The sequence below is a fragment of the Pantoea sp. X-Soil-ISGK-259 genome (genome assembly GCF_059730705.1).
The window spans coordinates 3,386,158-3,443,677 of sequence record NZ_AP035986.1; the positions used below are offsets into that span (position 1 = coordinate 3,386,158).

At 56.1% G+C, this 57,520-nt stretch carries 51 protein-coding genes (2 of these 51 running past the window's edge); 26 read left to right on the forward strand and 25 right to left on the reverse strand.

Annotated features, from left to right (window positions below):
• A protein-coding gene (gene prfC, locus AC6I77_RS16085; RefSeq protein ID WP_105099925.1) for a peptide chain release factor 3 crosses the window boundary here: on the reverse strand, window positions 1-1,573 show its 5' portion. It extends 14 nt beyond the left edge of the window; only the first 1,573 of its 1,587 coding nucleotides appear in the window; its start codon is at window positions 1,571-1,573; the stop codon falls past the left edge of the window.
• Between the two features lie 308 nt (window positions 1,574-1,881).
• On the opposite strand from prfC, the gene AC6I77_RS16090 reads away from it, so the two are divergent.
• From AC6I77_RS16090 to AC6I77_RS16120, 7 genes are all read left to right on the forward strand, one after another.
• Entirely contained in the window at window positions 1,882-2,733 is an 852-nt protein-coding gene (locus AC6I77_RS16090) for a MurR/RpiR family transcriptional regulator (RefSeq protein WP_039659345.1), read from the forward strand.
• A gap of 250 nt (window positions 2,734-2,983) precedes the next feature.
• Window positions 2,984-3,811: a transporter substrate-binding domain-containing protein gene (locus AC6I77_RS16095; RefSeq protein ID WP_008925710.1), complete on the forward strand. Its 828-nt coding sequence runs from the start codon at window positions 2,984-2,986 to the stop codon at window positions 3,809-3,811.
• A gap of 3 nt (window positions 3,812-3,814) precedes the next feature.
• Window positions 3,815-4,444 carry a DUF1989 domain-containing protein gene (locus AC6I77_RS16100; protein ID WP_033761428.1) on the forward strand — a complete coding sequence of 210 codons (630 nt, stop codon included), beginning with the start codon at window positions 3,815-3,817 and terminating at the stop codon, window positions 4,442-4,444.
• Window positions 4,428-5,075, forward strand: a complete 648-nt coding sequence (locus AC6I77_RS16105; RefSeq protein ID WP_033761425.1) for an urea carboxylase-associated family protein — start codon at window positions 4,428-4,430, stop codon at window positions 5,073-5,075. The genes AC6I77_RS16100 and AC6I77_RS16105 overlap by 17 nt, the downstream gene beginning before the upstream one ends.
• 6 nt (window positions 5,076-5,081) lie before the next feature.
• Complete coding sequence (locus AC6I77_RS16110; RefSeq protein WP_497817142.1) at window positions 5,082-5,732, forward strand: amino acid ABC transporter permease; 651 nt, start codon at window positions 5,082-5,084, stop codon at window positions 5,730-5,732.
• The gene (locus AC6I77_RS16115; protein ID WP_033743155.1) at window positions 5,732-6,397 is read left to right on the forward strand and encodes an amino acid ABC transporter permease; all 666 of its coding nucleotides are present in this window, start codon (window positions 5,732-5,734) and stop codon (window positions 6,395-6,397) included. Before AC6I77_RS16110 ends, AC6I77_RS16115 begins: the two co-directional genes overlap by 1 nt.
• Before the next feature lie 13 nt (window positions 6,398-6,410).
• Entirely contained in the window at window positions 6,411-7,082 is a 672-nt protein-coding gene (locus AC6I77_RS16120; protein ID WP_039659350.1) for a DUF1989 domain-containing protein, read from the forward strand.
• A gap of 44 nt (window positions 7,083-7,126) precedes the next feature.
• Here the strand turns inward: AC6I77_RS16120 and AC6I77_RS16125 are convergent, their stop codons facing one another.
• From AC6I77_RS16125 to AC6I77_RS16135, 3 genes are read right to left on the reverse strand one after another with little or no spacing between them, the layout of a single operon-like run.
• Window positions 7,127-8,230: a M20 peptidase aminoacylase family protein gene (locus AC6I77_RS16125; protein ID WP_008925715.1), complete on the reverse strand. Its 1,104-nt coding sequence runs from the start codon at window positions 8,228-8,230 to the stop codon at window positions 7,127-7,129.
• 4 nt (window positions 8,231-8,234) lie between these two features.
• Window positions 8,235-8,708 carry a YjiG family protein gene (locus tag AC6I77_RS16130; RefSeq protein ID WP_003848518.1) on the reverse strand — a complete coding sequence of 158 codons (474 nt, stop codon included), beginning with the start codon at window positions 8,706-8,708 and terminating at the stop codon, window positions 8,235-8,237.
• Window positions 8,698-9,366 carry a nucleoside recognition domain-containing protein gene (locus tag AC6I77_RS16135; RefSeq protein WP_078804972.1) on the reverse strand — a complete coding sequence of 223 codons (669 nt, stop codon included), beginning with the start codon at window positions 9,364-9,366 and terminating at the stop codon, window positions 8,698-8,700. Before AC6I77_RS16135 ends, AC6I77_RS16130 begins: the two co-directional genes overlap by 11 nt.
• Window positions 9,367-9,854: 488 nt before the next feature.
• Here AC6I77_RS16135 and ftnA point away from each other — a divergent pair, with 488 nt between their 5' ends.
• Window positions 9,855-10,361 (forward strand): non-heme ferritin, encoded by a 507-nt coding sequence (gene ftnA / locus AC6I77_RS16140; protein ID WP_003848509.1) that lies wholly within the window; start codon window positions 9,855-9,857, stop codon window positions 10,359-10,361.
• Window positions 10,362-10,421: 60 nt separating this feature from the next.
• Here the strand turns inward: ftnA and AC6I77_RS16145 are convergent, their stop codons facing one another.
• The gene (locus AC6I77_RS16145) at window positions 10,422-12,785 is read right to left on the reverse strand and encodes a glycoside hydrolase family 31 protein (protein ID WP_312041413.1); all 2,364 of its coding nucleotides are present in this window, start codon (window positions 12,783-12,785) and stop codon (window positions 10,422-10,424) included.
• 10 nt (window positions 12,786-12,795) lie between these two features.
• Complete coding sequence (locus AC6I77_RS16150; RefSeq protein ID WP_003848505.1) at window positions 12,796-14,106, reverse strand: MFS transporter; 1,311 nt, start codon at window positions 14,104-14,106, stop codon at window positions 12,796-12,798.
• Window positions 14,107-14,329: 223 nt separating this feature from the next.
• Between AC6I77_RS16150 and AC6I77_RS16155 the strand changes: the two genes are divergently transcribed.
• On the forward strand, window positions 14,330-15,394 hold the full coding sequence (locus tag AC6I77_RS16155) for a LacI family DNA-binding transcriptional regulator (RefSeq protein ID WP_003848500.1): 1,065 nt from the start codon (window positions 14,330-14,332) through the stop codon (window positions 15,392-15,394).
• A 41-nt stretch (window positions 15,395-15,435) separates the two neighbouring features.
• Here the strand turns inward: AC6I77_RS16155 and AC6I77_RS16160 are convergent, their stop codons facing one another.
• Window positions 15,436-18,285, reverse strand: a complete 2,850-nt coding sequence (locus AC6I77_RS16160) for a bifunctional diguanylate cyclase/phosphodiesterase (RefSeq protein WP_008925718.1) — start codon at window positions 18,283-18,285, stop codon at window positions 15,436-15,438.
• Window positions 18,286-18,557: 272 nt separating this feature from the next.
• The gene (locus AC6I77_RS16165; protein ID WP_003848496.1) at window positions 18,558-19,169 is read right to left on the reverse strand and encodes a cupin domain-containing protein; all 612 of its coding nucleotides are present in this window, start codon (window positions 19,167-19,169) and stop codon (window positions 18,558-18,560) included.
• 309 nt (window positions 19,170-19,478) lie between these two features.
• On the opposite strand from AC6I77_RS16165, the gene AC6I77_RS16170 reads away from it, so the two are divergent.
• A complete protein-coding gene (locus tag AC6I77_RS16170) occupies window positions 19,479-19,961 on the forward strand; it encodes a YlaC family protein (protein ID WP_003848494.1) in 483 nt (160 codons plus the stop codon).
• Here the strand turns inward: AC6I77_RS16170 and AC6I77_RS16175 are convergent.
• The 3 genes from AC6I77_RS16175 to AC6I77_RS16185 form a co-directional block, all read right to left on the reverse strand.
• Window positions 19,958-21,361, reverse strand: a complete 1,404-nt coding sequence (locus AC6I77_RS16175; protein ID WP_105099908.1) for an aminotransferase-like domain-containing protein — start codon at window positions 21,359-21,361, stop codon at window positions 19,958-19,960. The genes AC6I77_RS16170 and AC6I77_RS16175 overlap by 4 nt on opposite strands.
• 129 nt (window positions 21,362-21,490) lie before the next feature.
• Window positions 21,491-23,635, reverse strand: a complete 2,145-nt coding sequence (locus AC6I77_RS16180; RefSeq protein WP_182630111.1) for a putative bifunctional diguanylate cyclase/phosphodiesterase — start codon at window positions 23,633-23,635, stop codon at window positions 21,491-21,493.
• A gap of 147 nt (window positions 23,636-23,782) precedes the next feature.
• Window positions 23,783-25,867 (reverse strand): putative bifunctional diguanylate cyclase/phosphodiesterase, encoded by a 2,085-nt coding sequence (locus AC6I77_RS16185; protein ID WP_497817143.1) that lies wholly within the window; start codon window positions 25,865-25,867, stop codon window positions 23,783-23,785.
• 543 nt (window positions 25,868-26,410) lie between these two features.
• Here AC6I77_RS16185 and AC6I77_RS16190 point away from each other — a divergent pair.
• From AC6I77_RS16190 to AC6I77_RS16210, 5 genes are read left to right on the forward strand one after another with little or no spacing between them, the layout of a single operon-like run.
• Window positions 26,411-26,980: a spore coat protein U domain-containing protein gene (locus tag AC6I77_RS16190; RefSeq protein ID WP_008925722.1), complete on the forward strand. Its 570-nt coding sequence runs from the start codon at window positions 26,411-26,413 to the stop codon at window positions 26,978-26,980.
• Between the two features lie 46 nt (window positions 26,981-27,026).
• Window positions 27,027-27,518: a Csu type fimbrial protein gene (locus AC6I77_RS16195; RefSeq protein WP_008925723.1), complete on the forward strand. Its 492-nt coding sequence runs from the start codon at window positions 27,027-27,029 to the stop codon at window positions 27,516-27,518.
• Between the two features lie 25 nt (window positions 27,519-27,543).
• The gene (locus AC6I77_RS16200; RefSeq protein ID WP_003848490.1) at window positions 27,544-28,242 is read left to right on the forward strand and encodes a fimbrial biogenesis chaperone; all 699 of its coding nucleotides are present in this window, start codon (window positions 27,544-27,546) and stop codon (window positions 28,240-28,242) included.
• Window positions 28,243-28,249: 7 nt separating this feature from the next.
• Complete coding sequence (locus tag AC6I77_RS16205) at window positions 28,250-30,697, forward strand: fimbria/pilus outer membrane usher protein (protein ID WP_497817144.1); 2,448 nt, start codon at window positions 28,250-28,252, stop codon at window positions 30,695-30,697.
• Window positions 30,694-31,671, forward strand: coding sequence for a Csu type fimbrial protein (locus AC6I77_RS16210; protein ID WP_497817145.1), 978 nt, complete (start codon window positions 30,694-30,696; stop codon window positions 31,669-31,671). Before AC6I77_RS16205 ends, AC6I77_RS16210 begins: the two co-directional genes overlap by 4 nt.
• Here AC6I77_RS16210 and AC6I77_RS16215 read toward each other — a convergent pair.
• From AC6I77_RS16215 to exbB, 3 genes are all read right to left on the reverse strand, one after another.
• A complete protein-coding gene (locus AC6I77_RS16215; protein WP_003848486.1) occupies window positions 31,668-32,993 on the reverse strand; it encodes an MFS transporter in 1,326 nt (441 codons plus the stop codon). The two genes, AC6I77_RS16210 and AC6I77_RS16215, sit on opposite strands and share 4 nt — an antisense overlap.
• 236 nt (window positions 32,994-33,229) lie before the next feature.
• Complete coding sequence (gene exbD / locus AC6I77_RS16220) at window positions 33,230-33,652, reverse strand: TonB system transport protein ExbD (protein WP_008925727.1); 423 nt, start codon at window positions 33,650-33,652, stop codon at window positions 33,230-33,232.
• Window positions 33,653-33,658: 6 nt separating this feature from the next.
• Window positions 33,659-34,381 carry a tol-pal system-associated acyl-CoA thioesterase gene (gene exbB, locus AC6I77_RS16225; protein WP_181162245.1) on the reverse strand — a complete coding sequence of 241 codons (723 nt, stop codon included), beginning with the start codon at window positions 34,379-34,381 and terminating at the stop codon, window positions 33,659-33,661.
• A gap of 350 nt (window positions 34,382-34,731) precedes the next feature.
• On the opposite strand from exbB, the gene AC6I77_RS16230 reads away from it, so the two are divergent.
• The 5 genes from AC6I77_RS16230 (at window position 34,732) to AC6I77_RS16250 (ending at window position 39,720) form a co-directional block, all read left to right on the forward strand.
• Entirely contained in the window at window positions 34,732-35,703 is a 972-nt protein-coding gene (locus AC6I77_RS16230; RefSeq protein ID WP_497817146.1) for a TRAP transporter substrate-binding protein, read from the forward strand.
• A gap of 49 nt (window positions 35,704-35,752) precedes the next feature.
• The gene (locus AC6I77_RS16235; protein ID WP_497817147.1) at window positions 35,753-36,259 is read left to right on the forward strand and encodes a TRAP transporter small permease; all 507 of its coding nucleotides are present in this window, start codon (window positions 35,753-35,755) and stop codon (window positions 36,257-36,259) included.
• A gap of 13 nt (window positions 36,260-36,272) precedes the next feature.
• Window positions 36,273-37,559 carry a TRAP transporter large permease gene (locus tag AC6I77_RS16240; RefSeq protein WP_003848476.1) on the forward strand — a complete coding sequence of 429 codons (1,287 nt, stop codon included), beginning with the start codon at window positions 36,273-36,275 and terminating at the stop codon, window positions 37,557-37,559.
• Window positions 37,560-37,692: 133 nt separating this feature from the next.
• On the forward strand, window positions 37,693-38,883 hold the full coding sequence (gene metC / locus AC6I77_RS16245; RefSeq protein ID WP_078804979.1) for a cystathionine beta-lyase: 1,191 nt from the start codon (window positions 37,693-37,695) through the stop codon (window positions 38,881-38,883).
• Window positions 38,884-39,057: 174 nt separating this feature from the next.
• A complete protein-coding gene (locus AC6I77_RS16250; protein WP_003848472.1) occupies window positions 39,058-39,720 on the forward strand; it encodes a DedA family protein in 663 nt (220 codons plus the stop codon).
• A 50-nt stretch (window positions 39,721-39,770) separates the two neighbouring features.
• Here AC6I77_RS16250 and AC6I77_RS16255 read toward each other — a convergent pair whose 3' ends face one another.
• Complete coding sequence (locus tag AC6I77_RS16255; protein ID WP_008925731.1) at window positions 39,771-40,679, reverse strand: AraC family transcriptional regulator; 909 nt, start codon at window positions 40,677-40,679, stop codon at window positions 39,771-39,773.
• Window positions 40,680-40,883: 204 nt separating this feature from the next.
• Here AC6I77_RS16255 and dkgA point away from each other — a divergent pair, with 204 nt between their 5' ends.
• A complete protein-coding gene (gene dkgA / locus AC6I77_RS16260; protein ID WP_485526124.1) occupies window positions 40,884-41,708 on the forward strand; it encodes a 2,5-didehydrogluconate reductase DkgA in 825 nt (274 codons plus the stop codon).
• 99 nt (window positions 41,709-41,807) lie between these two features.
• Here dkgA and ftsP read toward each other — a convergent pair whose 3' ends face one another.
• From ftsP to AC6I77_RS16280, 4 genes are all read right to left on the reverse strand, one after another.
• The gene (gene ftsP / locus AC6I77_RS16265; RefSeq protein WP_003848467.1) at window positions 41,808-43,238 is read right to left on the reverse strand and encodes a cell division protein FtsP; all 1,431 of its coding nucleotides are present in this window, start codon (window positions 43,236-43,238) and stop codon (window positions 41,808-41,810) included.
• 141 nt (window positions 43,239-43,379) lie between these two features.
• On the reverse strand, window positions 43,380-44,117 hold the full coding sequence (locus tag AC6I77_RS16270; RefSeq protein WP_003848465.1) for a 1-acylglycerol-3-phosphate O-acyltransferase: 738 nt from the start codon (window positions 44,115-44,117) through the stop codon (window positions 43,380-43,382).
• A gap of 45 nt (window positions 44,118-44,162) precedes the next feature.
• Window positions 44,163-46,436 (reverse strand): DNA topoisomerase IV subunit A, encoded by a 2,274-nt coding sequence (gene parC, locus AC6I77_RS16275; protein WP_140916616.1) that lies wholly within the window; start codon window positions 46,434-46,436, stop codon window positions 44,163-44,165.
• 189 nt (window positions 46,437-46,625) lie between these two features.
• Window positions 46,626-47,390, reverse strand: a complete 765-nt coding sequence (locus AC6I77_RS16280; RefSeq protein ID WP_497817148.1) for a transporter substrate-binding domain-containing protein — start codon at window positions 47,388-47,390, stop codon at window positions 46,626-46,628.
• A 167-nt stretch (window positions 47,391-47,557) separates the two neighbouring features.
• Between AC6I77_RS16280 and AC6I77_RS16285 the strand changes: the two genes are divergently transcribed.
• Window positions 47,558-48,139 carry an NAD(P)H-dependent oxidoreductase gene (locus AC6I77_RS16285; protein ID WP_003848461.1) on the forward strand — a complete coding sequence of 194 codons (582 nt, stop codon included), beginning with the start codon at window positions 47,558-47,560 and terminating at the stop codon, window positions 48,137-48,139.
• Window positions 48,140-48,186: 47 nt separating this feature from the next.
• Window positions 48,187-48,495, forward strand: a complete 309-nt coding sequence (locus tag AC6I77_RS16290) for a putative quinol monooxygenase (protein WP_003848459.1) — start codon at window positions 48,187-48,189, stop codon at window positions 48,493-48,495.
• Between the two features lie 380 nt (window positions 48,496-48,875).
• Here the strand turns inward: AC6I77_RS16290 and AC6I77_RS16295 are convergent, their stop codons facing one another.
• The 6 genes from AC6I77_RS16295 to nudF all read right to left on the reverse strand — a co-directional run bounded on the left by AC6I77_RS16295 (window position 48,876) and on the right by nudF (window position 54,326).
• Window positions 48,876-49,775, reverse strand: coding sequence for a LysR substrate-binding domain-containing protein (locus AC6I77_RS16295; protein WP_003848458.1), 900 nt, complete (start codon window positions 49,773-49,775; stop codon window positions 48,876-48,878).
• Between the two features lie 94 nt (window positions 49,776-49,869).
• Window positions 49,870-51,765: a DNA topoisomerase IV subunit B gene (parE, locus tag AC6I77_RS16300; protein ID WP_003848457.1), complete on the reverse strand. Its 1,896-nt coding sequence runs from the start codon at window positions 51,763-51,765 to the stop codon at window positions 49,870-49,872.
• 48 nt (window positions 51,766-51,813) lie between these two features.
• Window positions 51,814-52,395 (reverse strand): esterase YqiA, encoded by a 582-nt coding sequence (gene yqiA, locus AC6I77_RS16305; RefSeq protein ID WP_003848456.1) that lies wholly within the window; start codon window positions 52,393-52,395, stop codon window positions 51,814-51,816.
• A 3-nt stretch (window positions 52,396-52,398) separates the two neighbouring features.
• Window positions 52,399-53,226, reverse strand: coding sequence for a 3',5'-cyclic-AMP phosphodiesterase (cpdA, locus tag AC6I77_RS16310; RefSeq protein ID WP_003848455.1), 828 nt, complete (start codon window positions 53,224-53,226; stop codon window positions 52,399-52,401).
• Window positions 53,227-53,268: 42 nt separating this feature from the next.
• Window positions 53,269-53,694, reverse strand: coding sequence for a DUF1249 family protein (locus AC6I77_RS16315; RefSeq protein ID WP_008925735.1), 426 nt, complete (start codon window positions 53,692-53,694; stop codon window positions 53,269-53,271).
• On the reverse strand, window positions 53,691-54,326 hold the full coding sequence (gene nudF / locus AC6I77_RS16320; RefSeq protein WP_033743135.1) for an ADP-ribose diphosphatase: 636 nt from the start codon (window positions 54,324-54,326) through the stop codon (window positions 53,691-53,693). The genes AC6I77_RS16315 and nudF overlap by 4 nt, the downstream gene beginning before the upstream one ends.
• A 213-nt stretch (window positions 54,327-54,539) precedes the next feature.
• Here nudF and tolC point away from each other — a divergent pair, with 213 nt between their 5' ends.
• The 3 genes from tolC to AC6I77_RS16335 form a co-directional block, all read left to right on the forward strand.
• Window positions 54,540-56,006: an outer membrane channel protein TolC gene (gene tolC / locus AC6I77_RS16325; protein WP_003848452.1), complete on the forward strand. Its 1,467-nt coding sequence runs from the start codon at window positions 54,540-54,542 to the stop codon at window positions 56,004-56,006.
• 142 nt (window positions 56,007-56,148) lie between these two features.
• Window positions 56,149-56,820: a DUF1190 family protein gene (locus AC6I77_RS16330; protein ID WP_003848451.1), complete on the forward strand. Its 672-nt coding sequence runs from the start codon at window positions 56,149-56,151 to the stop codon at window positions 56,818-56,820.
• A 7-nt stretch (window positions 56,821-56,827) separates the two neighbouring features.
• On the forward strand, window positions 56,828-57,520 hold the 5' portion of the coding sequence (locus AC6I77_RS16335) for a glutathionylspermidine synthase family protein (RefSeq protein ID WP_003848450.1). It continues 468 nt past the right edge of the window; only the first 693 of its 1,161 coding nucleotides appear in the window; the start codon lies at window positions 56,828-56,830; its stop codon lies off the right edge, out of view.

Consider the following 57,520-nt stretch of genomic DNA (forward strand, 5'->3'; position numbering starts at 1 on the left):
TTTTGCGGAAACGGACGTCAGGATAACGTTCCTGAGTAATATTAAGATTAACCATGGTTGGTGCGATATAAGTCAAATTATCACCGCCATCAAGCGCCAGGTTAACTTCATTCTTACGCTGGAAGTCATCAAACTTTTTAGCATCGTCGCATTCAACCCAGCGCGCCGTTGAGACGTTAATCGCTTCGTAAATGGCTTCAACGTTATATTCGCTTTTCAGACGTGCCACTACCACATCGAACTGCAGTACCCCGACCGCGCCAACAATCAGATCGTTGTTATGCACCGGACGGAACACCTGCACGGCACCCTCTTCCGACAGCTGAACCAGCCCTTTCAGCAGCTGTTTCTGCTTCAGTGGATCGCGCAGACGAATACGACGGAACAGTTCTGGCGCGAAGTTCGGAATACCGGTGAACTTCATGTTCTCACCCTGCGTGAAGGTGTCGCCAATCTGAATCGTGCCGTGGTTGTGCAGACCAATGATATCGCCGGGATAGGCTTCCTCAACGTGTGAACGGTCGCCCGCCATAAAGGTCAGGGCGTCTGAGATCACCACATCTTTGCCGGTACGCACCTGACGCAGCTTCATCCCTTTTTCATATTTACCGGAAACCACGCGCATAAAGGCCACACGGTCGCGGTGTTTCGGGTCCATATTGGCCTGGATCTTAAACACGAAACCGCTGAACTTCTCTTCTTTCGCTTCTACCCTGCGGGTGTCGGTGTCACGCGGCATCGGACGTGGCGCCCACTCAACCAGTCCGTCCAGCATATGGTCAACGCCAAAGTTACCCAGCGCGGTGCCGAAGAAGACAGGTGAGAGTTTGCCGCTCAGGAAAGCTTCCTGCTCAAATTCGTGCGAGGCGCCCTGCACCAGCTCCAGCTCTTCACGCAGCTGTGCGGCCAGCTCTTCACCGACGGCAGTGTCGAGATCCGGATTATCCAGCCCCTTCACGATGCGGACATCCTGAATGGTGTGGCCTTTACCGGTCTGGTAGAGATAGGTCTCATCTTTGTAGAGGTGATAAACCCCTTTGAACAGCTTGCCGCAGCCGATAGGCCAGGTGATCGGTGCGCAGGCAATTTTCAGCTCGCTTTCCACCTCATCCAGCACTTCCATTGGATCGCGGATATCACGGTCAAGTTTGTTCATAAAGGTCAGGATCGGCGTATCGCGCAGACGGGTGACTTCCATCAGCTTACGGGTACGATCCTCGACGCCTTTCGCGGCATCAATCACCATCAGACAGCAGTCAACGGCGGTCAGCGTACGATAGGTATCTTCCGAGAAGTCTTCGTGACCTGGGGTATCCAGCAGGTTTACCAGGCTATCACGGTAAGGGAACTGCATCACCGAGGTGGTAATGGAGATACCACGCTGTTTCTCCATCTCCATCCAGTCCGACTTGGCGTGCTGGTTAGAGCCACGGCCTTTTACGGTACCGGCGGTCTGGATAGCCTGTCCGAACAGCAACACTTTTTCGGTAATGGTGGTTTTACCGGCATCCGGGTGCGAAATGATCGCGAAGGTGCGGCGGCGTGCCACCTCTTCTAAAAAGGGATTAGACATGGAATTCTTCTCAATAGGCAGCGCAACGTACTGGCGCTGCTGATAAATCACGGTGGCCGGCAGAACCTTACCGGCGGGTAAACGGTGCCAAAAACGATCTTTTATCGTTGGCGGGTCAGCGCGACGTTACATTGGCGTGAAGTCCGGTTACCTGGTCAGCTTTAAGGCGGCATAGCATACAATATTTTGCGCGCGGCGGCGAACAGCGGCGGAGGAAATTGTTGCCTGCCTGTGTGCAAAGGTCAAAACAGATGACAACCCGGCACACACTGTGCAGGATAAGGTTTTTCATTTTCAGGGAATCCCCCATGAGCGCCAAACCGGTCCCCCTCGAGGGCCGTATTCGACAATACTGGGATGAGCTTTCCCTTCACGAACAACGGCTGGCGGAGGTGCTGCTCGCGGCTCCCGGCCAGCTGGCGATGAATACTGCCACAGAACTGGCGCAGAGCGCAGGCGTCTCCAAAGCCACCGCTACCCGTTTTTTTCGTCATCTCGGCTATGAAAGCTACGAGGCGGCGCGTCGTCAGGCGCGCGAGATGCAGAACAGCGGATCGCCACTTTATCTGCACTCCGGCGTCAGCGCTTCCCCACTCGACAGCCTGATGCAGCAGCATCTTGAAAAAGAGATTGCCAATCTGGTCAATACCTTCCGCTCGCTGGATGGGGAAACACTACAGGCGTGCGTTGAGGCGATAGCCCAGGCGCGCCGCGTCGTGGTGCTGGGCTGGCGTCACAGTCAGACTATTGCTGCCCTGATTTATCGCAATCTGCTGCACGTTCATCCCGGCGTTACGCTACTACCACGCGCGGGCGATTCTCTGGCCGAACAGCTTGCGACGCTCGGCCCGCAGGATATGGCAATCTGCGTCGGTCTCCGCCGCCGTATGCCCGCGCTGGATACGGCAATGGCAGCACTCAGCGTGCAGCAGGTTCCCATGCTCTATCTCTCCGATGCGCTGGCGGGAAAACCTGCACGCCACGCGCGCTGGACACTGCGCTGCCATACCGATAGCACTCTGATTTTCGACAGCACGGTGGCGCTCTCCGGCGTCTGTAATCTGCTTTGCTCGCTGGTAGCACGCCATTCAGGTAAGGCCGGTAGCGAACGCCTTGCCGCAATTGAGGTGCTGCACCAGCAACTCGACGAGCTGGAATAGTGCGCTACGCTGACGCATTTTTGTTCATCTGACGCCCTGTAAAGGTGCGCCGCTGTCCGGCGTGCCAGCCCTCTTAACCTCCTCACAGAAACAAAAGAAAAATAAATATCATTATATGAAACGCACGTTTCTCACTGATTCTGTTTACAAAAGCAGGTAGCGCATCAGCCTTCTGCTTCATCACTGTTACAACGTGGCACAAAAACTGCTCAGGTACAGGTGACCTTCACCCATACCAGGGACCACCATAATGAAAAAAATCGCACTGCTTATCGCCGCACTGCTTGCCGTCAGTGCGGCGCAGGCTGATACGCTAACGGACATTAAAAGTGCCGGCAAAATCACGGTCGGCATCGACCCGACCTTCCCGCCCTATGAATACACCAGTGATAATGGCGAGGTCACCGGTTACAGCGTGGCCATCATGCGATCGTTTGCCGACGATCTCGGCGTGAAACTGGTGTTTCAGAAAACCGCCTTCAGCGGCATTCTTCCCGGTCTGATCTCAGGATCTTTTAACGCGGAAGGATCATCACTCAACGTCACCGCAGAGCGCGCGAAGAAAGTGCTGTTTACCGTGCCCTACAGCAAAACCGTTAACGGTGTCCTGATGCGTAAAAGCGACGCCGAAAAGATCAGCAAATCCGGACTCTCTCCTGAGCGCCTGTCAGGACTGCGTGGCGCAGTGAAGAGCGCCAGCGTGCCGGAGCAGTTGCTGAAAAGCTTCAATGAGGCGCTGAAGAAAGCGGGTAAACCGCCCATTACCATCATCAGTGTCGATACCCTGGATCAAACCGTCAGTACGCTGATGACAAAACGCGCTGACTTTGTGCTGGATGATATTGCGGTGCTGGCACCGATCGTGAAGAAGTATCCCGACAAATTAGTACAGGCCGGAGAAGTAGGCCCTTCGCAGTGGATGGCCTGGGCCACGCGTAAAGAGGATCTCAGCCTGAACAAGGCAATCAGTGATCATATTCTGGCCATGCAGCAGAGCGGTAAACTTGCTGCACTGCAGAAGCACTATCTCGGCACCACTTTTACCGTGCCCGCCACCAACTTCATTCCCGCGGAGTAAGCGATGAGCCCTCTCTCTTTCACCATACCCGCCGGGCACGGCCGCACTTTTCTGGTTCGTAAAGGCCAGCTGATTACCATCATCGACAGCGAGGGCCAGCAGGCTGCCGATTTCGTTGCGGTGAATGCAGCGAATCATGATGAGAAACTCTCGCCGGTGCATACCCGCCAGCATCTTCGCTCGCTTTTCTTCAGACCGGGGGATTCACTCTGGTCCAGCGAAAATCGGCCGCTGCTGCGCATCGTCTCCGACACCATTGGTATTCACGATGCCAACGTCCCGGCCTGCGATCGCACCCGTTTTAGTGTCGATTTCGGTGTGGAAGGCCATCGCAACTGCGTCGATAACCTGCTGGAAGGGATGAAGGCGCACGGCATCACCTATTACGCATTGCCGGAACCCTTCAACCTGTTTCAGAACGGCCCGGTGACGGCCGATGGCCGCATGGAAGTTACCGATCCCCACAGTCAGGCCGGTGACAGGATCGTCTTCGAGGCGCTGTGCGATCTCATCTGCGCCGTCTCATCCTGTCCTCAGGACATCATTCCCGGTAATGGCCTGCAGGTCACGCCGATCGCCATTGAGATCCATGACAGCGAACCTGCGGAGGTCACCCATGCTGCTTATGCGTGAAGGTTTTACAGAAGATGCACCGCGTTCGGTTGCCGCCCCGCTCACCGTCGCGGCGGGCAGTGTGGGTTCGATTCAGGTTCTGCGGGGCCAGCTGCTGCGCATCAGCGCGCTGGCACCGGGTGCTGTGGCATCGCTGTTCGGGTTCAGCCTTGTGGATCCGACGGTATGGCTCTCTGTTCATCACACCCGCGTATTCAGCAACAGTTATCTGCTCGGCTCCGGCATGCGCCTGGTAAACAATCGCCGCCGCCCGATGATGGTGCTGGGCAAAGATAGCGTAAAGCGCCATGACCTGCTGCTGCCCGCCTCAACGCGCGACTTCCTGGCCTCGCGGGGGTATCAGGATGAGGGGTGTGTGGAGGCAGTCAGTCGCGAGCTGTCGCGTCTCGGCATCCGGGCACCGAAGCTGCCAGACCCCATCAATCTCTTCATGCACGTCAGACTAACGCAGGCGGGAGAGATACTGCCCGAACCCAACCTGACCCGGGCTGGCGACGCGATTACCTGCCGCGTCACCATGGATATGCAGTTTGTCGTTTCTGCCTGCAATACCGGTATTGAGGGTAATGACCAGCCTGCGCCGCTTCGCCTTGCCGTTGCGGAAAATCTTTTCGATTTTAACGAGGATTAGTGGGTGATGGGGCTGAATGAACAGGTGGTCAGCGCTCTGCCCGAACTGGGACATGGTCTGCTGATGACGCTCTCACTCACGCTGCTGGCGGCGCTGCTTAGCCTTGTGATGGGCCAGCTTGGCTGTTTTCTTCAGCTGCGCCGCTTCTGGTTGTGGCGCTGCGCAGGCCGCCTCTATATCAGCCTGATGCGCGGCACTCCCGCCATCGTGCAGCTGTTTGTGGTCTTTTTCACCCTGCCACGTCTTGGTCTTGGTGGACATCCCATGCTGGCGGCGGTGATCGCCATTGGATTCAATAGTGGCGCTTACGTGGCAGAGATTCTGCGCGTGAATCAGAGCCTGATGACGCGCGGTCAGCGCGAAGCGGCACGCACACTGGGACTGAGCCGGTGGCTAACCTGGTGGTATGTAATCAACCCGCAGGTCGTGCGATCGAGCCTGCCGATGCTGGTGAGCGAATTTACTATTCTGCTCAAGACCACGCCACTGGCGTCGGTGGTGGCGCTTACCGAACTGACCTACGCCGGACAGATTGTGATCGCACGTACCTATGAGGCAACCCAGGTATTACTGCTGGTCGCGGCGGGCTATCTGTTAATCGCGCTGCCGCTGATGCGCATTGCCCGCCGGCTGGAACTCAGAGGGAAACGCCTATGATGGACTGGCAGGCGATTCTTACAGCACTGCCCTCACTGGGCGAGGGGATGGCGGTGACGCTGCAACTCTGCGCCGTCGCTGCATTATGCTCGTTATTGTGGGGCATCATTATGGCGATCGGTATGCTGCGCGCTCCCCATTTCTGGCGAAAGCTGTTGCGTTTATACAGTGCGCTAACCCAGGCGCTGCCGTTGCTGGTGGTGATCTATCTGCTCTATTTCGTGTTGCCAGACTATAACATCACCCTCAGCTCGCCGCAGGCAGGCGTGCTGGCGCTGACGCTCTACTACGCCCCTTACGTTGCCCAGGTTATACGCAGTGCGATTGAGACGCTGCCGCGCGGTCAGTGGGAGGCGTGTCGCGTGCTCGGGCTGAGCCGGATGGAGCAACTGCGTGATGTGGCACTTCCGCAGACGCTGCCACAGATGCTCTCCCCGCTGGTCGGGTTGCTCATCGGTCTGATCAAGGATTCCGCGCTGCTCTCCATCGTCTCAGTACAGGAGTTTATGTACGCAGCTAAGGAAGCGATCTCCGAGACCTATGCTCCGCTGGAGATCTACCTCACCGTAGCGCTCAGCTACTGGGCACTCAACAGCCTGCTCGACGGGCTGACCCGCCGCATTGAATTTCGCATGACGCGCTACCGGCGCACCTTGCCACATTAGTCAGGAGAATCTTATGTCAGCTGAATATCCGCAGCGCGATACGCTGCTTATCCCCGCGCGTCACGGTAAAGCCGTTTTACTGCGCAAAGGCGAAGCGGTGCAGGTCATTAATCTGCACGGCACACAGGTCGTGGATTGCTGGGCGTATAACGCAAACGACCTGACTGAATATATGTCGATGGAGGCGACACGCGTCTGGAACCAACGCCTCAATCCTCACGTTGGTGACAGTTTTATCACCAGCCAGCGCCATCCTATCCTGACGCTGGTTGCGGATACCTCGCCGGGCGTACACGACACCTTTATGGCAGCATGCGATGCACGCCGTTATGAGCTTCTGGGGTGTACCGAACCGCACCGAAACTGCCATGACAATCTGTTTGAGAGTATGGCGGCGCTGGGCGTAAAGCTGCCGCACGGCAATCTGGCGTCGTTTAATATCTTCATGAATATTCAGGTGCAGCCAGACGGCATGACGCTAAAAACGCTGCCGGTTGTGACGCGTCCGGGAGACTACATCATCCTTCGCGCCGAGATGGATTGCTATGTCGCCTTTTCCGCCTGCCCGCAGGATATCGTCAGCATTCAGGGGGCGGGCGACAATACCCCACGTGATGCGGAACTGCGTATTCTCACAGGAGGATTTCCGCAACCCCAACTGGCCGGACCGTGGGTGCCAGCCTGACAGAATGATGTTGCCCGCCGCAAGGAGACGGGCAACGTTAATCTCTATCCCAGCACCTTTCTGACACAGGCTTTAAAGATCTGCACGCCAATTTCCAGTGAGCTGAGATCAAAACGCATATCAGGATGATGCAGTCCTGGCGTCAGGTTGGTACCCAGCCCCCAGAAGCCCGCTTTCACACCCGGACGCTTCACCGGATAGTAGAAAAAGTCCTCGCTGCCCGGCGTGGTGCGGGTCGACAATGCGCCCTCTTCGCCCAGCACCTCGACGATGGCGGCGCGGATCACCGCCGTCGCCTCATCATCAATTTCGGCAGCGGGCATCTCTTTCAGCACGCGGACCTCAGCAGTGGCACCCAGTGCCGCCACGCTGTGAGTGATGGCACGCGTAACCTGCTCTTTCAGCAGCGTCATCGGCCCGTTCTCCTGCGAACGCAGATCCCAGACTACGCGCGCTTCATCCGGCACCGAGTTGGTGACACCCGCATCGCACAGGAAGCGAGTCGCTTTGACGCTCCAGGTCAGGCCGGGCGAAAGATGGATAGCGTTAACCGCCTGCACTGCCTGTACGGCCGCATCCAGCGCATTCACACCCAGATGCGGACGCGCCGCATGGGCGGGCTGGCCTTTGATGGTGGCTTCGAGCGTGCTGCAGGCGGAGTACAGTACCGCAGGCACCGCCTGGCCGACGACACACTCCTCCAGCGGACGCAGGTGGAAGCCAAGAATCATCTCCACATCATCCAGAGCGCCACCTTCGATCATTGCCAGCGCCCCGGCACCCAGCTCCTCGGCGGGCTGGAACAGGATCTTCAGCCGGCCACGTTTCACCGTGCCCTCCTGCAGCAGCGCCGTCGCCGCCGTCAGCACGACCGATGAGTGACCGTCGTGACCGCAGGTGTGACGCGCGCACGGCACGCCATCAATGATGTGACCCAGTGCATCCATATCCGCGCGCAGTGCCAGCACCGGACCCGGAACACCGCTGTCGATCTCCGCCACAATACCGGTGGTGTTATTGATGTTACGCGTTACCTTCAGGCCCGCTTTCTCCAGCTGGTCCGCGATATAAGCCGAGGTTTTCACCTCCTGAAAACCCAGCTCCGGAATTTCATGCAAATAGTGGTAATGCTCTAAAACCTCAGACACAGCGTTACTCCTGAATAAACAGACGCATAACAGACATTGCGATCAGCGCGTTAATGATGCTCACCAGCATCAGCAGCGGCCAGTATTTTTTGGGCACATCAGCCACGCCCAGCAGCCGCCCCATATATTGCAGCTGCGATCCCATCAGGAAAATTGCCGGGGCCAGAATCGTAATATCCGCACCGGTCAGCAGCCCTTTGGTCAGCAGGCTGACCGCGACACCCGTGCCTGCCGACGATGAGAGCCACGCGGTGAGCAGCACAGTAATCGCCTCACCCGGCAGACCAAACAGCCCCATCACCGGCGCAAAAACATGCCCGAGAAACTGCATGATGCCGAGCAGATTCAGCACCTCAGCCAGCACATACGCCATCACCACATTCGGCATGAGATTATGAATGGCGATGTGAAAGCCTTTACGCGCGCCGGTTACAAACACATCAAAGGGATTACTGCTGGTTGCGATTTTATTTTCCATCAGCGAAATCCTTTTTATAAACACTGTTTAACACAGCGCGCGTTATCGCCGCACCGACAAATTTAAGAACAAACATTAATAACAGCGGAATAATAATCGGCAGTGTCATGGAGGCGAACAGCGCTGAACCGATGGCGAAGTAATTATTGATTAACCCGGCACCGGAATATTGCCAGGCACTCATGACGACCACCTCTTTTTTGCTGATCTGCTTTTGATCAGCCATCTCTTTGGTTAATGCCGCGCCCGCATCAGTGCTTTGCAGGTCGGTGATTAACGCCAGACCGCAATGGCCAGGTAATCCCATCAGCGGTTTAAGCAAAGGTGTCAGCAACCGGTGCGCTGCGCGAATCGCGCCATAGTGGGTGAAGATTTCCAGCACGCCCAGCGCCAGCATCACCGTGGGCGTCAGCGACAGCGCAAACAGGAAACCCGCTTTGGCGCTGAGTCCGCCTGCGCCCAGAAAGGTGTTACTGGCGGGATCTTTCATGGTACCAAAGCTGCCGCCCAGAGTGGTGAAGTCGAACGCACCTAACCATGAAAGGCCCTCGACGTGATAAAACAGCCCTGAAAAAAACAGAATGGCAAAAATTAACGACACATAACTGCCTTTGGTCGCCGTCAGTTTCACCGGATTAACCACACTCTCGTCTGACATTTCTTTCTCCTGATAACTGCCTTGCCGCAAATTCCCTGGCATTGCAAATTTCAACGTTGGGAAGTGAGTTTCAAGCAGGATTTATGCCAGAGCAGTTGTAAACATGATTATTACTGTCTCGTCTGTCGCGATGGGACGTTTTATTCATGCCGGCTATATACTTTTCTCCGGAATAACGTTGCCATACCGCAACGTTATATTTTCGGGTCGTCATCAGAATGCGGTTATTTGACCTGTCGCTGCAGCGCCTGCACCAGCATGAACACCCCCGGTCGCACTATCATGGTGCTGATTACCCTGAATTAATTGGCCGGCAAAGTATGATGCAGGATGAGAATTGGTCGCATTCAATTTCCGAAATAATTCTATTTAAATCAATCAGATAAAATAGCTTATTTTGCCGAAAAGGCTTCACATTACGCACATGTTTGATGCATAATTCACCGACTTTACATCTGTATTTAACATCTTCTTAAAAGGACTCGGCCATGCTGACTGCTGAAATGACTGGGCGTTTAAACGACCAGCTGAACCTGGAATTTTTCTCTGCCAATCTTTATCTGCAAATGAGCGCCTGGTGCAGCGACAAAGGCTTTGAGGGTGCCGCTTCCTTCCTGAAGATGCATTCACGCGAAGAGATGCAGCACATGCAGCGTCTGTTTGACTACCTGAGCGATACTGGCGGCATGCCGGTGCTGGGCACCATTGCCGCACCACCCGTCGCCTTTACCTCGCTGAATGAAATTCTGCAGCAGGCGCTGGAGCATGAGCAGCTGATCACCAGCAAAATCAATGAGCTGGCCCACGCTGCTATGACTTCACAGGACTACTCTACTTTCAATTTCCTGCAGTGGTATGTGGCTGAGCAGCACGAAGAAGAGAAGCTGTTCAAAACTGTGCTGGATAAACTGGCGCTGGTCAGCAACAGCGGCAACGGTCTGTTCCTGGTCGATAAAGATCTGGGCCGCATGAGCACCGAGAATCACGCAGAATAATATTTATCGGCCCCTTTTCGGGGCCGATCTTATTTCCGTCTTGCTGACACTACTGCACCGCTATTCCAGCCGGTAACTTGCCGCTTTATCGCCATTCACCCACAGCTCACGATGTTCGCCTTCAGGCAATAACAGCGCGATCTCGCGCCAGGCGGGCTGGTAATCGCCACGTTTTTCCACCGTCAGGTCGATTCGGCTAGCGCTGCTGCACAATGTCCAGCTCAGCCACAGTGCATTGCCCTGCTGCCAGCCATGGCTCTCGCCATCATCATCAAACATTTCGCCCTGAGTCGTTATGCCTTCTGGTGCTGGCCACAGTTGCCACTGCCGTACCGTGTCGCGGCGGGCATCCGTCGTGGTTTCACATTCGCCCAGTGGGATGATCGCACCAGCCCGCACCAGCAATGGCAGCCGATCCAGCGGTGCATCCAGCGTGATGGTTTCGCCGCCCGCAAACGCTTTACCGCTGTGCCAGTCATACCAGCCCCCACGGTTACGCGGCAAATAGACATCGCGGCTGCGCGCGCCCTGCTCTACGACGCTGGCAACCAGCAGATCGCGACCCAGCATAAAGTCATCACACTCCTGATAAGTCTGCGGGTCCTGTTCATGATCGAGGAAGGTCGGACGCAGCATTGGCTCATCTTCTTCGCTCGCCTGCCACGCCAGGTTGTAAAGGTAAGGCATCAGGCGATAACGCAGGCGGATCGCCTCGCGGATCATCGGTGTCACTTCCGGATACATCCACGGCTCGTTCACCGTGTGATCGTCATTCCATGAATGGATGGTAAAACGCGGATGCATCACGCCATTCTGAACCCAGCGCACAAACAGCTCGGCATCAGGCTTATCGCCAGAGAAGCCGCCGACATCGTGTCCGACGTTAAACAGCCCGGACAGGCTCATGCCCAGCCCCATGCGGATGTTGTAGCGCAAAGTCTGCCAGCTGGTGCGATTATCGCCGCTCCAGGTCTGCACATAGCGTTGCATTCCGGCACAGCCGGAACGGGAGATCAGATAAGGGCGTTTGTCTGGCGCAAACTGCTGCTGGGCTTCCATCGAGGCGCGCATCATCAGCAGCGGCATTACCGGACGGATATGCTTGATAGCAATCGGCTGACCGAAACCGTGACAACGCGCTTCGCCATCCCACACCTCATATTCGTTGTTGTCGTTCCAGGTGGAATCGATGCCCTTTTCCAGCAGCTGTTGAGTCACATTCTCCTGCCACCAGCGCACCGCCTGCGGATGGGTGAAATCAAGGTGCGATCCCTCGTCATCCCAGAACACCGATCGCTCCGGGCGATCCTGCTCAGAGTCACGAATAAACAGCCCCTGTGATGCGACTTCCTGATAGCGAGGATGATCCTGCAGCAGACAGGGCTTGATGTTGGCCGCCAGCTTCATGCCGGCACGATGAAACGCGTCGCTCAGCGCATTGGGATTCGGGACTTTGTCGTAGTTCCAGTTGAAGACGTAGCGCTTGTTATTAATCGAGGTATAACCGGATGAGAGCTGGAACGAGTCGCAGGGAATCTCATGCTCGCGACACAGACGGATAAAGGATTGCAGCTGCTGCTGTGCGTCCGGCGCGTCGGTGTAATGCATGGTAGAACCGCTGTAACCCAGGCTCCACTTCGGCTGAAACAGCGTGCGTCCGGTGAGACGCACAAAAGCTTTGGTCACGTCGAGCAGCGTCGGGCCGAGCATCATGTAGTAATCGAGATCACCTGCCTCGGCGCGGTAACGGCGATAAGGCAGATGGTAGTTATCCAGCTCATTCCCCAGATCGAGCCAGCTGCTGCTGAGGTTGTCATAGAACAGGCCGAAGCTGACGCCATCGCGCTGCGTCAGGGTAAACGGAATATGTTTGTAGAGCGGGTCGGTGCTGGCGGCGTTGTAGCCCATGGCGTCGAGATTACGCATCTCAAAACGACGGTTAACGCGGTTCAGGTCGCCACTCTTCTCACCCAGACCATACACCCGATCCTGCGGCTGACGACGCTGATAGTGCTCGACCCCGTCACCGTGTGCATTCAGCAGATAAGCGCCGGTGTGCCGATCGGCTGTCAGGGGCTGCCAGCTCGCGCCGTCAAACTGCTCCCAGCTCAGGCAGAGCGGCTGATGCACGGTGACGCGCAACTGTTGCGTGCTGAGACGCAGTTGCTGCGCATCGTGCTCCACCTGAAACGTCGGTAATGTAAAACCATCCAGCGCCTCGCGGTCACGTCCCTCCCAGGGCACATCCTGACCGGGCGCAATACTCCAGGTGCGGTTCAGCGCCAGCTCACCGTCGCGTTTCAGCAGCACGCGCATCAGCTTTTCTTCCAGCACATAAAGCCGCAGGAAATGACGTTGTTCGACCTTGAGCTCAACAAAGTGATCGGCCTGCTGATGCAGCGTCCAGTTCTTCAGGGTTTTCATCGCGATATCCTTATGGGTTAGCAGGGCGCTGGCGGCGTTCGGCGATCAGCATCACCAGGAAAACGGCACCGATCAGGTCAAAAAAGCCCATCGCCACAAACAGCGGATTGAAGCCGATGGTATCGGCGGTGACACCGATAATCAGCGAGAAGATAAAACTGGCGATCCAGGCGCAGGAGCCGCGCATGCCGTTGACAGTGGCCATCTGGCGGCGATCAAAACGCTCGACCACCAGCGCACTCAGCATGCAGGAGATCACCTGATGACCAAAGCCACCAACGGAAATCAGGGCAATCGCCAGCCAGGGATCTTTCACCAGCGTCATCAGCGCCAGCGAAACCATCAGCAGGGCGCCGGTCACCGAACTGGCGACAATCGAGTTGACGCGGGTCATGCCAAACCAGCGCACATAGATTTTGGTCAGATAACCGCTGGCGACGCTGCCGAGGTCGGCAGCCAGGAATGGCAGCCAGGCGAACATCACGATCTGCTTGAGATCCATGCCGCGCTCATTGGCCAGATAGAGTGGCACCCAGAAGCTCAGCACCGCCCAGGCCGGTTCGGCCAGAAACGCAGGAATCGCAATGCCGTAGAATTTCTTCTCTTTACCAATCACTTTCAGCGCGGTGAAGAACGGCAGTTTTTCACCGATGGCTTCATTATCCTGATTAATAAAGGCACGCTCTTCATCAGAGAGACGAGGATGGCTCTCCGGCGAGTGATAGCCCCACCACCAGAGTCCCACCCACAGCAGGCCCAGGCCGCCGGTCAGCAGAAATGCGCCCTGCCAGCCAAAAGTAATATGCGCGACATAGATAATTGGGGGAGCCAGCATGGCACCAATCGAAAAGCCGACGCCCGCCCAGCCCGCCGCAACCGGACGCTCCTTTTTGGGAAACCAGTCACCAATCGCTTTGGCGTTAGCCGGTGTGGCCGCCGCTTCCGACGCACCCATGACGAAACGCAGCAGCGCCAGATGCAGCCAGCTTCCCGCACCGGCGTGCAGCAGACAGGTCACCGACCAGATAAGCGCGCAAATCAGGAACCCCATCTTCAGTCCGATCACATCGATCAGCCAGCCGCAAACAGGCTGAAACAGGGTGTAAGCCAGCTGAAACGCGGCGACCACCCAGGAGTACTGCTCGGTACTCATATGCAGACTGTTTTTCAGTTCCGGTGCCAGAATGCCGAGCGAGTTGCGGGTGATGTAGTTGACGGTCACACCCAGCAGGAACATTCCCAGCATCCACCAGCGTAAATTTTTAATCACGCGCACCGTGCGTGACGCACTGATGGGTTTCGTTGTTGATTCGAGGCTCATTGTGCCACTCCTGATTACCATTGATGACGCACACCGCCAGCTGGCGTACCGCGTGTCCTTTTCACGAACTTAGAAAAGTGCGAAACGTGGGTACAGCCACTTTTTTGCAACGATTTTCATGGCAGGCTTTAACCCGACAGAAATGGGCACTGAAACGCTTATCTGACGCGATTCAGCAGACTATGAAAAATTTTTCATTAGCAGATTTGAAGGCGATCACAGAATGAAACAAAGGCTGAAAGTGGGTGAAATTGCGGCACTGAGCGGCGTCTCGATCAGCACGGTGTCGCGCGTACTGGCGGGTAAAGCCAATACCCGACCCGCCACCCGCGATAAAGTGCTGGCCGTGGCACAGCAGCAGGGCGTGCTGACCAACCTGCATAGCGGTCGCCTGCTGCTGAATAACCTGATGGTCTTTGCCCCGCCCCGCGCCTTCGATGTACGCAGTGATATTTTTTATTACAAGGTCATTCAGGGGATCAGTCAGGCGGTGGAGCCGCATGAAGTGCGGCTGCGCTACTGCCCCCTGGAAGAGGTGGAAAGTGATGCGGCATTGTTTATCGATAAGATGCAGCAGACCGAAGCGGCGCTGCTGATTGGCATAGATGATGAGCATATTCATCAGCTGGCGGCAGAGATGAACAAACCCTGCGTGCTGATTAACGCCCGCGATCGTCGTATGCGCCTGCCCTCGGTCTCGCCGCATCATCAGCTGATCGGAGAGTTTTCAGCGCGTTATCTGTTTGAGCAGGGACACCGGCAAATTCTCTCGCTGCACTGCCTGCGCCGCTACACCATGGAGCAGCGACTTCAGGGCGTCCGGGACGCCTGGCACGCCATGAACCTGCGCTTTGACAGTCGTCAGCATCTGCTGACCCTCAACAGTTTCAGCAGCAATGAGGCAGCGGAACGGCTGGGTGAATATCTGCGCCATTGTCCTGATGCGCTCCGCCCTACGGCGATTCTCGCCAGCGGCGATTACATTGCAGCAGGTGCCGTCACGGCCCTGGAGCAGGCTGGTTTACGGGTACCGCAGGATATTTCGGTGATGAGCATGGATGGGTTTAACCTGGCCGCTATCCACGATATTCCGCTGACCTCCGTGCAGGTGCCGCGTGATGAGCTGGGTGCGGCGGCAGTGAGAATGCTGCAGGAGATGCGGCTGAATCCCGGTACGCCGACCGGCAGTCTGCTACTGAATGGCAGGCTGGTGGTGCGTGAGTCGGTGCGGCGCATCCGCGATAATCTCAGCCATGCGCCGGTCCAGCAGCATGGCCTTTATGATTGATCCAGCATTGATTATCCCAGCGTCGACTCATTCCGCGCGGGTTAACCCAGCGTTTTCAGCCGCAGTTCCGATGGCTGAGGCCGTCCAAACAGGAAGCCCTGGAACAGCGTACAGCCTTCGTCGCGCAGCTTAGCAAACTGCTCATCGCTCTCTACCCCTTCAGCGGTGATCTGGATATCCAGACTGCGGCTCATGCCGGTGATGGCGCGGATAATCGCCAGCGCCTCGCGACTGTCGCCCATATCGTTGATAAACGATTTGTCGATTTTAATTTTGTCGAACGGGAAAGAGCGCAGATAGCTCAGCGACGAATAGCCGGTGCCGAAATCATCCAGCGCAATCTGTACGCCCAGCGCCTTGAGATTTTGCAACGTCCGGATGTTTCCCAGTGAGTCATCCAGCAGCACCGATTCGGTAATCTCGACTTCCAGCCGCGCCGGATCGAGACCCGACTCCTTCAGCGCGCCTTCCACCACCGGCACCAGCGAGCTGTTTTTAAACTGCAGCGGAGAGAGGTTGACCGAAACCGACTGCTCCCCTTCCCAGCTCGCCGCTTCACGACAGGCTTCATAGAGTGCAAACGCCCCCAGCATATGAATCAGGCCGGTCTCTTCTGCAATCGGGATGAAGTCATTAGGCATGATCAAGCCACGAATCGGATGATGCCAGCGCATCAGCGCCTCGTAGCCAATAATGGTGTGATGATCGCCGTTGGTGATGGGCTGATAGTAGAGTCGAAGGTGTCCGCCACTGATCGCATCACGCAGATCGTTTTCAATCAGGCGCCGACTGCGCGCCACATCATCCATCTCCAGCGTAAAGTGTTCATAACGATTGCGGCCATTGCGCTTGGCTTCATACAGCGCCATGTCAGCACAGCGCAGCAGCTGCTCCGGCGTATTAGTGATGGTGGTGCTAAGCGCAATGCCCACGCTCAGCCCCACCGACAGATTATGGCCTTCAATGTTAACCGGTGGACGAATCGCCTCGATCAGGCGCTGAGCTACTGCGCTCGCCTCATCATTACCGGCGACGTGAGGCAGCACGATGGCGAACTCATCGCCACCAATACGCGCCAGCGTATCCTGATCACGCAGCGCGTTGCGCAGACGCTTAGCCACGCTGCGCAACAGCTCATCGCCAATCTGGTGACCCAGCGCATCGTTCACATTTTTAAAGTTATCAAGGTCAAGGCAGAGCGCAGCAGTCTGGCGTTGCATCTGTCCAGCGGTGCGTAAGGCTTCGCTCAGACGCTGGCGGAACAAAATGCGGTTAGGCAGGCTGGTCAGGTTGTCATGATGCGCCATATGGTGAATTCGGGCATCGGCTGCGCGCTGGTCGGTGACATCTTCCACTAGCAGCATTAAGTAGTTACGACGTGCATCCTGACCATTAATCGCGGTCGCGCGGGTATGCAGGATACGCTCGCCGCTGGCGGTCATCAGCAGTTGCTCACGCTCATGCATGCCCTCACTGCGCAGCGCAACATCGGCCAGATTATTGAAGTAGTCACTGAGTTCAGGGGACATGCATTCGTGCGGGCGCTTGTTGACGATCAGTGATTTCGACAGGCCGAACAGCTGCTGAGTGCGGTCGTTAACCAGCAGAATTTCACGTGTGATCGCATCTTCCACAATCACGCAGGAGGGGATGTTGGCAATGATGTTATCGAGAAATTTGGACAGCGCGGTTTTCTGAGTGCTCTGAGCTTCAGCCAGATCGCGGGCGCGCAGAATCTGCTGCTCCTGCTCACGGCGTTCGGTGCGATCACGCGTGATTTTGGCGAAACCGACCAGCTTACCGTCATCATCGTGGATGGCGTCGATCACCACATGCGCCCAGAAAGCGCTGCCATCTTTGCGGTAACGCCAGCCCTCATCTTCAAAGCGGCCAGTTTTGAGCGCGATACCGAGGTTAGCTTCCGGCGTCCGGTTCAGCCGCTCATGGGAACTGTAGAACAGTGAGAAGTGCTGACCGACCACTTCTTCTGCCTTATATCCTTTGGCGCGCTCGGCACCGGCATTCCAGTTCACCACCACGCCGTCGACGTCGAGCATATAGATGGCGTAATCAGTGACGCCCTCTACCAGCAGACGGAAACGCTGCTCCTGCTCCCGCTGCTCACTGCGAATGCGCTGCTGTTCGGTGCAGTCGCGGGTGATTTTGGCGTAGCCCAACAATTGGCCCTGATCGTCGCGGATCGTGTCGATCACGACATGCGCCCAGAAGGCGCTGCCATCTTTGCGATAGCGCCAGCCCTCATCCTCAAAACGGCCGGTGCGATACGCGGTTTGCAGGTTCTGCTCCGGGACATGGTTCAGCCGATCCTGCGCGCTGTAAAAGCGGGAGAAATGCTGACCAACGATCTCTTCCGCCACATAGCCTTTGGCCCGCTGTGCACCCGCGTTCCAGTTCACCACGTTGCCGTCATGATCGAGCATGTAGATGGCGTAATCGGTGACGCCCTCCACCAGCAGACGGAAGCGCGACTCCTGCTCCCGCTCTTTGTGTTGCTGCTCCTGCTGCCGGGTACAATCACGGCAGATAGCGGCGAATCCGACCAGCCGGGCCACTTCATTGCGGATCGGATAGATCACCACATGCGCCCAGAAGGTGCTGCCATCTTTACGACAGCGCCAGCCTTCGGTTTCAAACCGTCCGGCGTTCGCCGCAATATCGAGTTCACGCTGCAGCTGACCGCGACGACGATCCTCTTCGTTGTAAAACAGGGTGGCGTGCTGACCAATAATTTCGTCTGGCCTGTAACCCAGGACGTGCAGGCCTCCGCCGTTCCAGCTGGCGACGGTTCCGTCCGGTTTAAGCATGGTGATCGCATAATCGATCACGCTTTGTACCAGCATGCGATAGATGACATCAGAGTTATTATCCATTGTTATTTGCCTGCTGCTCGATAGCCGGGTAGTGGCTTAGGAATGTTCTTAATAAACTGGCCGAGACTAAAGCGGAAAAGGTCTGCAAACACAAGCGCATTAAGAAGAATAACTAATATTAGCAGGTGATATATCGGCAGCGGCGGACAAATATTCAATGGAATGACAACAGAATTAGGCCCATGGCATTAACGTTTAAAAGAGATTTCAGGCCAGAAAAGCAAAGCGCGAGCCGTGCTCGCGCTTAACCATTTCACGACGGACGCAGGTCTCTACAGGTCCATCTGTTGCTGTAAATGCATGGCGGCAATCGGCTGCCAGATCTCCGTCAATGCGCCCTCTTTACCGGTGAAAGGGTCCTGCGTCGGCAGTGGCACTTTTTTTACCTGTTCCTGGGCCATTTTCAGCTTAGCCGGTTCATCACGCAGCGTCTCCGGCGACATGCCGTGCGGATAGGCACCAATCACCATGAAGTCGTCGCTGGCGCTGACCTGACGATGGCCGACGCCTGCCGGAATCAGCACCGCATCACCGGCGCGCAGCGTCACCATCCGGCCACTGTCGCCGCCAAATAGTACTTCTGCCCAGCCCTCCGCCACGCCCAGCAATTCATGGGTGTTGGGATGAAAGTGGGTGTAGGGAAAAATCGGATAGCGCCAGGCGGGTGGCCAGCCGTTCTCTTCAAACGTTTTCTCAAACCACGTCGCGATTTCCTCATCTTCCGGCACCACGCGCGGCCAGATAATCAGAGGTAACGGGTTATTCGGGACGCCACCCGACGGGATGCCAAGCATAAGATGCTGAGGATTATCAGAAGCCCCTGCCGAGAAAGTGCCTGCGGCAAAGGACATCATTAACATCAGGCTGGAGGATGAGGCACACATACAGGTTCTCCGGTTTTTTATTAAGTGTGGCAAACCCGCGGCACAATGCAATGTGCGCCAGACAACACATTTTGGATAATTGACTGATATTGCTGCCTAAAGCCAAATGTGTCGTTAACAATAGGGCAAGAGTGTGCATGGGTGGCAGAGGGTAGCGGTTTTTACTGCGGCAAAGTGTTGCAAAATGTCAGGTGGGAGGATGGCCAACAACTGTTTTATCAACTGTTATATAAAAAATGCACGAATCTGTTTCTGATATGCTTGACTGTTATCTGTTGTAATAGCTAACAGATGACAGTGAGGTAACAAATGGACGCTATTAAACAAATCCTGATTGACGAGATCGCTACGCTTAATCGCGAAGAACGTCGCGACAATTTGCCGCGCTTTAGCCTCTCGTTTCTGAAAAAACACCCCGGCCTCTGGGCAGTCATGTATCTCTGCTACGGCCTGTGCGTGGCGCTGATTTTCTCTACCGAGATGCTCGGCTGGCCCGCCTTCTGGTTTGCCACCGCATTTGTGCTGGTCATGAGTGTTCTGATGCTGCTGGATATCAATCCGAAATATCGCTTTGAAGATATTGATGCACTCGATCTGCGCGTCTGCTACAACGGCGAGTGGTATTACATTCAGCCCGTGCGCGAGCAGGCTATCTCTCGCATTCTGTCGCTGCCTGAAGCACCGGAACGGGTGAAGACAGGCATCCAGCGTCTGCTGACGCAAAAAGGGGAAGTGGACTTCTATGATGTCTACTACCTGACCTGGGGTCACCAGGAAGCGGCGCAGGTTTAATCTGCCAGCGGCTTCGCCATCAACTGACCCAGCGTTTCTATTGCCGCCTCGGCCCGGCTATCCCACGGCCAGGCGGTATTCAGCCGAAAACAGTGGCTGAACTGCTCTCCTGCCGAAAATAACTGCCCCGGTGCAATGCTGATCCCCTTCGCCAGCGCCTGCTGATAGAGCCGGGTCGTATTAATATGGTCCGGCAGTGTCACCCAAAGAAAATAGCCCCCGCGCCCTTCACTGACCGTTGACTGCGGTGGCAGTACTTTCAGTAATGCCTGGCGCACCATTTGCTGTCGTTTCGCCAGAATCTGTCGCAGCCGCTTAAGATGGGTGTCGTAACGCCGCGTAGCGAGGAAATCGGCCAGCGCCAGCTGCATTGGCGCGCTGGTAGAAAGCGTGCTCATCAGCTGAAGCCGCTGAATGCGCTGCGCATGTTGCCCTGCCGCAACCCAGCCAACGCGAAATCCTGCCACCAGCGACTTTGAAAACGAGCCGCAATGCAGCACGTTCCCCTGACGATCCCAGGCTTTAGCCGGCAGCGGCGCAACATCACCCGCCCAGAGTTCGGCATAGACATCATCTTCAATCATCGGCACCTGATAACGCGCCAGTAGTTCGACCAGCTCTTGTTTACGCTCCGGGGTTAAGGTCACGCTCAGCGGATTTTGTAGCGTCGTCATCAGCCAGCAGGCTTTCACCGGCCAGCGCTGCAGGGCCTCCTCCAGCTGGGCAAGGTCGATGCCCTGCTTTGCATCGACCGGAATTGCCAGCGCCTTGAGTTTGAGCCGTTCAATCGCCTGCAGCGCACCATAAAAACCCGGATGCTCAATTATCACGTAATCGCCCGGCTCGGTCAGGGACTGCAGGCTGAGATTGAGTGCCTCCAGTGCCCCGCTGGTGATGACAATTTCATCCGGCGACAGCGTAATGCCCTGGCGCGCATAGCGCTGGGCCAGCAGCTGTCGCAGCGTGGCGTTGCCAGGCGGCAGATTGTGCAGCGCATCCGTTGGGGTGAGATGATGAGAGACGTTTGCCAGCGAGCGCATGAGCTGGCGCTGCGGAAACAGAGCGGGATCAGGGAAAGCAGAACCAAACGGCACGATGGCGGGATCGCGCGTGGCCTGCAATACATCAAACACAAAGTCGTTGATATCAACCTGTTCGCTGATCGCCACGCTCAGCGGTGCGGGCGCCAGGGCACGCGGTGCCACGTAGTAACCTGACTGAGGACGAGAAACGATCCAGCCCTGGCTTTCCAGCAACTCATAGGCATGCAACACGGTCATCAGGCTGACACCCTGCTGCGCAACCTGCTGACGCAACGAAGGTAAACGGGTGCCTGGCAGCCAGATGCCGGCCTCTATTTGCTGCTGAATCTCATCCATCAATCGCTGGTATTTCGCCACGGGTCGCCTCTCCCTGTTTTACCGTGAATAATCTGGCCGCGAGACTTTACCACGGCAGGCGATCAATGACAGGCGGTGCGAATCGCTTATCGTCTCAATTCACGCGGATGCTACGCTGTGTCAGGTGTGTCAGATCGCAGCAACCTGCGGTGTCAGCAGCGGTTCAGCTTCACTCATCTGGCGGATATCCGTAACGACCTCTTCGTCTTCTGCTACCACAAAGTTAGCCAGCTCCGGCACCTGTTCCGCGGGAACCGGCCTGCCCAGCAGGAAGCCCTGCAGCGTATTGCAACCCAGGCCGGTCAGAAAGGCCTGCTGTTCAGCGGTTTCAACGCCCTCGGCCACCACTTTCAGTTGCAGTGACTGCGCCAGTGCCACAATCGCCGACACGATGGTGGCATCTTCCGGCTGATGCTGGAGTTCATTCACAAAGGCCCGATCGATCTTAAGTTCGCTGGCCGGTAGCCTTTTCAGGTAGAGCAGGCTGGAGTAGCCGGTGCCAAAGTCATCAATCGAGGCTTTCACCCCAAGCTGAGTCAGCTGGGTGAGAATACGCACACTCTCATCGGGATCGCGCATCGCGGTGGTTTCCGTCACCTCCAGCGTCAACAGTTCGGCCGGAATCTGATGTTTTGCCAGCGCATCTACCACTGTCTCTACCAGATTCGATTGCTCAAACTGCAGCGCCGACAGGTTCACCGCCACTGACCAGTCCGTATGGCCCTGCAAATGCCACTGGCGCAACTGGCGACACGCTTCATTAATCACCCAATTGCCGATGTTGACAATCATCCCGGTTTTTTCCGCCATTGGCAGAAATTTGTCAGGCGATAACAGACCCCGCTTTGGATGTTCCCAGCGCAGCAGCGCTTCGAAACCAAGAAGCGGGCCGCGTGGCGCGCAATATTTTGGCTGATAGAACAGGCGTAGCTCATTGTTATCCAGCGCCTGCCAGAGATCATTGTTCAGCTGAAGCTGGCTCTGCGCCTGAATGTTCATTGAGGGCTGAAAAAAGGTGTAACCATTGCGGCCATTATTTTTGGTGTGATACATCGCCGCATCGGCGTTGAACATCAGTTCACGCTCATCCTCGCCATCGCCAGGATAGACAGCGATGCCGAGGCTCAGCGAGACCACCAGCTCATAGCGTGAGATATCAAACGGACGGTCCACCGCTTTCACCAGTTTATCGGCAATGGCCGCCGCATCGTTGGGATCGTCGATCTCCACCAGCAGTACAAACTCATCACCGCCGAGTCGCGCCAGCGTGTAATAGCCAGCCATCTGCTGGCTCATCCGCTCGGTCACACCCACCAGCAGACGGTCGCCAATGTGATGCCCGAACGCGTCGTTAACCGCCTTAAATCCGTCCAGATCCATAAACATCAGGGCAAACAGCGTCTGCTCACGATTGGCTTTGTTGATCGCCTGTTCCAGTCGATCTTCCAGCAGAATGCGGTTTGGCAGGCGAGTCAGATTGTCGTGCAGCGCCAGCTGTGCCAGCTCGCGGTTCGCTTCAGCCAGTGAGCTGGCGAGAATGGAGGTGCGCGCCTGCATCCGCGCATCCAGCATCGAGACCAGCAGAGTAATCCCCAGGATTGAGATAGTGACTACCGTGACCAGAATCGCCAGCCAGTTACTGTTAACGCCCTGCCCCATCGAATGGCTGTGAGCGGGAAACTCTGCCGCCATCATGCCGGTGTAGTGCATGCCCGCAATCGCACAGCCCATCACTACGGATGCGCCAATACGCAGCAGGGTCACCCGGCCAGTCTGACCTTCACGCAGGTTAAATGCCAGCCACAGCGCTGCGCCAGAAGCGGCCAGCGCGATCACCACCGAAAGGCCTATCCAGCCCCACCGCCAGACAATACCCGGCGAGAACATCAGGGCTGCCATACCGGTATAGTGCATCGCCACGACGCCGCTGCCGAGAATCAGTGCGCCGCCCGCCAGGCGCGGCAGGGGCAAATCGCCACTGCAGACCAGCCACAGGGCAAATATCGATGCGCAGACCGCGATGGCAGCGGAGAAGGCGGTCAGCCCGGCGTTGTAGCTCATCACCATCTCCATGTTCATCGACAACATGCCAATGAAGTGCATCGCCCAGATGCCGATGCCCATGGAGAAACCGCCGCCAAACAGCCAGACCAGCGCGACTTTGCCCGTGGAGTGCACCACCCGTCCCGCCATATCTAAGGCGGTAAACGAAGCCAGCATCGCGACAAGAACGGAGACGATGACGATAAAAGAGTCGTATGAGGTTGCTAACATAGTGCGTTCCCGCGAAAAGCCGTGCTTGTGTTTATGTAAGGGATTTTTAAAACTTCTTTTCTTAATTATCGGCACTGCCCGCCGGTTAATGAGCCGCGAACCCTGCATCTTTCCACTCACTCTGAGTGCTGAAATCTATCGTCAGCGTCAGACGGATGCTGATGCCAGAGGCGGTCGCAGTCCGGCAAAACGAAACGCCTCTATGCGATCCGCTGGCGTCGGCTTGCCCAGCAGATATCCCTGCAGCGCATCAAAGCCCAGGCTGGTGAGCAGGTGCTGCTGCTCTTCTGTCTCAACCCCTTCCGCCACCATGCGCAGGTTAAGACTCTGCGCCAGGGTCAGCATGGCGCTGACCACGGTCGCATCTTCACTGCCGGGTCGCAGGCAGTTAATAAAGCTGCGATCGATTTTGAGTTCGCTGGCATCCAGATCTTTCAGATGCAACAGGTTGGCATAGCCGATGCCAAAATTATCAATGGCCACACTGACGCCCGCCTGCTGCAGTTCACGAATACGTTGCTGGCTGAAGAGGGGATCACGCATGGCAATCGCTTCCGTGATTTCCAGCATCAGTGCGCTGCCTGACAACTGGTAACGCGCCAGCGTCTGCATCAGCGTGTGGAGTAAATCACGCTGGTGAAACTGCAACGTGGAGAGATTGACCGAGACCGTCCAGTCGCTGTTGCCCTGGTTATGCCAGATTTTCAGCTGACGGCAGGCCTCATCAATCACCCAGTTGCCCAGTGCAACGATCTGGCCGGTTTTTTCGGCGCGCGGCAGAAACAGCTCAGGCGTCAGCAACCCGCGTTGCGGATGCTGCCAGCGCAGCAGTGCTTCAAATCCCATTAGCCGTGTGCCGCCGGAACGGAATTTGGGCTGATAAAAGAGTCGCATCTGTTGCCGATCGATCGCCTCCCACAGATCGTTTGCCAGCGCCAGCTGATGCTGCGTTGCATCACTCATCGCCGGCTCAAACAGGCACCAGCCGTTACGTCCGCTGTGTTTAGTGTGGTACATCGCCGAGTCGGCATTGAATAACAGCTCCTGCCGGTTACGACCGTGCAGCGGGAATATCGCAATGCCCGCACTGAGGGAAACGTGTAACACATAGCGATCCAGTTCAAACGGCGTACTGATCACTTTGACCAGTTTTTGCGCCAGCTGACGGGCTGGAGTGACATCGCATGCCTCCGCCATCAGTACAAATTCATCGCCTCCCAGACGCACCAGCAGCATCGTGTTGCTGAGCTGGCTACGCAGCCGTTCCGACACGGCCACCAGCAACCGATCACCGACGTGGTGTCCCCAGGTGTCATTGACCGCTTTGAACCCATCAAGATCCATGTAGATCACGGCAAAGCGATTTTCGTTGAGCATAGCCTGTTTAATCGCCAGATCGAGCTGCTGCTCCAGCATGGCCCGATTGGGTAGCGCGGTCAGATTGTCATGCATCGCCAGCTGACGCAGTTCCTGGTTAGCGTGTCTGAGTCGGGTCGCCAGTCGCGCGGCACGCAGTTGGGCATCCAGCATGGAACTCAGCAGCGTAATGCCCAGAATAATCAGCGTAATGAGCGTTACCCAAACCGCCAGTCCTGAATTGCTCACACCACCCGACTGCATCATACTGCTCTCGCTGAATCGGGCTGCCGACATGCCGACATAATGCATACCAGCAATGGCCATCCCCATCACCAGTGAGGCCAGTCCCCGCATCAGCAGCAGATGATGGTCGCCCTGGCGCAGATGAAACGCCAGCCACAGCGCCACGCCCGAAGCAACAAACGCAATGATCACGGAGAGCGCCACCCGCAGCACATTCCACTCAGGTCGCGGCTCAATCAGCAGCGCATACATGCCGAGGTAGTGCATCACGACAATCCCTGAACTCAGGATCAGTGTGCCGCGCAGTAACCGATAACGGGTGAGATGCAGGCCGCCTACTGTCTGGCCAAAAGCAAACATTGACGCCATGATCGCCACCAGCAGCGAGAGTATCGTCAGCCGCGTGTCATAGCGCATCGTCATCGGCATCATCATCGCCAGCATACCAATGAAATGCATTGCCCAGACGCCAATCCCCATCGCAGTTCCGCCTGCCAGCAACCAGAATCGGGCGCTCCAGCCACGGGATACCGCCACCCTTCCGGCAGTATCCAGCGCTGTAAATGAGGCAATAAACGCGACGATCAGCGAAACGCAGATCAAAACGCTATCCCAGGTGACAAGCAACATGTGCAGCTCCTCACCACCCGCTGAGAAACGGGTGCTGTGTAAAGTCAGAAAGTGATTCAAAAAACACCCGTTGGGTGAAAGTCATTAAATTTCGGTTTTTTGTTATCCCGGAGGCCCGGTAAAGCGCGCCCCCAGACGCAGGGCATTTTAAACCTGCATCTTATTTCCCGCCTGCTGAGACAGCCGGTAAATCGTTATTATGTCTGATTGGTACAGGAACATATCACCGAAGCGGAAAGCATGCCAGAGACCGAAAAAACAAAGAGTTTTCTTTTTCTTTCTTGCTTTTATGCCTTGCTGTTACTGGGTTATCGGCCACTTAGGCCATTTGATTAATGAAAAATAACTGGCAGGGCTTCGCGTAACGCTTTAACTGATCTATAGTAAGTAAAACTAATATAAATCATCATTCTTAAGTCTAAGATTCTCCTCAGGACAGTGGCACTAACCGCCTTGTAATTTTTATTTCATCATTTTGAGTTGAATCGTTAATAAACACCGGGTGAAAAAGCACTGACTCTCGATAATCCGTAAGGAAATATTATGAAACTCAAGCTTTTTCTGTGTGCCGCTGCAGGATTAACTGTCGCAATGACACCCTTAACCCAGGCGGCAACGACCTCGGGAACCATCAATGCCACGTTAACGCTGACCACGGGTTGCCTGGTAAACGGTCAGTCAGCTACGGCGGGCGTTAACTTCGGTACCCTGAATTTTGGTAGCAGTGCAGCGACCTTCGACACCCTGAACGCCACGCTGGTCGGTGCGGCGGGTAACGGTATTTTTGTCCGCTGTACCACGGGTCAGGACTATAACGTGGTGGTGACCAGCAGCAATACTGCGCCAGCGACCATTTATGGCACCGCCTCTGCATCACCACGTTATCTGGTTCTGGGATCGGATAATGCACAGGGCATCGCCTATACCCTCTACAGTGACGCCTCTTTTACCACGGCTATCGCCAACAATACGCCAATCGCCGCCAGTGGAACCACGGACCCAACACTGGGCACCAACTACGCCATTTATGGCCGGGTTGTTGGCGGCGGTTTTAATCCCCTGATTCCTGCCGGAACTTATACCGATACGATTAACGTTGCCGTGAACTATTAACGACTGTCGCAGGTAGATAAGGGTGGTTCTCTGGCGATCCAGCCTGATGATCGCATGCGGTCTGCCTCTGCTGATAAGGTGTTTCAGCGCCTGGGGCCTGCCCACCAGCACCTTTCAGGTCACCGCTTCTGTCGTGGCAGGCTGCGTAATATCCGGAACCAATACCGGTGTTTTCGGCACACTTAACTTTGGCACACAGTCTGGCGTGGCGGCCACTCCCGCCAGCGCCAGCTTTGTACAGAGTACCTCGATCAATCTTGCCTGCACGCCGGGCACCACGCTGAGCATGAGCATTAATCAGGGCGCCAACTTCACGACCACCCGCAACCTGAAACTGCCCAACTTCAGCAATACCGTTCCCTATACGCTCTTTAGTAATGCCAGCCGCACCACGGTGATCCCGGTCAATCAGGCGGTGCCGCTGAGCTATAGCAATGCCAATAACATTACGCTGCCGATCTATGGCCAGCTGCAACTGCCCGGCACTGCGCGCGCCGGCGTTTATACCGATACGCTGACCGTCACCCTGAGCTGGTGAGGCGATAGAAAACAAGGATACGATCATGAAGCCACTGCGCGCCCTGCTGTTGCTGTTAAGTTCTCCCCTTTTCCATGCAGCCTTTGCTGCTAACTCTGTGATGATATGGCCTATCGATCCCGCCATTAATCCTGAAGAGAAAGCCAGCGAACTCTGGCTGGAGAATCGCGGTAACACGACCACGATGATGCAGATCCGTGTTTTCAGCTGGCAGCAAATCAATGGACAGGAACAGTACCAGACCCAGCAGCGGGTGGTCGCCAGCCCGCCAATGGTGCGAATGGAGCCAGGACAAAAACAGCTGGTCAGACTGATTAAACAGACGCCGCCTGCGGCCGGTAAAGAGCAGGCTTATCGGGTGGTGCTGGATGAGATTCCCACGCCGCGCAATCCTGGCGAGAATCAGGCCGGGCTGACCTTTCAGATGCGTTACTCAGTGCCGTTGTTCGTGTATGGCACCGGGCTCTCCACCGACAGCGCCCGTCCGGCTCTGCGCTGGCAACAGATTAGCGAGGGAGGCAAGCGCTGGCTGCAGCTGACCAACAGCGGCAATGGCCATGCCCGACTGAGCAATGTGACTATCGGCGGTCGCAGACTGGGCGACGGTTTATATGGCTATGTGCTCGCGGACAGCACATATCGCTGGCCACTCACCACGCCGGTCAGCGGCGAACTCACTGCAGAGGTCAACAAGAGCCCGTGGCGCAGCGCTGCCCAGAAATAAGCGCTGAATGAGACCTTTTTCCCTGCATCACTGCGCGCTGACGGTAGCCAGCGTCATTTACGCCTTAACGCCGGATCCTGTGCTGGCGGAGACCTATTCATCCCTGCCTCCACCGCACAGCCTGCAGACCAGCAGCAGCGGTCAGCAATATATGCTGGAGCTGGTGATTAACCAGCAGGAAAACGGCAACATTGTGCCAGTCGAGCAGCGCAACGACCATTTCTGGCTGCGCAGCGGCGATCTGCAGCGTGCCGGTCTGCCACTGGATAAGCTGGGTGAGCAGGCGCAGATCGATGTCAGCAGCCTGCAATCCGTCAGTGTGGAATATGACGCCGCCCGTCAGCGGCTGCTGCTCACCGTACCACCGGAATGGCTTCCCGGTCAGGTGATTGGCGAGGCGAAGAACGGACCGCGCTATCCGGGGCGCACCAGCGCCGGCGCGCTGATTAACTACGATCTCTACGCCAGCCGTACCGATACCACCGGCACCCGGCTTTCTGCCTGGAACGAACTGCGCCTGTTCGGTGATGCCGGACACGTCTCTACCAACGGCGTCTGGCAGCAGCAGCTGGAAGGCAGCCCCGCTTATCAGGACAACGGTTATATCCGTTACGACAGCTGGTGGAGCAATGAAGATGAGAACGCGGTGATGAGCTGGCGGGTCGGGGATCTGGTGACTGACTCGCTTGCCTGGAGCAGCAGCATCCGACTCGGCGGCATCAGTGTGGGTCGCGACTTCAGCGTCCGTCCTGACCTGGTGACCTATCCGCTACCCGCCTTCTCTGGCCAGGCTGCAGTCCCCTCCACCGTCGATCTCTTTATCAATGGCTATCGCTCCGGTCAGGCAAATGTGCAGCCTGGCCCCTGGTCATTAACCAATGTGCCATTCGTCAATGGTGCGGGTGACGCGGTGATCACCACCACGGATGCGGTCGGCCGACGCGTAACCACCACCATGCCGTTTTATGTCTCCAGCAATCTGCTGAAATCGGGGCTGGCTGACTACGCTATCTCCGCCGGGGCGATTCGCGAAAATTACGGCATTAAAAACTTCGATTACGGTGCGGCTGCCGCGAGTGGCTCATATCGCTACGGCATAACCGACTGGCTGACGCTGGAGAGTCACGCCGAGGGCAGCGAAAATCTGGCGATGGGCGGGCTGGGAGGTCAGTTTCGGGTTGGCAGCTGGGGCGTGGTTAACGGCGCGGTGGCACAAAGTCATCTTGATGGCGACAGCGGCAGGCAATATAGCTGGGGCTATCAGTACAACAATCGCTGGTTCAACATCGGCACGCAGCAGACCCAGCGCAGCAGCGACTTTGGCAATCTGGCCCTGGTCGGCAGCCGTGCCGGTAGTCAGGCGGATAGCCGTTACACGCTATCGCGCCGCACTGCCCAATACAGCGCCAGCATCTCACTGAACCGCTTTGGCAGCGTCGGCGCCGCCTTCATCGATATCACCGACGGCCAGGGCGATCGCACCCGCCTGTGGAACCTCTCATGGAGTAAGAATCTGTGGGGAAACAGCAGCCTCTATGTCTCCGCCAGCCGCGATCAGGAGGAGAAGAGCTGGACCGGTGCGCTCTCGCTGGTGATCCCGTTTGGCGAGCAGGGCAGCGCGGCGATCAGCACCGAGCGCGATCAACGCGGTCGCGATAGCCAGCGTCTCTATGCCTCCAGTGCCATGCCCAGCGACGGTGGATTCGCCTGGGATGCCTCATGGGCGAATCAGAGTGGCGACAGTGGCGACTACCGGCAGGGCAGTCTGCGCTACCGCAATAACCATATCGACACCTCGGGGGGCTTCTACGGTGATGATGACAATCTGACTCAATGGGCCGATGTCGCCGGTGCACTGGTATTAATGGACAACGGCGTCTTTGCCGCCAACGCCATCAACGACGCTTTTGTGCTGGTGAAAACGGGCTATCCCGACGTTAATGTTCGCTATGAAAATCAGTCGATGGGACGCACTAACCAACAGGGCTATCTGCTGGTCCCCGCCATCAGCAGCTACTACCCGGCCAAATATGATATCGACACCCTCGACCTGCCCGCCGATATGACCACGCCCCATGTTGAGCAGCGTTTTGCGGTGAAACGTCAGAGCGGCTACCTGCTTAACTTCCCGGTGGAAAAACTGCGCTCTGCCAGCGTGATTCTGGTTGATGCACAGGGCCAGCCGCTGCCGGTCTCAAGCCTGGTACAGCGTGCGGATCATGCCACTGAGTATGTCGGCTGGGATGGCATCGTCTGGATGGAAAATCTCACTGCCAGAAACCCGATGGAGGTGGTGACGCCCGATGGCCGCCGCTGTGAAACCGAACTGCGCATCGCCAGCGGTCAGCCGCAGGCGCTGAAAACCTATGGCCCTCTGACCTGCGCGCTGCCCGCGCCCGCCGCAGGCAGCGCAGCCTCTCCCGCTGAATCTTTCACGTCCGGAACCCAACCATGATCAAATCTCTGTTACTGGCTGCCCTGCTGCTGACACTGCCGTCGGTGAGCTACGCCGCCTGCGGTCTGCCCGCGTCGACCGCCAGCTTCGGCTCGGTCACGACGTTTGTGGCGAATACCACCGTCAGCTCGGTGACCACTAACGCCAACGTCAACTGTGGCGCAGGCTCGGCGTTGTCACTGCTTGGCAATAACCAGATAACGTTTCAGCTGACCGGCGCGACCAATATCAGCGGCACACGGGGCGTCCTGAAACGCAGTGGTGACACCGGCAGCGATAATGTGCCAGTACGGCTCTGCACCGACAGCGCCTGCGCCAGCGAACTGACGATTGGCAGCACGCCGTTTGTTTACAGCTCACAAACCCTGATAAATCTGGCAGGTTTGCTGGGCAGTCTTAACTTTGCCCTTCCCGTCTATCTGCGCACTGTTCCCGGTCAGGTGGTTGCAGCGGGAACCTATTCCGTTACGCTAAATATGGCTGTGACTTACCGCATCTGCACCAGCATTGGCGTGGGTAATCTCTGTTTAAGCGAGCAGAAAGGCAGCGGCGTGATTCCGATTAACGTTACCGCTGTCCTCACCAACGATTGCACGACGATCACCGCACCCAACATCAGCTTTGGCAATGCGCCGCTGGTGAGTAGCTTCTCCGCTGTATCGCAGACCATTAACGTGCTGTGCAGTAAAGGCAGTACCTATACCGTCGGGCTGAACAATGGCAGTTATCCGGCGGGCAGCGTCAGGAACATGGCGAGCGGAGCGAACCGTCTGAGTTATGAGATTTATAAAAGTGCCACCAGCAATCGCTGGGGAGCGGCAGGCACTGAACGCTGGAGCAGTACCACCTCGACAGCGGTATCAGCGGATGGACTGACGCGCGGCTTTAACTACACCGCGCGCATCCTGACCACTCAGAACACGCCGCCTGCAGGAAATTACAGCGACAGCGTGGTCGTCGATTTATCGTTTTAAAGTGACGCGCTGACCGTCGTTGTGGCGCTGTGACGCCGCTGATACTGCTTCACCATCCGGCCAATCAACAGCGTACCGATCAGCCCGCAGACCGCCGCAAAGGTGAGCCAGACGCCAGGCATCGCTTTGTCACCGGTGGCGTGAATCAGATAGCTGGAGATGGCAGGTGTAAAGCCGCCAAATAGCGCCGTTGCCAGACTGTAAGCCATGGAGAAACCGGCAGCGCGCACTTCAGCAGGCATAATTTCTGCCAGATAAACCACCATCGCACCGTTATAGCTGGCATAGAGAAACGACAGCCACAGCTCAGCTTCCAGCAGGTGAGCGAAGCTGGCCGATCCCACCATCCAGTGAAGCACCGGCCAGGTGGTGGCAATCATCAGCAGGGTAAAAATAATCAGCAGCGGACGTCGTCCCACGCGGTCCGACAGCGTACCCATCAGCGGCAGCCAGAAGAGGTTGGAAACACCCACACAGAGCGTCACCAGAAACGCCTGCTTGTCGCTCATCATCAACACGGTTTTCCCAAAGGTCGGCGTAAAAGCGGTGATCATGTAGAACATCACCGTGGTGGTGACCACCATCAGCATGCCCGCCAGCACCAGCGCCCAGTTGCTGGCGACTGACCGCATGATTTCCGTCATGCTCGGGTGATGTTTACGTTTACTGAACGCTTCAGTCTCTTCCAGCATCCGGCGGATATAGAACAGGAACGGCACAATCAGACAGCCAACCACAAACGGGATACGCCAGCCCCACTCCGTTACCGCTTCTTTCGCCAGCAGATGATTCAGCATCAGGCCCAGCAGGGCAGCAAAGATCACCGCAATCTGCTGACTGCCCGACTGCCAGCTCACGAAGAAGCCTTTACGTCCTTTGGGTGCAACTTCGGCCAGATAGACCGATACGCCACCCAGCTCAACCCCCGCCGAGAAGCCCTGCAACAGACGCCCCAGCAGAATCAGAATCGGTGCTGCCACGCCTAAGGTAGCGTAACCCGGTACCACCGCAATGGTCAGGGTACCAATCGCCATTAAGCCCAGCGTCAGCAACAGGCCTTTACGGCGCCCATGATGGTCGATGTAGGCACCTAAAATGATCGCCCCCAGCGGGCGCATCAGGAAGCCGGCACCAAAGGTCATCAGGGTCAGCATCAGGGAAGCAAACGGGTCATCACCCGGGAAGAAGGTTTTTGAAATGGCGGTCGCGTAGTAGCCAAACACCATGAAGTCGTACATCTCCAGGAAGTTACCACTGGTGACGTTGAAGATAGTTCGGGCAGCACTTTTCGGCGGCTTTTGTAAAGACGGGGTGTGACTCATAACGGCTTCCTATTGTTTTTTAGCCGTTTTAGCCTGACTGAAGCGGGATTAATGTGACGTGAGTCACCATTGCAATTTACAAATCTATGTACATAAGTAACAACCAATTAACAATCCGAATCAGGCAGCATAAGTGATCGGCTTGAGCACTGCTTGACCCGATTTTATGTGGTCAGAGAGCCAGCATAAAAAAAGGCGACCTCAATAGTCGCCTTCTAAGGATGCCCGATAATTCGCTATTTCTTCACGGTTTCCATGCCCATCAGCCCGATTTTCAGATAGCCCGCCGTGCGCAGTTTATCCATGACGCTCATCAGGGTTTCATAATCCACCGACTTGTCCGCCTGGAAGAAAATCGTCGTCTCTTTGTTGCCCTGCGTCTGGCTGGTCAGCACGTTCACCAGCGAGTCAGGCGTAACCTGATCGTTACCGACGTAGAGCTGCTTATCCGCTTTAATCGACAAATAAACTGGCTTCTCCGGGCGCGGCTGCGGCGCGCTGGTTGAGGCTGGCAGATTGACGCGCACGTCGACCGTCGCCAGTGGCGCGGCTACCATAAAGATGATCAGCAGAACCAGCATGACGTCGATAAACGGCGTCACGTTAATCTCATGCATTTCACCGTCGGTTTGCAGATCGTCGTTTAATCGCATGGCCATAACAGCTTACCCTAAGCGCAGTTTCTGGGCGGTCGCGGGACGTGGAACCTCTTTGGCCACAGTGCCCAGGTCGATGTCACGACTCTGCAACAGCATCACCTGAGCGGCAACATCACCCAGCGAGGCTTTGTAGTTAGCGATCATGCGGGCAAAGACGTTGTAAATTACCACCGCCGGAATCGCAGCGACCAGACCCACCGCCGTTGCCAGCAGCGCTTCTGCGATACCCGGTGCCACCACCGCAAGGTTCGTCGTCTGGGTTTTCGCAATACCGATAAAGCTGTTCATGATGCCCCAGACAGTGCCGAACAGACCAATAAACGGGGCGACAGAGCCGATGGTTGCCAGGAAGCCATTGCCCCGGCCTGCATGGCGGCTGAAAGCAGCCACGCGGCGCTCAAGGCGGAAACTGGTGCGATCTTTAATGCCGTTGGTATCTTCCACACCTGCCGACAATTCGAGTTCATTCTGCGCATCGTTCAGCAGCACGACGCTGTGGCTGTGACCGGTAAACGACTGAGCAATGCGGGCGGCGTCATTAAGACTACGGGCTTCGCCCAGCGCCAGTTGCTCACGCTTCAGGCGGCGCTTAGCGGCGCTGAGTTCAGCATATTTGCCGAAAAAGATTGCCCATGTCACGACCGATGCCAACAACAGGCCAATCATGACGACCTTTACCACGATATCGGCATGTTGATACATGCCCCAAACGGAGAGGTCCGTTTGCATCAAATCACTGGCTACCACGCTGCTTCTCCAACTTCTGATTCAGGGATGCGAAACAAGCGCGAATAATAGCAAAATGGCGGCGAATTGATAGTAGTTCTCATTAGTATTTACAAACCCAACCCTGGTCACAGACCTCGCTTTGACCAGCTTTGCACACTTTCCGTCAGGGATGTTTCGAAAATGTGAAGCTGCATGAAAATTTATTAAAACAACGTTTCAAAATGTGACGCCATTCATTCAATCAACATTACTGCATTTTACTCAGACGCATTTTCACTATGCTGGCTCCACACGGCACTCTGCGGTTAGCCCAGACTCCAGGCCGTCCTACCTCTGCGGGAGACAAAATAATGAGACTGACAAAAACATGCCTGGCCAGTGCCCTGGCGGCAATCATGATAAGTTCCACCGCCACGGCACAGGTGATTAAAGTCGCTGAAGTGCAGCCAGCCGGCTATCCCACTGTGGTTGCCCTGCAACACATGGGCGACAAACTCAAACAGGCCACTGATGGACGGCTGGAGATGAAGATCTACGCCGGTGGCGTGCTGGGTGATGAAGACCAGACGCTGCAACAGGTGCAACTGGGCGCCATCGATATGATCCGCGTCTCACTGGCTCCGGTCACGTCTATCGCCCCGGAAACCAGCGTGCTCACCCTGCCCTACATTTTTCGCGACGTCGACCACATGCATAAAGTGCTGGATGGTGAGATAGGCAGCGAGATTGCCAGCAAGTTTGATAAGGATCCCAACGCCCGCATGGTCTTCCTGGGCTGGACGGATGCCGGTGAGCGCAACATGATCACCAAGAAGCCGCTGGCAAAACCCGACGATCTCAAAGGTATGAAGATCCGGGTGCAGAACAGCGCCATTTCACTAGCGACACTGAAAGCGATGGGCGCAAATCCGGTGGCAATGGGCGTCAGCGAAGTCTTTAGTGCGATGCAGACCGGCGTGGTCGATGGCACCGAGAACAACCCACCTACCTTTGTGGCCCATAACTACATGCCGGTCGCGAAGTACTACACCCTCACCAGCCACTTTATTCAGCCAGAGATGATTCTGTTTTCGAAACGCGCCTGGGATCGCCTGAAACCCGACGATCAGACACTGCTGAAAAAGCTCGGCAAAGAGGCACAGGATGAAGAGCGTCAGCTCTGGGCGACCTACACCGAACAGTCGATCGCCAAAATGAAGGCCGGCGGCGTGACCTTCCAGCAGACCGACCGCGACTACTTCGTTAAGGCTACCCAGCCGGTGCGCGATCAATTCGGCGGCAAATATCAGGATCTGATGACCCGAATCGCCGACGTGAAATAACCCTTCCCGCGCCACACTGCCGTGTGGCGTGCTTAATCAGGTATTAATTATGTCTGCTTATACGCGTCTGATGGATGGGCTTTATCTGCTGTGCATGCTGGTGGCCGCCGTGGCGCTGTTGATCATGGTGACGGTCATTCCTGTTGGCATCTTCGCCCGTTACGTGATGAACGGCGCACTCTCCTGGCCAGAACCGGTCGCCATTATCTGCATGATCATATTCACTTTTATCGGCGCGCCGGTCGGCTTTCGTGCCGGAACACATATCTGCGTGTCAATGGTCACCGATCGTCTGTCACCTGCCCGCCAGCGCCTGATGCTGCGGGTCTGCGATCTGCTGATGATCCTCACCTGCCTGGTGATCTTCCAGGCCAGTTACAGCCTGTGTGAAGCGATGTGGGTGCAGACGCTCGCCTCACTGCCGGCGGTGACCTACGGCGAAATGTATCTGCCGATCCCGATTGGCGCGATCTTCACCCTGCTGTTTGTTGTTGAGCGATTGCTGACCGGCCATCAAAGTCAGCGACCCATTGTCACACTGGGCGGCACCCACTAATCCGGAGCAGAAGATGGATGCATTAATCTTGATAGGCAGTTTGCTGGTGTTGCTGTTGGTGGGGTTTCCGGTCGCGTTTGCGGTCGGCCTGAGCGCTTTTATCGGCGCCTGGTGGATCGATCTGCCCCTGGAAGCGGTGGTGATTCAGATAACTAATGGCATTAACAAATTTTCGCTGCTGACCATCCCGTTCTTTATTCTTGCGGGTGCGATCATGGCGGAGGGTGGGATTGCCCGGCGGCTGGTCAATTTCGCCTATATCTTTGTCGGCTTTATTCGCGGTGGCCTCTCACTGGTTAACATCGTCGCGTCGACCTTCTTTGGTGCCATCTCCGGATCGTCAGTCGCGGACACCGCTTCGATTGGTTCGGTGATGATCCCGCAGATGGAGGAGAAAGGCTATCCGCGTGATTTTGCCGCTGCGGTAACGGCCAGCGGCTCCGTTCAGGCCGTGCTGACGCCACCCAGTCACAACTCGGTGATTTACTCGCTGGCAACCGGCGGCATGGTCACCATCTCTTCGCTGTTTGTCGCAGGTATCCTGCCGGGACTGATGCTGGGAGGCTGCCTGATGGTGATGTGCCTGGGGTTCGCACGCAAACGCGGCTATCCCAAAGGCGAGCGCATTCCGTTTCGTCAGGCGCTGAAGATTTTCTTTGACGCGTTCTGGGGCCTGTTTACCGTGGTCATCATCATGGGTGGGATTCTCTCCGGTATTTTCACCGCCTCAGAGTCCGCGGCGATCGCCTGTATCTGGGCCTTTTTCGTCACCATGTTTATCTATCGCGACTTTAAATGGAATCAGCTGCATATCCTGCTGTTTCGTACCATTAAAACCGTCACCATCGTGATGGTGCTGATCGCTTTCGCCGCCGGGTTTGGTGCGGTGATGACGTTCATGCAACTGCCGACGATGATCACCGAAGCCTTTACCAGCCTCTCTGATAATAAATATGTGATTCTGATGTGCATCAACATCCTGCTGCTGGTGGTGGGCACGCTGATGGATATGGCGCCGCTGATTCTGATTCTCACGCCCGTATTGCTGCCGGTGGCGACCTCACTGGGCATTGATCCGGTGCACTTCGGCATGATCATGCTGACCAATCTCGGCATCGGACTGATTACGCCGCCGGTCGGCACAGTACTGTTTGTCGCCAGCGCGGTAAGTAAACAGAAGATTGAGCAGGTGGTCGGGGCGATGCTACCGTTCTACGGCATGCTGTTTATCGTTCTGATGCTGATTACCTATATTCCCGCCATTTCGCTCTGGTTACCGCGCCTGATGGGCGTGATGTAACGCAAAGAAAAACGGCCCGTGAGCGGGCCGTTTTTTTTCCTGCGATGCACTCTGATAATCACCATTGAGTCTCAACCCTGCTGGCTGTTTCGTGGTAACGTGAGAGCTTAGTCCGAAGCGGTAAAGGCGACTCATGACCACCAGAAAAATTGATACCACGCTCGTCAATGCAGGACGCAGCAAGCGTTATACCCAGGGCTCGGTGAACAGCGTGATTCAACGGGCCTCCTCACTGGTTTTTGATACCGTCGCGGAGAAAAAACGCGCCACCGCCGGTCGGGCAAAAGGTGAACTCTTTTATGGCCGTCGTGGCACCCTGACGCACTTTGCGCTGCAGGATGCGATGACCGAGCTGGAAGGCGGTGCAGGCTGCGTGCTCTACCCTTGCGGCGCGGCTGCCGTGGCCAATGCGATTCTGGCCTTTGTTGAAGCGGGTGACCACGTGCTGATGAGTGGCGCGGTCTATGAACCGACGCAGGACTTCTGTACGAAAATTCTGGCTAAGCTGCAGGTTTCTACAGGCTGGTTCGATCACTGTATCGGCAGCGAAATCGGTGAGCTGGTTCAGTCGAATACCCGGGTTGTTTTCCTGGAATCTCCCGCGTCTATCACCATGGAAGTTCAGGATATCCCAGCGATTGTGGCGGCTGTACGCGCCAAAGCGCCCGAGGCGATCATCATGATCGACAACACCTGGGCGGCCGGCATTCTGTTTAATGCGCTGGCGCACGGTATCGATATTTCCATTCAGGCCGGCACCAAATATCTGATTGGTCACAGCGATGCGATGATTGGCACCGCAGTCGCTAATGCGCGCTGCATCGATCAGCTGCGCGAGAACTCCTATCTTATGGGCCAGATGGCCGATGCCGATACCGCTTACATGGCAAGCCGGGGTCTGCGCACGCTGGGTACCCGTCTGCGCCAGCATGAAGAGAGCGCAATTCAGGTGGCAGAGTGGCTGGCGGCGCGTCCCGAAGTGGCGCGGGTGAATCACCCGGCGCTGGCGCAAAGCAAAGGTCATGAATTCTGGAAGCGCGATTTTAACGGTAGCAGCGGCCTGTTCTCATTTATCCTGCAGGAAAAATTAGACACACCCCAGCTGGCGGAATATCTCGATCACTTCCATCATTTCAGCATGGCTTACTCCTGGGGCGGCTATGAATCGCTGATCCTGGCGAATCAGCCGGAAGAGCTGGCAGAGATTCGTCCGGCGGGCGGTGTGGATTTCACCGGCACGCTGGTGCGGTTGCATATTGGCCTGGAGCATGTTGATGACCTGCTGGCTGACCTGGAAGCCGGTTTTTCGCGCCTGACGCGCTGAGTCGCTCAACAGAAAGTAAACAGAAGATAAACCGGGTCGCGGTGGCCCGCAGTGTTTGCCGGGCAGCGGCTCATTTGTTGTTAAAATTTATCCCGCATCGTTCAGATTGTTGGTGAGTTCACTGTACTGTCTGAACGCAGACGGATTGTTCCTTGTGACGTGATGGAATCGCTAATGGGTGTTTTACACGAGATTGTCCAGGCGCTCTGGCATCAGGATTTTGCCGCACTGGCAAATCCGGATGTGGTATGGGTAGTGTATGGCGTGATGTTTCTGACGCTGTTTCTGGAAAATGGTCTGTTACCCGCCTCTTTCCTGCCGGGAGACAGTCTGCTGTTGCTGGCAGGCGCGATGGTGGCTAAAGGGGTGATGGATTTTGTACCGACCATGGTGATCCTGACGACAGCTGCCAGCCTCGGCTGCTGGCTGAGCTATTTGCAGGGTCGCTGGCTGGGCAATACCCGACTGGTTAAGAGCTGGCTGATGCATCTGCCCGCGCAGTATCACCAGCGCGCCTGGAATATGTTTAACCGTCACGGTCTGATGGCGCTGCTGGTCGGCCGCTTCCTCGCGTTTATCCGCACCATCCTGCCTACCATGGCGGGCATTGCGGGCTTACAGAACAGTCGTTTTCAGCTGTTTAACTGGCTCAGCGGTCTGCTGTGGGTCGGCATTGTGGTGACCTTTGGCTATGGCATCAGCCAGGTGCCGTTCATCAAGCGTCATGAAGATCAGGTGATGGCGATTCTGATGATACTGCCGATGGTGTTGCTGGTGCTCGGTCTGTTCGGCAGCATTCTGGTGATCTGGAAACAGCGTCGCCAGAAACGCGCCTGACGTGCCCACAGCCTCGGGATCCGCCGCCTCCGGGCGGCCGGATCGGCGACCTACAAAGATGAATCCGTCACCGTCTGCCTGACACGATTAACCTCTTCCCCCGGCGTCACGCCAAAATAACGTTTAAATTCCCGCGAGAACTGCGAAGGACTTTCATAGCCAACCCGCACCGCCGCCGCACTCGCTTTCAGTCCATCGTGCAGCATCAGCAATCGCGCCTGATGCAGGCGATAGCGCTTGAGATACTGTAGTGGCGAGGTTTGCGTTACCGCTTTGAAGTTATGGTGAAAGGCTGAAACGCTCATGTTCACTTCTGCCGCCAGCGCATCGACGCTGAGGTTTTCCGCATAGTGATTCTCAATCCGCCGGAGGGCGCGCGCGATCAGGCTGAACTGCGTCTGTCGGCTCACCAGTGAGAGCAGTGCGCCGCCAATCGGGCCGGTCAGCACATAGTAGATAATTTCCCGCACGATGTGCGGCCCCAGCACCCGCGCATCGCGCGGCTGGGTCATCACATCCAGCAGTCGCTCAGCGGCACACAGCATCGGCTCCGTCAGCCAGGCCGAGTGAATGCCCGAGGTCTGTGGCTGCGGCTGAAACTGATCGTCATCACCAATTTCAATCAGCAGATCCTGCAGACTGGCGGTATCGACGTTGAGGCACAGCCCGGCAATGGGTATCTCCGGCGAAGCCCAGGTTTCGCACTCCACCGGCAGCGGCACGGTGAGCATCAGATACTTGCTGGCGTCATACTGAAAAACGGTGCTGCCGAGATAACCGGTTTTGCTGCCCTGAAACAGGATCACAATGCCGGGCTGATACATCATCGGCGTACGCGGACGATATTGATTCGCATAAATCAGCGACACATTTTCGACCGGACAGAGACGGTCGTGACCGTGGGTCATTAACGTGACGACCTGCTGTGCCAGCCGGTGACACAGTGCATCGTGCGCCATAGCGACTCCTTTTTCAGCCAAAAAGCCAGTTTGCCGTGCGAATGCCTGAATCGCCAGCAGCCAGGAGAATCAGGCAATAAATTTACCGAATCGGGCATAAGACCAGGCGTGCTGTTATCGACTGAGCTAAGCAGGCTGAGAATTGTTGGCTAGACTTAAGCACAGTGAAATCTCACGGATTAACCGCAACGGAAAGGAGCAACTATGGCAGACCAACCCATTATCAAACTGCGCGATGGCAATATGATGCCGCAACTGGGACTCGGCGTATGGCAGGCCAGCATCGATGATGCACGTCATGCGGTGCTGAAAGCGCTTGAGGTCGGCTATCGTTCCATCGATACTGCCGCCGCCTATAAAAATGAAGAGGCGATTGGCCAGGCGCTCCAGGAAACCGACGTGCCGCGCGAAGAGATTTTCGTGACCACCAAACTGTGGAACGACGATCAGCAGAACGTTCAGCAGGCGATGGAAACCAGCCTGGAGAAACTGAAGCTGGATCAGGTCGATCTCTATCTGATGCACTGGCCGTGCCCGGAAAAAGACAACTACGTTGATGCCTGGAAGAAGATGATCGAACTGCAGCAGCAGGGACTGACCAAAAGCATCGGCGTCTGTAACTTCCATGAAGCGCACCTGAAGCGCCTGCTGGATGAAACCGGTGTGACGCCAGTCGTAAACCAGATTGAGCTGCACCCGATGCTTCAGCAGCGTACGCTGCATGCGTGGAACGCGCTGCATCAGATCCAGACCGAATCCTGGAGTCCGCTGGCTCAGGGCGGCAAAGGGGTCTTCGATCAGGAGATCATTAAGTCGCTGGCGAAGAAATACAGCAAGACACCTGCGCAGATCGTGATCCGCTGGCATCTGGATAGCGGCCTGGTGGTGATTCCGAAGTCGGTGACGCCAGCGCGTATCGAAGAGAACTTTAAGGTGTTCGACTTCCGTCTGGATAAGCATGAAGTGAGTGATATTGCGAAACTGGACAGCGGCAATCGTCTGGGTCCGGATCCGGAGACGTTTAACTAAGGGGATGCGTCGCCCGGTGATGCGTACACGCTGCCCTGGAACTGCAGAGTAGCGTGTAATTAACGCGGTCAGGCCAGTCTTTCCAGCCTGACCGCGCTGTTATGAAGTGGGCTGCACCTCAAGTTGTCCCGCCGTACCCCGATCGGCCAGTTCCAGCGTCTGGCTGTAATAGACGAACGGGAAATGATCGGATGAGCTTTGCGGGAAGGTGACCATCAGCTCCACGCTGCCATCCACCCAGACCGTATCTTTCCAGCCACGATCTTCGCCCATCGGCTGCGCCCCATTCACACTTTTAATCAGGAACATCACGCCCTGAATATGCAGTGACTGTGGCCGGTCAGCGTGCAGGATCCAGCGCTCAAAAGTGCCCTGCTGCGCGGTCGTGTCAATGCGGTTCATATCCCAGAGCGCGCCATTAATGCCCGGCATGCTGTCGCCAATGCGGAATTCGCGTGTGCGAACCGCCACACCATCCAGAATCTGATCGGCTAAAAGCCGCATCGGCAGATTATCTGTCACCAGCGGCAGTAAGCCGGTGGGTCGCAGCGTCAGGATCAGGGTAGAGGTAAGAATAGAGGATGGCTCAAAGAAACCGCGCAACCTGTCCATGATGCCCGCCGCCGTACCCGCCGTTATCGACACTTCATCACCCTGCGACATATCTATCAGCACTTCGCGGCGTTCGCCCGGTGCCAGTGACAGACGCTGCACCGCCACCGGTGCAGGCAGATAGCCCTGATCGCTGGCGATGACCATAAACGGACGGTTGTCGCTTAGCACCATCTCATAACGTCGCGCATTTGAGGCGTTCAGCAAGCGCAGACGCACCCAGCCGCGTGACACCTCGACAAAGGGATTGCGTACGCCATTCACCAGCAGAGTGTCACCCAGGAAGCCGCCATCCTGTGGCGGGTCATAGACTGGCGTGGCGAAGTTATCGAGCCGTTTGTCCTGAATGATAATCGGGAAGTCATCGACACCGTAATGCTTCGGCAGCGGCAGCTGTTTGCCGATATCATCTTCTACCAGCCACATGCCCGCCAGACCATTATAAATGTGCGGAGCCATGCGGTTTGGGGTATTAGCGTGATACCAGCAGGTTGCAGCCGCCTGACGAATCGGCAGCACTGGCGACCAGTCCACACCGGCCGACATCATACGTGGCGCACCGCCCATTAACGCCCCTGGCAGCTGCAAACCGCTGACCGTCATGGAGACTGACTCATTCAGCCGATTGCTGTAGATCAGCTTAACGTCATCGCCACTGTAAACCCGAACGGTCGGCCCCAGATAGAGGCCATTAATGCCCCATACCGGCACTTTGTTATTGTCACCATTAAAGGACCAGTGGCTACGCTGCATCGTCAGAAACAGCGGCTGGCCACGACGGGATTCCAGTAACGGCGGAATGGGCAGTGGCGTATCGCCATTAGCTGGAGAAGCGGCGCGCGCCGCATGAGGTAGTACACTGGCGCTAAGCGCCGCTCCGGCAGAAAGCTGGATGAACTGACGTCTGCTGAAAGACATAAAACTTCTGACCCTTTACGCGTGGCGCTGAGCGCCGACCCTGTTTTTATTGATCTGTTTTGCTGTGCTGCGTTCACGACGAGCCGATAAAGGCTCGCCGGGTTGCATCCCTGCAGATGAGTTCGGCGAGTGATTCGCCGGTCAGATTTTTCCGTTTTTTTCGCGTTCGGCGACTTCGGCGTTCAACTCTTCCAGCTTTGCCGCCATCTGTTCGCGACAGTGGGTTGCCAGCTTACGTACCGACGACGACTCGAAAGCTTTAACATCAACCGGTGGCAGCATTTCAACGATGACCAGTCCATTGTTCCAGCGGTTAAGATTGATCTTGCCGTGTGTGTTCGAGACCACAATCGGGATGATCGGCACACCGGCCGCCACGGCAGCGTGGAAGGCACCCGTTTTAAACGGCAGCAAGCCACGACCACGACTGCGCGTCCCTTCCGGGAACATCCAGATCGAGATGCGCTTGCTGTTGAACTGATCCACCAGCTCACCGATGGTGCCGCGCGCTTTAGCCCGGTCATCGCGATCAATCAGCAGATTACCGGTCAGCCAGTAGAGCAGGCCAAAAAACGGCACCCACAGCAGGCTCTTCTTGCCCACGGTGACCGTATAGGGCTGCACCATTTTAGCCGCAGTGACCATGTCGTAGTTGTTCTGGTGGTTGGCGATGTAGATCGCATTACCATAATTCTCTGCGCCTTCCGGTCTGCGCAACTCTACTTTCAGGCCAAACACCGTCGACAATTTGCCGAACAGACGACCAAACGTCGCGACGTGGCGCGGATCGCGGGGTGAAAAAAGACACCAGATACAGCCAAAGATACAGATTAAAATCGAATAAATGATGACGATAATGGCACGCAGAATCAGTAACATAGTTCCCTCATTGAGCCACGGCTGACGCAGGGTCAGCCGGGTAGTTTACGCTTCGCTATCCGGGCTCGCCGGACGCGCAGGCGCATCCAGTTCAACACGATCAATTTTTTGCAGGCCGCGCGGTAACAGCGTGCCGCGACGTCCGCGATCGGCGCGGAATTTCTGGAGTTCTTCACTGCGCAGCAGCATTTTACGCTTGCCCACATGCAGCGTGATAGCGCTGCCCGGCGGCAGAATCATCAGCCAGGCCAGTTTATCCTGACCGGCAGCCGCTTCCGCTGACGGAATCGAGATGATTTTATTGCCCTTGCCTTTCGACATTTGCGGCAGTTCGCCAACCGGGAACATCAGCATCCGTCCCGCCTGTGTAATCGCCAGTAGCATGTCATCTTCATGATGGACGGCCATCGGCGTCATCACGCGGGCATTTTCCGGCAGCGTCAGCAGCGCTTTACCGGCGCGGTTACGTGATATCAGATCGCTGAAAGTACAGATAAAGCCGTAGCCTGCATCAGAAGCCATCAGCAGACGCTGGTCATCCGGCTCCATCAGCACCTGTTCAACGACGGCACCCGGCGGTGGCGTCAGCTTGCCGGTCAGCGGCTCGCCCTGACCGCGCGCGGAAGGCAGTGATGTCGGATCCAGCGTGTAGCTGCGGCCGGTGGAGTCGATAAAGGCCACCGGCTGATTGCTCTTGCCGCGTGCCGCAGCCAGATAGCTGTCGCCCGCTTTGTAGCTCAGTCCGGCCGGATCGATATCGTGACCTTTGGCGCTGCGCACCCAGCCCATCTGCGACAGCACAATGGTGACCGGTTCAGACGGCACCAGCTCGGTTTCGCTCAGCGCTTTGGCTTCTTCACGCTCACGCAGTGGTGAACGGCGATCGTCGCCGTAACTGGCGCTATCAGCCTGTAACTCTTTTTTCAGCAGGGTGTTCATCTTGCGTTCAGAGGCCAGCGTGGCCTGCAGCTGATCGCGCTCTTTTTCCAGATCCGCCTGCTCGGCACGGATCTTCACCTCTTCGAGCTTCGCCAGGTGACGCAACTTCAGTTCGAGGATCGATTCGGCCTGGGTTTCGCTGATGCCAAAACGTGACATCAGAACCGGCTTCGGCTCATCCTCAGTACGGATGATGTCGATGACTTCATCAATGTTCAGGAACGCAACCAGCAATCCTTCCAGGATATGCAGGCGGCGCAGCACGCGATCCAGTCGGTAATTAAGACGACGCTTGACCGTGTCGCGGCGGAACACCAGCCACTCGGTCAGGATCTCATGCAGGTTTTTCACCGCCGGGCGGTTATCCAGCCCGATCATGTTGAGGTTAACGCGGTAGCTTTTCTCAAGATCGGTGGTGGCGAACAGATGGTTCATTATCTGATCGAGATCGACACGATTGGAGCGTGGCACGATCACCAGACGGGTCGGGTTCTCATGGTCAGACTCATCACGCAGATCCTCAACCATTGGCAGCTTTTTATTGCGCATCTGGTTAGCAATCTGTTCCAGCACGCGTGCGCCGGAGACCTGATGCGGCAGCGCGGTAATGACCGCCTCACCCTCTTCCTTTTTCCATACCGCACGCTGGCGAATAGAGCCGCGACCGGTCTGATACATTTTACGGATCTCGTCACGCGGCGTAATGATCTCCGCCTCGGTCGGGTAATCCGGCCCCTGAACGATATCCAGTAGCGCTTCCAGCGTCGTTTTTGGTGCGTCAATCAGCGCAATGGCGGCCTGAGCGACTTCGCGCAGATTGTGCGGCGGAATATCGGTCGCCATACCGACGGCAATGCCGGTAGTGCCATTGAGCAGGATATTAGGCAGACGCGCCGGCAGAATTTTTGGCTCCTGCAGCGTGCCGTCAAAGTTCGGCTGAAATTCCACCGTTCCCTGGCCTAGCTCACCTAACAGCAGCTCGGCATATTTTGACAGGCGTGATTCGGTGTAACGCATGGCTGCAAACGACTTGGGATCATCCGGTGCGCCCCAGTTACCCTGTCCATCGACCAGCGTATAACGGTAAGAGAACGGCTGCGCCATTAATACCATCGCTTCATAACAGGCGCTGTCGCCATGCGGATGGTATTTACCCAGCACATCACCCACGGTTCGCGCGGATTTTTTAAATTTGGCGCTGGCATTGAGACCCAGTTCCGACATGGCGTAGATAATGCGTCGCTGTACAGGCTTCAGCCCGTCACCGATATAAGGCAACGCGCGGTCCATGATGACGTACATCGAATATTTTAAATACGCATCCTCGGTAAAGGTATGCAGGGCAAGACGCTCTGCACCATCCTGCGTCAGTTCACTCATGAATTTCTCATCCTCACATCGTGGCCCACAACGGCGGGACACCCGGCGGTGGTTTGGCGAGGATAGTACCTTATTCGCCAGTGTTAGTCACAGGGGAAGCGCGGGACAGCAGGCGTCACTCAGCGCGATTTCAGTCGCCGGAAGTACCTGATTCTCGCGCCGGGTGCATAGACTCTCAGTGAAAGTGCGTCAGGGCTTTGCGCCCATCCACTGGCGGGCAATATCACGATATTCGCCGGTGGCGGTGCTGAGATGCACCCACTGGTCGACATAGAGCTTCCAGCTGATGTCGTCACGCGGAATCATGTAAGCCTTTTCGCCATACTGCAGCGGTTTGTCAGGGTTGAGCGCACAGAGCGTCGGGTAATGCTGCTGCTGAAAACGCGCTTCAGAGGCATCGGTAATCATCACATCCGCCTTTTTATCCACCAGTTGCTGGAAGATGGTGACGTTATCGTGGAACAGCGTCAGTGAGGCTTTCGGCAGGTGGCTGTGTACAAAGGCTTCGTTGGTGCCGCCCGCCGGTTCAATCAGCCGCACCTCAGGCCGGTTGAGCTGTTCAAGGGTCTGGAAGCGATCTTTATCTGTGCAGCGCACCAGCGGGATTTTGCCATCCACATCCAGCGGCCGGGCGAACCAGGCGGTCTGCTGACGTTTCAGCGTGACGGAGACGCCGCCGACGGCGATATCACACTGTTTTGCCAGAAAGTCAGGCATCAGGGTTTTCCAGGTGGTCGGTACCCACTCCACTTTCGCGCCGAGCGACATCGCCAGTGCGTTCGCCATGCTGATATCCAGCCCTTCATACTGACCATCCGGGCGAAGAAAGCTGTAAGGCTTGTAATCCCCGGTGGTGCAGACCCTGAGCGTTTTAGAACTGAGAATGGTGTCGAGATGAGATTGTGCCTGGACCGCACTGCTGGCCAGCAGTAAAGAGAAAACGATTTTTTTCATTTTGATGTTTTCTTGACTGTTTTCATAGTGAGTTTGCCCAACGATGGTGCCATAAACCGGCGTATTGTTGCTGCCACAGCAAAAGTGTTGTGATCTACCTCCCATTTTTCCGGGAATGGCGCACGTGTAAGCTAGGCGACATATTCAGAAAACGAGGCAACCTGTGCATGAGCAAGATTTTAATTATTGATGGCGGCAAAACGTTTGCCCACTCTAAAGGTGAACTGAACCACACCCTGACCGATGTTGCAGCCAGTCAGCTGCGTGATATGGGCCATGAAGTGTCAGTGACCGTGGCCGACAGCAACTACGTGATTGCCGATGAAGTGCAGAAATATGTCGACAGCGATGTCGTGATTTATCAGATGCCGGGCTGGTGGATGGGCGAACCCTGGACCGTGAAGCGTTACATTGATGAGGTCTTTACCGAAGGTCACGGCTCGCTCTACGCCAGCGATGGCCGAACCCGTTCTGATGCGGCGAAGAAGTACGGTTCCGGCGGTCTGCTGCAGGGCAAAAAATATATGCTGTCACTGACGTGGAATGCGCCGCTACAGGCTTTTACTGACCCGGAGCAGTTCTTTGAAGGTGTTGGCGTCGATGGTCTCTATCTGCACTTCCACAAAGCCAACCAGTTCCTGGGAATGGAAGCGCTGCCGACCTTTATCTGCAACGATGTGATCAAAGCACCGGACGTGCCGCGTGATATTGCCGCTTATCGGACCCATCTTAGCCGCGTTTTTGCGTAAGATGATGAGGGGCTACCCCTATTTTCCCACGAAAGAGGAATTCACGAATGTTAACCGTCGTTGCTGAAATTTGTGTTAAACCCGGTCGCCGTCAGGCCGTGCTGGATGCGGTGAAAAAGCTGATCCCGCTGGTGTTAGAAGAAGATGGCTGCCATCAGTATGACGCGTTGCTGGACCATCAGGCGCAGGTGCCGTGGAAGCAGAACTCGCCGGACTCCATTTTCATGTTAGAGCAGTGGGAAAGCCTGCGCCATCTTGAGCAGCATCAGCAGATGCCGCACATGGATGCGCATCGCAGCATCATTAAAGATGATGTGGTGGATGTGAAGATTCTGGTGCTGGAACCCAGCGCCTGATTAGTGCTGAAGGCTTTACTGCGGTTGTGTAGCTGGGGTTAAGGCTGGGGATAAATTCCGGCCACCGTCGCTGTGAGATCGAGCTGGCACAGGGATCAGGGTCAGATCGGAAAAACGCAAAAGCCGTCATCCATGACATGCCCGGCCCGCGCGATTACGCACCTCATCCCTGAGGTGCGCCCGTTACCGGGCCAACGCGTTGCGTTGTTCAAAAACGCTCCCGGCGTTTTTGTCCCAGGCCGCGGGACGTTTTCCTCCTCTGACCCTGGCCCCTGCGCGCTGAGCGAATGCATTGCGGTCAGATGTGCCCGAATGCGTAATTGTCATCTATCTGAACCTCTGTCCTGCGACAGAGGTTTTTTTGTTTCTGGCAGACCGGCTTACAGCAGTTGCCGCCGATCAATCTCACTGCGAAGAAAATCCAGAAAGCAGCCGATGCGCGAAGAGAGCGTGGTGTTTCGGTAATAAACCGCATGCACCGGCAGGCGCAGATCGCGGGTTTCCGCGGAGAGTACAGGCACCAACCGGCCAGTGGCGCAATCTTCCCGGCTGAAAAAGTCGGAGATACGCGCAATGCCCTGTCCCGCCAGCGCCAGCTGCCGGATGGTTTCGCCACTGGAAGCTGAGATAGTCGGCTTAATACGCATGAAATCACCATCAGGCTGCAGGACCGGCCAGACGTTGAGGGATTCAGGATGACTAAAGCCGATTTTTTGATGCTGTGCGAGATCGGCCACGCTTTGTGGCGTGCCCGCTTTTGCCAGATAGGCCGGACTGGCCATCAGCTGAATCGCACTGCTGCCGAGCAGCCGTGCATGTAATGTAGAGTCACGCAGTTCACCGATACGAATAGCAATGTCCGTCTGCTGCTCCAGCAAATCGATCATAATATCGTCGGTATTCAGCTCAAGCTGGATCAGCGGATAACGGGCGCGGAAATCGTCTACCAGCGGCACAATCACATGCAGCATGAAGGGTGTGGCAGCGTTCACCCGAAGCCGTCCTGACGGCATCTCGCGCCGCAGGGCAATCTGCTCTTCGGCCTGCTCAACGGAGGCCAGGATCTGGCGCGCATGCTCCAGAAAAACCTGCCCCTCTTCGGTCAGCGCCAGCCGTCGGGTAGTGCGATGCAACAGCGTGGTCTGCAGCTTGCTCTCCAGCCGGGAGAGTGCCCGGCTGATGCCTGAACTGGTCTGCGCCAGCTGGGATGCCGCCGCAGTAATGGAACCACTGTCTACCACCGCCACCCAGGCACGTAGCTCTTCCAGGGTAATTTTCACAAGATTGCTGTCTCTGCTCTCTAAATCAGCCAGGTTCGATGAAGGTGTACAGGTGCAAGCATAAACAAAACAGGACGCTTTCGCGTCCTGTCTTTTACACGTCGATATCGGCCGTGTCGCCTTTTTCCTGCAACCAGTTGCGCCGGTCTTCGGAACGTTTTTTCGCCAGCAGCATATCCATCATGCGTATCGTCTGATCGACATCCTCTTCACTGATAGTCAGCTGTACCAGGCGGCGGGTATTCGGATCCAGTGTGGTTTCACGCAACTGCAGCGGGTTCATTTCACCCAACCCTTTAAAGCGCTGAACGTTAGGTTTACCCTTTTTGCGTTTCAGCTGCTCCAGCACGCCCTCTTTCTCATCTTCATCCAGCGCATAGTAGACCTCTTTACCGAGATCAATACGGTAAAGCGGCGGCATGGCCACATAGACGTGACCATTGCTGACCAGTGAGCGGAAATGTTTGACGAACAGCGCACAGAGTAGCGTGGCAATATGCAGACCATCTGAGTCCGCATCCGCCAGAATGCAGATTTTGCCGTAACGCAGCTGCGAAAGATCTTCGCTGTCAGGATCAATGCCGATCGCCACAGAAATATCATGGACTTCCTGCGATGCCAGCACCTCATCGGACGAGACTTCCCAGGTATTCAGGATCTTGCCCTTGAGCGGCATGATCGCCTGATATTCACGATCGCGCGCCTGCTTGGCCGATCCGCCTGCCGAATCCCCTTCGACAAGGAACAATTCCGTTTTATTCAGATCCTGCGCGGTGCAGTCCGCCAGTTTGCCCGGCAGCGCCGGACCGCTGGTGAGCTTTTTACGCACCACTTTTTTGGCTGCCCGCATACGCCGCTGGGCACTGGAGATCGCCAGCTCAGCCAGCTGTTCTGCCGTCTGAATGTTCTGGTTCAGCCACAGGCTGAAGGCATCTTTGACGACGCCAGAGACAAAGGCTGCGCACTGACGTGAAGAGAGACGCTCTTTGGTCTGCCCGGCAAACTGAGGATCCTGCATTTTGACCGACAGCACATAGGCACAGCGATCCCAGATATCTTCCGCTGAGAGTTTGACGCCACGCGGCAGGATATTGCGGTATTCGCAGAACTCGCGCATCGCATCCAGCAGTCCCTGACGCAGACCGTTAACGTGTGTCCCGCCCTGCATCGTCGGGATGAGGTTAACGTAGCTTTCGGTTAACAGTTCACCGCCTTCCGGCAGCCATAACAGCGCCCAGTCCACCGCCTCCACATCGCCGGCAAAACTGCCGACAAAGGGTTTTTCCGGCAGCGTCGGTAAGCCATTCACCGCTTCGCACAGGTAGTCCGTCAGGCCATCTTCGTAGCACCAGGTCTGTTCGGTATTGTTCAGTTTGTCTTTAAAGACAATCTCAACGCCAGGACAGAGCACCGCTTTGGCTTTCAGCAGATGGGATAAGCGTGATACCGAGAAGCGTGGGCTGTCGAAGAAGCTTTCATCAGGCCAGAAATGGACGCGCGTACCGGTGTTGCGTTTCGCCACCGTGCCGGTAACCGTGAGATCCTGAACTTTGTCACCATTTTCAAACGCCATGTCATAGATTTCGCCATTACGGCGCACCGTGACTTCGACGCGTTTTGACAGGGCGTTAACCACAGAAATGCCGACGCCGTGCAGACCGCCCGAGAACTGATAGTTTTTATTGGAGAACTTGCCGCCCGCATGCAGACGACACAGGATCAGCTCGACAGCAGGTACGCCCTCTTCCGGGTGAATATCCACCGGCATGCCGCGCCCATCATCAATAACTTCCAGCGACTGGTCAGCGTGCAGAATCACTTCAACCCGCTTCGCGTGGCCGCCCAGCGCCTCATCGACGCTGTTATCAATCACTTCCTGACCCAAATGGTTGGGCCGCGTCGTATCGGTATACATGCCCGGACGACGGCGAACAGGCTCAAGGCCAGTCAGGACCTCAATGGCATCCGCGTTATAGTTTGATTGACTCATCGTAAATGTCTGATTAGAAGGGTGAAATTGGTGCGATTTCCGCATTACTCAGGGATGATTCAGACCAAGAAAGTCCAGAATCTGCGGGAAATGGCGCTCGAATCCAGTAAATGCATGATTTCCGCCCTCTTCTACCGTGTGACGGCACGCGCTGTAATAGTCGAGTGCCTGTCGGTAATCGAGAACTTCATCGCCGGTCTGTTGCAGCAGCCAGAGTAAATCGGGCGCTTCCAGCGGTTCAATCTGCATTACTTTGAGATCGTAAATGTGGCGTGACTCTAACACATATTGCTGGCCCGTGTAGGGATTCTGATTTTCGCCAAGGAAATCCACCAGCAGTTCAAAAGGGCGTACTGCGGGATTGACGACAACAGCCGGCAGCATAAAACATTGGGACAGCCAGGTAGCGTAATAACCGCCCAGCGACGATCCTACCACGCCCAGGGTTTCGCCACTGCGGCTCAGCACCAGGTCTTCCAGCACTGCCGCCGCATCAGCGGGAAAGGTCGGCAGCTGTGGCACGATCATGTCGATCTCCGGGTGCTGCATCGCTAACCATTGCCGGAACTGAGTCGCCTTCGCGGACTGCGGCGAACTGTTAAAACCGTGCAGATAGAGCAGTGCTGCCACGCGTCAGTATCCTTCGGAGTCTAAATCGGGACGAAAAGCGTCGGTGTCAAGCCGGTTCACTTCGGTCTCAAGGCCGCCATCCGGATGCAGTGTAAACCAGCGCCAGCCGGGAGCCACGGTGTCAATCGCAAAACTGGTACAGTGCGGTTTGAACTGGACACAGGTAGACGGCGTCGCCAGCACCCGACGGCCATGCCATTCCATATCCAGCTCCTGGTGAATATGGCCACAGACCAGCGTCCGGGCTAACGGGTAGCGCTGCAACACGGCATCAAGCTGATGCGAATTGCGCAGGCTGTGCTGATCGAGCCAGGTGCAGCCAGAGGCCAGCGGATGGTGATGCAGCATAACCAGCGTATGCCGTTGCGGAAAGCGGGCCAGCGCGTTGTCGAGCCACTCCAGCTGATAGTCGCTCAGCATTCCATGCGGAACACCGTAGACCTGGCTGTCGAGCAACACAATCTGCCACTGCTCACCCACCAGCACCTGCTTATGGGCATTGATGTGCGCTGCCGCCAGTGTATCCACCATTGCGGGCTGAAAATCGTGATTACCGGGTAGCCAGACGCAGGGCCGCGGCAAGCGAGAGATGCCCTCAGCAAAATGCTGATAGGCTTCGATAGAGTGATCCTGGGCGAGATCGCCCGTGGCGATGATCAGATCATAGTCGCGATGTTGCGCAATAATCGCATCCAGCACGGCGTCGTAGCTCGACCAGGTGTTCACCCCAAGCAACGATTCATGTTTTCCCGCGAACAGGTGGGTATCCGTGATTTGCAAAATCCTGATTTCGGAACCGTTCGCTGCAGGAAGAGTTAGCAGGCTATCCAAAGCGTTTCCTTCGTCTCCACGCCATTTACTGCATTATACGCATCAGCAGACCGGAACCGCCATCGCGCCATGTGCCAGGCAGTAACGCAGCCAGTCTGCGAGAAACTGGTTTATCTGATGTTTTTCATCGCGCTGATGCAATTTTTTATTAGGATAATCATAGCGCGCTTTGAACCGATAGATCTGTTGAGTTGAACACACTTCGGCGACCATCGCATCGTGATAGAGCCTGACCGACATCGAGGGCAGACTCCAGTAACTCACGGCAGGTGCGACCTGGCGGATCTCCACCAGCGTGGTGTAGCGTGTCGACTCCTGAATCGTCAGTTGATAACGGGCGCCACTCACCTGATAGATCACCGATTCTCCCGCCTCATCGTTACGCGGCAGCAGGCGGCGTAACTGGGCGAAATTGGTTTCGCAGAGCCGCATCATTTCGGGAAAGTCAGGGGTATAGCGCTGTTTCATTTTTGTATCCACTCTTCGCGTAGTTTTTCATGGTGCAACGCCAGCCATTGCAAGGCGATGACAGACGCCGCATTATCAATTATCCCCTCTTCCACCCAGCGGTACGCCTGTTCGCGGCTCACCACATGGACAAGAATATCCTCATTCTCTTCCTCCAGACCATGGCATCCCTCTGCATGGCTGGCATCCACTTCCCCAATCAGCACCGACAAACGTTCGCTGGTGCCGCCAGGGCTGGCCAGATAGCTAAGCATGGGCTTAACACGACCGACGTCCAATCCTGCTTCTTCAACAGCTTCACGGCGCACAACCTGCTCGACTGATTCACCGGGTTCGATAATACCGGCGACCATCTCCAGCAGCCAGGGTGAAGCACTGCTGTCATAAGCCGGGATGCGGATCTGTTCAATCAGCACCACTTCATCGCGTAAGGGATCATAAGGTAGCAGCACGGCAGCATGTCCGCGCTCAAAAACTTCGCGTTGCACTTCTCCACTCATTTCGCCATTAAACTGGCGGTGGCGGAAGCGGTATCGCTCAACGGAAAAAAAACCTTTGTAGAGTGTTTCTCGTGCAATAATTTCTACATCGTTTTTTGTGAAAGTCACAGGGGATTTTTTTTCTTCCGGCATCATCAGGTTCCTTGTGCAGATTGGGGTGGAGCGAAAAAAGCCTGTAACCGTGCTCCATGTAAGTAGTTCTTTCTGAAATATTTACGTAGATTAGAGATAGAAGGCACTTTCAGCCAACTTATCTCACAGTTGCCCTCTGCTAGAATCGGCGATAATTTTTTGGCTTACCCGGCAGCGCACCCACTGCAATTTGCTGCAACAAAAGGAATGCAAATGAAAAAACTGCTCCCATTTTTTATTGGGCTTAGCCTGGGCGGTTTCAGCTTCGCCAGCCAGGCCGAAGACCTGCTTCAGGTTTACCAGCAAGCACGTCTGAGCAACCCGGATCTGCGCAGCGCCGCTGCCGATCGTGATTCTGCTTTTGAGAAAATCAACGAAGCGCGTAGCCCATTATTACCTCAGCTCGGACTGGGTGCAGACTACGCCTATAATAACGGTTATCGCGACAGTAGTGGTCTTCATTCCAACACGACCAGCGGCTCTCTGAATTTAACCCAGACTATTTTCGACATGTCGAAATGGCGCGCGCTGACTCTGCAGGAAAAGACCGCCGGTATTCAGGATGTGACCTATCAGGTGGCGCAGCAGGATCTGATTCTGAACACCGCAACGGCCTACTTCAACGTGCTGAAAGCGATTGATACCCTTTCTTACACTGAAGCGCAGAAACAGTCTATCTACCGCGAGCTGGATCAGACCACCCAGCGTTTTAACGTTGGCCTGGTTGCCATCACTGATGTTCAGAACGCCCGTGCGCAGTATGACAGCGTGCTGGCCAATGAAGTGACCGCGCGTAACAATCTTGATAACAACGTAGAAACGCTGCGTCAGATTACCGGCATGGACTATATGTCGCTGGCTTCGCTGAGCATTGATCGTTTCAGAACCGATAAGCCCGAAGCGGTGAGTGCGCTGCTTAAGCAGGCAGAAAGCCGTAACCTGTCACTGCTCTCTGCGCGCCTGAATCAGGATCTGGCGCGTGAGCAGATTCGCTCAGCGGAAACCGGCCATATGCCGACGCTGGATCTGACCGCCTCCACCGGCATGTCAAACAGCAAATATGGCGGCAGCCGTGCAAACCAGAGCCAGGGTTCTACCGATTCAATTACCGGTTCAAACCAGGTTGGCCTGAGTTTCTCACTGCCACTGTATAGCGGCGGCAGCGTTACCTCTCAGGTGAAACAGGCGCAATACAATTTTGTCAGCGCCAGCGAACAGCTGGAAAGCGCTCACCGCACAGCAGTACAGACGGTACGCTCCTCGTTTAACAACGTGAATGCGTCTATCAGCAGCATCAACGCCTACAAACAGGCAGTCGTCTCTGCGCAAAGCTCACTGGATGCGTCCGAAGCGGGCTATCAGGTGGGTACGCGTACCATCGTCGATGTGCTGGATGCAACGACCGTGCTCTACAACGCGAAACAGCAGCTCTCTGATGCGCGTTATAGCTACCTGATTAACCAGCTGAATATCAGCTATGCACTGGGTACGCTCAACGAGCAGAGCCTGCAGAAACTGAACAGCCAGCTGGGTAAAGAGATTCCGACTTCCCCGGAAACGGTGGCGCCGGAAAATGCCCAGCAGACCGCTCGTGTGGATAGCGGTCCGGTGGCAACTGGCTCGTCTGAGGCAGCGCGTCCTGCGGCTCGCCACAGCAGCGGTAATCCTTTCGGTCAATAATCAGTGGACGGGCTGCTTTGCGGCCCGTCTCTCTGTTGAACGTATAACTAAGTAAAGATCCCTGTTGTATCAGGCCTCCAGCTTCAATTTTACCCCCCCTTCCCCTATTCTATGCGCTACCTTTGGGCACAGGATAATCATAATGAAACGCACAAAATCTATTCGCTATGCCGCTTTTCGTAAAAGCTGGCAGGCACGCCACTTGACGCCCGTTGCTATCGCCGTTTCAGCCGTATTTATGCTCGCTGGCTGCGAACAGAACGATGAAACGGTTTCGATGTACCAGAATGCGGATGACTGTTCGAAAGCCAATCCGGGCCAGAGTGCGCAGTGTACTACCGCATTCAATGAGGCTAAAAAAGAGGCTGAACGTACTGCGCCAAAATATGCCACGCGTGAAGATTGTGTCGCTGAATTTGGTGAAAATCAGTGTCAGCAGACACCGGCTCAGGCGGGCGTTGGCACCACCAATGCTGAATCGCAGCAGAGTGGCGGCAGCTTCTGGATGCCACTAATGGCCGGTTACATGATGGGCCGCATGATGGGCGGTGGTTCGGGCTTTGCGCAGCAACCGCTATTCTCACCGAAAAATGCCCGCAGCCCGGCAAACGGCCAGTTTGTTGATGCCTCCGGCCGTAACTATGGTGCTGCCACTTCCGGCAAAACCATGACCGTGCCTAAAACGGCGCTGGCACCGAAACCGGCAACGACCTCCACCATTACCCGTGGTGGCTTTGGTGAAACCGTCGCGAAACAGAATAGCATGCAGCGTAGCAGCGCCAGCGGCACATCCAGCCGATCAATGGGAGGCTAACGCCCCAATGGAACGCATTGCCATTTCAGAACGCCCAGGCTGGCGTGAAAAAGCCACCGAGTTTGGCTTTCGTTTTCATACCATGCATGGCGAACCCTACTGGTGTGAAGATGCTTATTACCAGTTCACGCTGGCGCAAATCGAGCATCTGGAAGATGTCACTGCAGAACTGCATCAGATGTGCCTGCAGGTCGTGGATAAGGTCGTAAACAGCGAAGCGCTGCTGACCAAATTCCGCATCCCAAAACACACCTGGGACTTCGTGCGCGATTCATGGCATCAGCGTCAGCCCTCGCTTTACTCACGCCTTGATCTTGCCTGGGATGGCAAAGGCGATGTGAAGCTGCTGGAGAACAATGCCGATACGCCGACCTCCCTGTATGAAGCGGCGTTTTTCCAGTGGCTGTGGCTGGAAGATCAGCTCAACGCAGGTCAGCTCCCGGCAGGCAGTGACCAGTTTAATAGCCTGCAGGAAAAGCTGATTGAACGTTTTGCCGCATTACATCAGCAGCACGGCTTTAACTGGCTGCACTTCGCCTGCTGCCGCGACACCGACGAAGATCGTGGCACCGTGCAATATCTTCAGGACTGCGCTACTGAAGCGGGGCTGCCGAGTGAATTTCTCTATATAGATGAAATTGGCCTGGGCGAAAAAGGGGAATTTACTGATGCTCAGGATCAGGTGATCAGTAACCTGTTC

Excerpts from the sequence above, each read along its gene's own strand:
- AC6I77_RS16230 (WP_497817146.1), top strand. The coding sequence starts at position 34,732 with ATGAGACTGACAAAAACATGCCTGGCCAGTGCCCTGGCGGCAATCATG.
- AC6I77_RS16155 (WP_003848500.1), top strand. The coding sequence starts at position 14,330 with ATGAAACAAAGGCTGAAAGTGGGTGAAATTGCGGCACTGAGCGGCGTC.
- AC6I77_RS16100 (WP_033761428.1), top strand. The coding sequence starts at position 3,815 with ATGAGCCCTCTCTCTTTCACCATACCCGCCGGGCACGGCCGCACTTTT.
- AC6I77_RS16215 (WP_003848486.1), bottom strand. The coding sequence starts at position 32,993 with ATGAGTCACACCCCGTCTTTACAAAAGCCGCCGAAAAGTGCTGCCCGA.
- AC6I77_RS16090 (WP_039659345.1), top strand. The coding sequence starts at position 1,882 with ATGAGCGCCAAACCGGTCCCCCTCGAGGGCCGTATTCGACAATACTGG.
- ftsP (WP_003848467.1), bottom strand. The coding sequence starts at position 43,238 with ATGTCTTTCAGCAGACGTCAGTTCATCCAGCTTTCTGCCGGAGCGGCG.
- AC6I77_RS16290 (WP_003848459.1), top strand. The coding sequence starts at position 48,187 with ATGTTAACCGTCGTTGCTGAAATTTGTGTTAAACCCGGTCGCCGTCAG.
- AC6I77_RS16150 (WP_003848505.1), bottom strand. The coding sequence starts at position 14,106 with ATGAGCCTCGAATCAACAACGAAACCCATCAGTGCGTCACGCACGGTG.
- AC6I77_RS16210 (WP_497817145.1), top strand. The coding sequence starts at position 30,694 with ATGATCAAATCTCTGTTACTGGCTGCCCTGCTGCTGACACTGCCGTCG.
- AC6I77_RS16285 (WP_003848461.1), top strand. The coding sequence starts at position 47,558 with ATGAGCAAGATTTTAATTATTGATGGCGGCAAAACGTTTGCCCACTCT.
- AC6I77_RS16250 (WP_003848472.1), top strand. The coding sequence starts at position 39,058 with ATGGGTGTTTTACACGAGATTGTCCAGGCGCTCTGGCATCAGGATTTT.
- AC6I77_RS16105 (WP_033761425.1), top strand. The coding sequence starts at position 4,428 with ATGCTGCTTATGCGTGAAGGTTTTACAGAAGATGCACCGCGTTCGGTT.
- parE (WP_003848457.1), bottom strand. The coding sequence starts at position 51,765 with ATGAGTCAATCAAACTATAACGCGGATGCCATTGAGGTCCTGACTGGC.
- metC (WP_078804979.1), top strand. The coding sequence starts at position 37,693 with ATGACCACCAGAAAAATTGATACCACGCTCGTCAATGCAGGACGCAGC.
- AC6I77_RS16190 (WP_008925722.1), top strand. The coding sequence starts at position 26,411 with ATGAAACTCAAGCTTTTTCTGTGTGCCGCTGCAGGATTAACTGTCGCA.
- AC6I77_RS16280 (WP_497817148.1), bottom strand. The coding sequence starts at position 47,390 with ATGAAAAAAATCGTTTTCTCTTTACTGCTGGCCAGCAGTGCGGTCCAG.
- AC6I77_RS16185 (WP_497817143.1), bottom strand. The coding sequence starts at position 25,867 with ATGTTGCTTGTCACCTGGGATAGCGTTTTGATCTGCGTTTCGCTGATC.
- ftnA (WP_003848509.1), top strand. The coding sequence starts at position 9,855 with ATGCTGACTGCTGAAATGACTGGGCGTTTAAACGACCAGCTGAACCTG.
- AC6I77_RS16115 (WP_033743155.1), top strand. The coding sequence starts at position 5,732 with ATGGACTGGCAGGCGATTCTTACAGCACTGCCCTCACTGGGCGAGGGG.
- AC6I77_RS16330 (WP_003848451.1), top strand. The coding sequence starts at position 56,149 with ATGAAACGCACAAAATCTATTCGCTATGCCGCTTTTCGTAAAAGCTGG.
- AC6I77_RS16255 (WP_008925731.1), bottom strand. The coding sequence starts at position 40,679 with ATGGCGCACGATGCACTGTGTCACCGGCTGGCACAGCAGGTCGTCACG.
- AC6I77_RS16145 (WP_312041413.1), bottom strand. The coding sequence starts at position 12,785 with ATGAAAACCCTGAAGAACTGGACGCTGCATCAGCAGGCCGATCACTTT.
- exbB (WP_181162245.1), bottom strand. The coding sequence starts at position 34,381 with ATGCAAACGGACCTCTCCGTTTGGGGCATGTATCAACATGCCGATATC.
- nudF (WP_033743135.1), bottom strand. The coding sequence starts at position 54,326 with ATGCCGGAAGAAAAAAAATCCCCTGTGACTTTCACAAAAAACGATGTA.
- AC6I77_RS16135 (WP_078804972.1), bottom strand. The coding sequence starts at position 9,366 with ATGTCAGACGAGAGTGTGGTTAATCCGGTGAAACTGACGGCGACCAAA.
- AC6I77_RS16240 (WP_003848476.1), top strand. The coding sequence starts at position 36,273 with ATGGATGCATTAATCTTGATAGGCAGTTTGCTGGTGTTGCTGTTGGTG.
- AC6I77_RS16205 (WP_497817144.1), top strand. The coding sequence starts at position 28,250 with ATGAGACCTTTTTCCCTGCATCACTGCGCGCTGACGGTAGCCAGCGTC.
- AC6I77_RS16200 (WP_003848490.1), top strand. The coding sequence starts at position 27,544 with ATGAAGCCACTGCGCGCCCTGCTGTTGCTGTTAAGTTCTCCCCTTTTC.
- AC6I77_RS16130 (WP_003848518.1), bottom strand. The coding sequence starts at position 8,708 with ATGGAAAATAAAATCGCAACCAGCAGTAATCCCTTTGATGTGTTTGTA.
- AC6I77_RS16165 (WP_003848496.1), bottom strand. The coding sequence starts at position 19,169 with ATGTGTGCCTCATCCTCCAGCCTGATGTTAATGATGTCCTTTGCCGCA.
- AC6I77_RS16315 (WP_008925735.1), bottom strand. The coding sequence starts at position 53,694 with ATGAAACAGCGCTATACCCCTGACTTTCCCGAAATGATGCGGCTCTGC.
- AC6I77_RS16095 (WP_008925710.1), top strand. The coding sequence starts at position 2,984 with ATGAAAAAAATCGCACTGCTTATCGCCGCACTGCTTGCCGTCAGTGCG.
- parC (WP_140916616.1), bottom strand. The coding sequence starts at position 46,436 with ATGAGTGAACTGACGCAGGATGGTGCAGAGCGTCTTGCCCTGCATACC.
- AC6I77_RS16270 (WP_003848465.1), bottom strand. The coding sequence starts at position 44,117 with ATGTTACTGATTCTGCGTGCCATTATCGTCATCATTTATTCGATTTTA.
- AC6I77_RS16110 (WP_497817142.1), top strand. The coding sequence starts at position 5,082 with ATGGGGCTGAATGAACAGGTGGTCAGCGCTCTGCCCGAACTGGGACAT.
- AC6I77_RS16180 (WP_182630111.1), bottom strand. The coding sequence starts at position 23,635 with ATGTTAGCAACCTCATACGACTCTTTTATCGTCATCGTCTCCGTTCTT.
- tolC (WP_003848452.1), top strand. The coding sequence starts at position 54,540 with ATGAAAAAACTGCTCCCATTTTTTATTGGGCTTAGCCTGGGCGGTTTC.
- AC6I77_RS16120 (WP_039659350.1), top strand. The coding sequence starts at position 6,411 with ATGTCAGCTGAATATCCGCAGCGCGATACGCTGCTTATCCCCGCGCGT.
- AC6I77_RS16160 (WP_008925718.1), bottom strand. The coding sequence starts at position 18,285 with ATGGATAATAACTCTGATGTCATCTATCGCATGCTGGTACAAAGCGTG.
- AC6I77_RS16170 (WP_003848494.1), top strand. The coding sequence starts at position 19,479 with ATGGACGCTATTAAACAAATCCTGATTGACGAGATCGCTACGCTTAAT.
- exbD (WP_008925727.1), bottom strand. The coding sequence starts at position 33,652 with ATGGCCATGCGATTAAACGACGATCTGCAAACCGACGGTGAAATGCAT.
- AC6I77_RS16195 (WP_008925723.1), top strand. The coding sequence starts at position 27,027 with ATGATCGCATGCGGTCTGCCTCTGCTGATAAGGTGTTTCAGCGCCTGG.
- AC6I77_RS16235 (WP_497817147.1), top strand. The coding sequence starts at position 35,753 with ATGTCTGCTTATACGCGTCTGATGGATGGGCTTTATCTGCTGTGCATG.
- dkgA (WP_485526124.1), top strand. The coding sequence starts at position 40,884 with ATGGCAGACCAACCCATTATCAAACTGCGCGATGGCAATATGATGCCG.